60 protein-coding genes and 1 riboswitch (2 of these 61 running past the window's edge) are annotated in these 54,284 nt (G+C 65.4%); of the genes, 39 read left to right on the top strand and 21 right to left on the bottom strand.

All coding sequences use genetic code 11. From position 1 onward, the window contains the following. From VF617_RS04555 to VF617_RS04535, 5 genes are all read right to left on the bottom strand, one after another. Positions 1 to 112: the 5' portion of a hypothetical protein gene (locus VF617_RS04555; protein WP_331013669.1), read on the bottom strand. Its footprint begins 233 nt before the window's first position; only the first 112 of its 345 coding nucleotides appear in the window; its start codon is at positions 110 to 112; its stop codon lies off the left edge, out of view. Next, positions 109 to 537, bottom strand: coding sequence for a TIGR01244 family sulfur transferase (locus VF617_RS04550; RefSeq protein ID WP_331013668.1), 429 nt, complete (start codon positions 535 to 537; stop codon positions 109 to 111). Before VF617_RS04550 ends, VF617_RS04555 begins: the two co-directional genes overlap by 4 nt. Continuing rightward, a complete protein-coding gene (gene recQ, locus VF617_RS04545; protein ID WP_331013667.1) occupies positions 534 to 2,372 on the bottom strand; it encodes a DNA helicase RecQ in 1,839 nt (612 codons plus the stop codon). Before recQ ends, VF617_RS04550 begins: the two co-directional genes overlap by 4 nt. Before the next feature lie 185 nt (positions 2,373 to 2,557). After that, the gene (locus VF617_RS04540) at positions 2,558 to 3,484 is read right to left on the bottom strand and encodes an alpha/beta hydrolase (protein WP_331013666.1); all 927 of its coding nucleotides are present in this window, start codon (positions 3,482 to 3,484) and stop codon (positions 2,558 to 2,560) included. A gap of 12 nt (positions 3,485 to 3,496) precedes the next feature. After that, positions 3,497 to 5,314 carry an ABC transporter ATP-binding protein/permease gene (locus tag VF617_RS04535; RefSeq protein ID WP_331013665.1) on the bottom strand — a complete coding sequence of 606 codons (1,818 nt, stop codon included), beginning with the start codon at positions 5,312 to 5,314 and terminating at the stop codon, positions 3,497 to 3,499. 93 nt (positions 5,315 to 5,407) lie between these two features. On the opposite strand from VF617_RS04535, the gene VF617_RS04530 reads away from it, so the two are divergent. Further along, positions 5,408 to 5,641 (top strand): hypothetical protein, encoded by a 234-nt coding sequence (locus VF617_RS04530; protein WP_331013664.1) that lies wholly within the window; start codon positions 5,408 to 5,410, stop codon positions 5,639 to 5,641. Positions 5,642 to 5,663: 22 nt separating this feature from the next. Here VF617_RS04530 and VF617_RS04525 read toward each other — a convergent pair whose 3' ends face one another. The 6 genes from VF617_RS04525 to VF617_RS04500 form a co-directional block, all read right to left on the bottom strand. Continuing rightward, positions 5,664 to 6,629: a phytoene/squalene synthase family protein gene (locus VF617_RS04525; RefSeq protein ID WP_331013663.1), complete on the bottom strand. Its 966-nt coding sequence runs from the start codon at positions 6,627 to 6,629 to the stop codon at positions 5,664 to 5,666. Further along, positions 6,626 to 7,207 (bottom strand): TIGR00730 family Rossman fold protein, encoded by a 582-nt coding sequence (locus tag VF617_RS04520; RefSeq protein ID WP_331013662.1) that lies wholly within the window; start codon positions 7,205 to 7,207, stop codon positions 6,626 to 6,628. Before VF617_RS04520 ends, VF617_RS04525 begins: the two co-directional genes overlap by 4 nt. Before the next feature lie 13 nt (positions 7,208 to 7,220). Further along, positions 7,221 to 8,711: a phytoene desaturase gene (locus VF617_RS04515; protein WP_331013661.1), complete on the bottom strand. Its 1,491-nt coding sequence runs from the start codon at positions 8,709 to 8,711 to the stop codon at positions 7,221 to 7,223. Further along, complete coding sequence (crtY, locus tag VF617_RS04510; protein ID WP_331013660.1) at positions 8,708 to 9,868, bottom strand: lycopene beta-cyclase CrtY; 1,161 nt, start codon at positions 9,866 to 9,868, stop codon at positions 8,708 to 8,710. Before crtY ends, VF617_RS04515 begins: the two co-directional genes overlap by 4 nt. A gap of 96 nt (positions 9,869 to 9,964) precedes the next feature. Then, on the bottom strand, positions 9,965 to 11,548 hold the full coding sequence (locus tag VF617_RS04505) for a tetratricopeptide repeat protein (RefSeq protein ID WP_331013659.1): 1,584 nt from the start codon (positions 11,546 to 11,548) through the stop codon (positions 9,965 to 9,967). Continuing rightward, positions 11,545 to 11,745, bottom strand: a complete 201-nt coding sequence (locus VF617_RS04500) for a hypothetical protein (protein WP_331013658.1) — start codon at positions 11,743 to 11,745, stop codon at positions 11,545 to 11,547. Before VF617_RS04500 ends, VF617_RS04505 begins: the two co-directional genes overlap by 4 nt. A 123-nt stretch (positions 11,746 to 11,868) precedes the next feature. Here VF617_RS04500 and VF617_RS04495 point away from each other — a divergent pair, with 123 nt between their 5' ends. The 5 genes from VF617_RS04495 (at position 11,869) to VF617_RS04475 (ending at position 17,040) form a co-directional block, all read left to right on the top strand. After that, positions 11,869 to 12,357, top strand: coding sequence for a DUF2585 domain-containing protein (locus VF617_RS04495; RefSeq protein WP_331013720.1), 489 nt, complete (start codon positions 11,869 to 11,871; stop codon positions 12,355 to 12,357). Beyond that, positions 12,354 to 13,133: a sterol desaturase family protein gene (locus VF617_RS04490; protein WP_331013657.1), complete on the top strand. Its 780-nt coding sequence runs from the start codon at positions 12,354 to 12,356 to the stop codon at positions 13,131 to 13,133. The genes VF617_RS04495 and VF617_RS04490 overlap by 4 nt, the downstream gene beginning before the upstream one ends. Beyond that, positions 13,054 to 13,482 carry a DUF2141 domain-containing protein gene (locus tag VF617_RS04485; RefSeq protein ID WP_331013656.1) on the top strand — a complete coding sequence of 143 codons (429 nt, stop codon included), beginning with the start codon at positions 13,054 to 13,056 and terminating at the stop codon, positions 13,480 to 13,482. Before VF617_RS04490 ends, VF617_RS04485 begins: the two co-directional genes overlap by 80 nt. 33 nt (positions 13,483 to 13,515) lie before the next feature. After that, positions 13,516 to 13,623, top strand: a riboswitch (TPP riboswitch). A 35-nt stretch (positions 13,624 to 13,658) separates the two neighbouring features. Further along, on the top strand, positions 13,659 to 15,554 hold the full coding sequence (gene thiC / locus VF617_RS04480; protein ID WP_331013655.1) for a phosphomethylpyrimidine synthase ThiC: 1,896 nt from the start codon (positions 13,659 to 13,661) through the stop codon (positions 15,552 to 15,554). Positions 15,555 to 15,732: 178 nt separating this feature from the next. Beyond that, the gene (locus tag VF617_RS04475) at positions 15,733 to 17,040 is read left to right on the top strand and encodes a hypothetical protein (protein WP_331013654.1); all 1,308 of its coding nucleotides are present in this window, start codon (positions 15,733 to 15,735) and stop codon (positions 17,038 to 17,040) included. Positions 17,041 to 17,079: 39 nt separating this feature from the next. On the opposite strand, the gene VF617_RS16500 is transcribed toward VF617_RS04475, so the two are convergent. Continuing rightward, on the bottom strand, positions 17,080 to 17,322 hold the full coding sequence (locus tag VF617_RS16500; RefSeq protein ID WP_331013653.1) for a type II toxin-antitoxin system YoeB family toxin: 243 nt from the start codon (positions 17,320 to 17,322) through the stop codon (positions 17,080 to 17,082). A gap of 158 nt (positions 17,323 to 17,480) precedes the next feature. Here VF617_RS16500 and VF617_RS04465 point away from each other — a divergent pair, with 158 nt between their 5' ends. Continuing rightward, positions 17,481 to 18,572 carry a Fic family protein gene (locus VF617_RS04465; RefSeq protein ID WP_331013652.1) on the top strand — a complete coding sequence of 364 codons (1,092 nt, stop codon included), beginning with the start codon at positions 17,481 to 17,483 and terminating at the stop codon, positions 18,570 to 18,572. Continuing rightward, positions 18,572 to 18,973 (top strand): VOC family protein, encoded by a 402-nt coding sequence (locus VF617_RS04460; RefSeq protein WP_331013651.1) that lies wholly within the window; start codon positions 18,572 to 18,574, stop codon positions 18,971 to 18,973. The genes VF617_RS04465 and VF617_RS04460 overlap by 1 nt, the downstream gene beginning before the upstream one ends. Positions 18,974 to 18,977: 4 nt before the next feature. Here the strand turns inward: VF617_RS04460 and VF617_RS04455 are convergent, their stop codons facing one another. Beyond that, on the bottom strand, positions 18,978 to 19,214 hold the full coding sequence (locus VF617_RS04455) for a hypothetical protein (protein WP_331013650.1): 237 nt from the start codon (positions 19,212 to 19,214) through the stop codon (positions 18,978 to 18,980). A gap of 225 nt (positions 19,215 to 19,439) precedes the next feature. Here VF617_RS04455 and VF617_RS04450 point away from each other — a divergent pair, with 225 nt between their 5' ends. Both VF617_RS04450 and VF617_RS04445 read left to right on the top strand, forming a co-directional pair. Beyond that, the gene (locus VF617_RS04450) at positions 19,440 to 20,210 is read left to right on the top strand and encodes a hypothetical protein (protein ID WP_331013649.1); all 771 of its coding nucleotides are present in this window, start codon (positions 19,440 to 19,442) and stop codon (positions 20,208 to 20,210) included. A gap of 56 nt (positions 20,211 to 20,266) precedes the next feature. Further along, positions 20,267 to 20,413, top strand: a complete 147-nt coding sequence (locus VF617_RS04445) for a hypothetical protein (RefSeq protein WP_331013648.1) — start codon at positions 20,267 to 20,269, stop codon at positions 20,411 to 20,413. 23 nt (positions 20,414 to 20,436) lie between these two features. On the opposite strand, the gene VF617_RS04440 is transcribed toward VF617_RS04445, so the two are convergent. From VF617_RS04440 to VF617_RS04430, 3 genes are all read right to left on the bottom strand, one after another. Beyond that, positions 20,437 to 20,562 carry a hypothetical protein gene (locus VF617_RS04440; RefSeq protein WP_331013647.1) on the bottom strand — a complete coding sequence of 42 codons (126 nt, stop codon included), beginning with the start codon at positions 20,560 to 20,562 and terminating at the stop codon, positions 20,437 to 20,439. Between the two features lie 64 nt (positions 20,563 to 20,626). After that, entirely contained in the window at positions 20,627 to 21,337 is a 711-nt protein-coding gene (ung, locus tag VF617_RS04435) for a uracil-DNA glycosylase (protein ID WP_331013719.1), read from the bottom strand. A 23-nt stretch (positions 21,338 to 21,360) separates the two neighbouring features. Continuing rightward, the gene (locus VF617_RS04430; RefSeq protein WP_331013646.1) at positions 21,361 to 22,059 is read right to left on the bottom strand and encodes a hypothetical protein; all 699 of its coding nucleotides are present in this window, start codon (positions 22,057 to 22,059) and stop codon (positions 21,361 to 21,363) included. A gap of 45 nt (positions 22,060 to 22,104) precedes the next feature. Between VF617_RS04430 and VF617_RS04425 the strand changes: the two genes are divergently transcribed. Genes VF617_RS04425 through VF617_RS04415 form a run of 3 tightly spaced genes read left to right on the top strand, consistent with a single transcriptional unit; the run spans position 22,105 to position 23,884 of the window. Then, a complete protein-coding gene (locus VF617_RS04425) occupies positions 22,105 to 23,118 on the top strand; it encodes an ATP-dependent DNA ligase (protein WP_331013645.1) in 1,014 nt (337 codons plus the stop codon). Between the two features lie 36 nt (positions 23,119 to 23,154). After that, positions 23,155 to 23,505, top strand: a complete 351-nt coding sequence (locus VF617_RS04420; RefSeq protein WP_331013644.1) for a GFA family protein — start codon at positions 23,155 to 23,157, stop codon at positions 23,503 to 23,505. Positions 23,506 to 23,512: 7 nt separating this feature from the next. Continuing rightward, positions 23,513 to 23,884, top strand: a complete 372-nt coding sequence (locus VF617_RS04415) for a tRNA-binding protein (protein WP_331013643.1) — start codon at positions 23,513 to 23,515, stop codon at positions 23,882 to 23,884. Here the strand turns inward: VF617_RS04415 and ubiG are convergent. Beyond that, on the bottom strand, positions 23,881 to 24,612 hold the full coding sequence (gene ubiG, locus VF617_RS04410; RefSeq protein WP_331013642.1) for a bifunctional 2-polyprenyl-6-hydroxyphenol methylase/3-demethylubiquinol 3-O-methyltransferase UbiG: 732 nt from the start codon (positions 24,610 to 24,612) through the stop codon (positions 23,881 to 23,883). The genes VF617_RS04415 and ubiG overlap by 4 nt on opposite strands. Positions 24,613 to 24,672: 60 nt before the next feature. Between ubiG and VF617_RS04405 the strand changes: the two genes are divergently transcribed. The 10 genes from VF617_RS04405 to VF617_RS04360 all read left to right on the top strand — a co-directional run bounded on the left by VF617_RS04405 (position 24,673) and on the right by VF617_RS04360 (position 36,394). Then, positions 24,673 to 25,926 (top strand): aspartate kinase, encoded by a 1,254-nt coding sequence (locus tag VF617_RS04405; protein WP_331013641.1) that lies wholly within the window; start codon positions 24,673 to 24,675, stop codon positions 25,924 to 25,926. A 65-nt stretch (positions 25,927 to 25,991) separates the two neighbouring features. Continuing rightward, positions 25,992 to 26,723, top strand: a complete 732-nt coding sequence (locus VF617_RS04400; protein WP_331013640.1) for a hypothetical protein — start codon at positions 25,992 to 25,994, stop codon at positions 26,721 to 26,723. Positions 26,724 to 26,774: 51 nt separating this feature from the next. Further along, positions 26,775 to 27,806, top strand: a complete 1,032-nt coding sequence (locus tag VF617_RS04395) for a nitronate monooxygenase (protein ID WP_331013639.1) — start codon at positions 26,775 to 26,777, stop codon at positions 27,804 to 27,806. Positions 27,807 to 27,933: 127 nt separating this feature from the next. Further along, positions 27,934 to 28,521 (top strand): hypothetical protein, encoded by a 588-nt coding sequence (locus VF617_RS04390; protein WP_331013638.1) that lies wholly within the window; start codon positions 27,934 to 27,936, stop codon positions 28,519 to 28,521. A gap of 45 nt (positions 28,522 to 28,566) precedes the next feature. Continuing rightward, the gene (gene ptsP / locus VF617_RS04385) at positions 28,567 to 30,843 is read left to right on the top strand and encodes a phosphoenolpyruvate--protein phosphotransferase (RefSeq protein WP_331013637.1); all 2,277 of its coding nucleotides are present in this window, start codon (positions 28,567 to 28,569) and stop codon (positions 30,841 to 30,843) included. 44 nt (positions 30,844 to 30,887) lie between these two features. Then, entirely contained in the window at positions 30,888 to 31,901 is a 1,014-nt protein-coding gene (locus VF617_RS04380) for a helix-turn-helix domain-containing protein (protein WP_331013636.1), read from the top strand. Positions 31,902 to 31,982: 81 nt separating this feature from the next. Beyond that, on the top strand, positions 31,983 to 32,924 hold the full coding sequence (locus tag VF617_RS04375; protein WP_331013635.1) for a hypothetical protein: 942 nt from the start codon (positions 31,983 to 31,985) through the stop codon (positions 32,922 to 32,924). 4 nt (positions 32,925 to 32,928) lie between these two features. Continuing rightward, entirely contained in the window at positions 32,929 to 33,903 is a 975-nt protein-coding gene (tilS, locus tag VF617_RS04370) for a tRNA lysidine(34) synthetase TilS (RefSeq protein WP_331013634.1), read from the top strand. Between the two features lie 80 nt (positions 33,904 to 33,983). Then, positions 33,984 to 35,948 (top strand): ATP-dependent zinc metalloprotease FtsH, encoded by a 1,965-nt coding sequence (gene ftsH / locus VF617_RS04365; protein ID WP_331013633.1) that lies wholly within the window; start codon positions 33,984 to 33,986, stop codon positions 35,946 to 35,948. A 65-nt stretch (positions 35,949 to 36,013) separates the two neighbouring features. Then, on the top strand, positions 36,014 to 36,394 hold the full coding sequence (locus tag VF617_RS04360; RefSeq protein WP_331013632.1) for a hypothetical protein: 381 nt from the start codon (positions 36,014 to 36,016) through the stop codon (positions 36,392 to 36,394). Here the strand turns inward: VF617_RS04360 and VF617_RS04355 are convergent. Next, positions 36,391 to 37,446, bottom strand: coding sequence for a DUF3667 domain-containing protein (locus tag VF617_RS04355; protein WP_331013631.1), 1,056 nt, complete (start codon positions 37,444 to 37,446; stop codon positions 36,391 to 36,393). The two genes, VF617_RS04360 and VF617_RS04355, sit on opposite strands and share 4 nt — an antisense overlap. 45 nt (positions 37,447 to 37,491) lie before the next feature. On the opposite strand from VF617_RS04355, the gene VF617_RS04350 reads away from it, so the two are divergent. Next, on the top strand, positions 37,492 to 38,751 hold the full coding sequence (locus VF617_RS04350; RefSeq protein WP_331013630.1) for a glutamate-5-semialdehyde dehydrogenase: 1,260 nt from the start codon (positions 37,492 to 37,494) through the stop codon (positions 38,749 to 38,751). A gap of 94 nt (positions 38,752 to 38,845) precedes the next feature. Here VF617_RS04350 and VF617_RS04345 read toward each other — a convergent pair whose 3' ends face one another. Beyond that, entirely contained in the window at positions 38,846 to 39,025 is a 180-nt protein-coding gene (locus VF617_RS04345; RefSeq protein ID WP_331013629.1) for a hypothetical protein, read from the bottom strand. 8 nt (positions 39,026 to 39,033) lie between these two features. On the opposite strand from VF617_RS04345, the gene VF617_RS04340 reads away from it, so the two are divergent. The 9 genes from VF617_RS04340 (at position 39,034) to VF617_RS04300 (ending at position 44,839) form a co-directional block, all read left to right on the top strand. Next, positions 39,034 to 39,321: a type II toxin-antitoxin system RelE/ParE family toxin gene (locus tag VF617_RS04340; RefSeq protein ID WP_331013628.1), complete on the top strand. Its 288-nt coding sequence runs from the start codon at positions 39,034 to 39,036 to the stop codon at positions 39,319 to 39,321. Next, positions 39,318 to 39,941, top strand: a complete 624-nt coding sequence (locus tag VF617_RS04335) for a nicotinate-nucleotide adenylyltransferase (protein ID WP_331013627.1) — start codon at positions 39,318 to 39,320, stop codon at positions 39,939 to 39,941. The genes VF617_RS04340 and VF617_RS04335 overlap by 4 nt, the downstream gene beginning before the upstream one ends. Positions 39,942 to 39,949: 8 nt before the next feature. Beyond that, a complete protein-coding gene (gene rsfS, locus VF617_RS04330) occupies positions 39,950 to 40,333 on the top strand; it encodes a ribosome silencing factor (RefSeq protein WP_331013626.1) in 384 nt (127 codons plus the stop codon). A 10-nt stretch (positions 40,334 to 40,343) separates the two neighbouring features. Then, on the top strand, positions 40,344 to 40,766 hold the full coding sequence (locus tag VF617_RS04325) for a 23S rRNA (pseudouridine(1915)-N(3))-methyltransferase RlmH (protein WP_331013625.1): 423 nt from the start codon (positions 40,344 to 40,346) through the stop codon (positions 40,764 to 40,766). 3 nt (positions 40,767 to 40,769) lie between these two features. Further along, positions 40,770 to 41,942, top strand: a complete 1,173-nt coding sequence (locus VF617_RS04320; RefSeq protein WP_331013624.1) for a murein hydrolase activator EnvC family protein — start codon at positions 40,770 to 40,772, stop codon at positions 41,940 to 41,942. A gap of 65 nt (positions 41,943 to 42,007) precedes the next feature. Next, the gene (locus VF617_RS04315; RefSeq protein ID WP_331013623.1) at positions 42,008 to 43,339 is read left to right on the top strand and encodes a S41 family peptidase; all 1,332 of its coding nucleotides are present in this window, start codon (positions 42,008 to 42,010) and stop codon (positions 43,337 to 43,339) included. Positions 43,340 to 43,342: 3 nt separating this feature from the next. Continuing rightward, on the top strand, positions 43,343 to 43,828 hold the full coding sequence (locus tag VF617_RS04310; RefSeq protein ID WP_331013622.1) for a disulfide bond formation protein B: 486 nt from the start codon (positions 43,343 to 43,345) through the stop codon (positions 43,826 to 43,828). Further along, positions 43,825 to 44,358 (top strand): demethoxyubiquinone hydroxylase family protein, encoded by a 534-nt coding sequence (locus VF617_RS04305; RefSeq protein ID WP_331013621.1) that lies wholly within the window; start codon positions 43,825 to 43,827, stop codon positions 44,356 to 44,358. Before VF617_RS04310 ends, VF617_RS04305 begins: the two co-directional genes overlap by 4 nt. A 76-nt stretch (positions 44,359 to 44,434) precedes the next feature. After that, a complete protein-coding gene (locus tag VF617_RS04300; protein WP_331013620.1) occupies positions 44,435 to 44,839 on the top strand; it encodes a hypothetical protein in 405 nt (134 codons plus the stop codon). 78 nt (positions 44,840 to 44,917) lie between these two features. On the opposite strand, the gene VF617_RS04295 is transcribed toward VF617_RS04300, so the two are convergent. Then, complete coding sequence (locus VF617_RS04295; RefSeq protein WP_331013619.1) at positions 44,918 to 46,123, bottom strand: hypothetical protein; 1,206 nt, start codon at positions 46,121 to 46,123, stop codon at positions 44,918 to 44,920. A 70-nt stretch (positions 46,124 to 46,193) separates the two neighbouring features. Here VF617_RS04295 and VF617_RS04290 point away from each other — a divergent pair, with 70 nt between their 5' ends. The 5 genes from VF617_RS04290 (at position 46,194) to VF617_RS04270 (ending at position 51,603) form a co-directional block, all read left to right on the top strand. After that, the gene (locus tag VF617_RS04290) at positions 46,194 to 47,441 is read left to right on the top strand and encodes a putative DNA modification/repair radical SAM protein (protein WP_331013618.1); all 1,248 of its coding nucleotides are present in this window, start codon (positions 46,194 to 46,196) and stop codon (positions 47,439 to 47,441) included. A gap of 32 nt (positions 47,442 to 47,473) precedes the next feature. Next, positions 47,474 to 47,950: a hemerythrin domain-containing protein gene (locus VF617_RS04285; protein WP_331013617.1), complete on the top strand. Its 477-nt coding sequence runs from the start codon at positions 47,474 to 47,476 to the stop codon at positions 47,948 to 47,950. Positions 47,951 to 48,022: 72 nt separating this feature from the next. Continuing rightward, the gene (locus tag VF617_RS04280) at positions 48,023 to 49,210 is read left to right on the top strand and encodes a parallel beta-helix domain-containing protein (protein ID WP_331013616.1); all 1,188 of its coding nucleotides are present in this window, start codon (positions 48,023 to 48,025) and stop codon (positions 49,208 to 49,210) included. Next, entirely contained in the window at positions 49,207 to 50,214 is a 1,008-nt protein-coding gene (locus VF617_RS04275; protein ID WP_331013615.1) for an SO2930 family diheme c-type cytochrome, read from the top strand. The genes VF617_RS04280 and VF617_RS04275 overlap by 4 nt, the downstream gene beginning before the upstream one ends. A 6-nt stretch (positions 50,215 to 50,220) precedes the next feature. After that, entirely contained in the window at positions 50,221 to 51,603 is a 1,383-nt protein-coding gene (locus tag VF617_RS04270) for a UdgX family uracil-DNA binding protein (RefSeq protein ID WP_331013614.1), read from the top strand. Here VF617_RS04270 and VF617_RS04265 read toward each other — a convergent pair. Beyond that, entirely contained in the window at positions 51,592 to 52,284 is a 693-nt protein-coding gene (locus tag VF617_RS04265; RefSeq protein ID WP_331013613.1) for a DJ-1/PfpI family protein, read from the bottom strand. The two genes, VF617_RS04270 and VF617_RS04265, sit on opposite strands and share 12 nt — an antisense overlap. A gap of 183 nt (positions 52,285 to 52,467) precedes the next feature. Between VF617_RS04265 and VF617_RS04260 the strand changes: the two genes are divergently transcribed. Beyond that, positions 52,468 to 54,284 carry the start of a TonB-dependent receptor gene (locus tag VF617_RS04260; protein ID WP_331013612.1) on the top strand. It continues 1,987 nt past the right edge of the window, so 1,817 of the gene's 3,804 nt are visible here — the first part of the coding sequence; the start codon lies at positions 52,468 to 52,470; its stop codon lies off the right edge, out of view.

Here is a 54,284-nt window from a genome sequence, read left to right as displayed (position 1 = left end):
TTGCCTGCGCTTCGTCGGCGATGCCGCCCCCGCCGAGCCCGAGCAGCCGCGCCATGCCCGCAAGCATCAGGATCGCGGCAAGCGATCCGCCGAACAGATAGAGCTGGTTCATTTCGGCCTAGACAATGTGTCGAGCACCGGCCGGATGCCCGAGATATCATATCCCGCCGTCGCCGCCTTGGCCGTCAGCTCTTCGGGGTCACCGCCCCGGCTCGCTTCGGCCAGCGCCCACAAATTGCACGAGCGCGTCCCCGATCGGCAAAAGGCCAGCACCGGCCTGTCGGTCGATTGCAGCGCCGCCGCCATCTCGTCCACCTGCGCGCGAGTCATTCCGCCCATCACCGTCGGGATCGAAAGATAGGCCAGGCCCGCGGCCTCGGCAGCGCGGCGCATCTCCGCGTCGCCAGGCTGGCCGCCTTCTTCGTCATCGGGCCGGTTGTTGATCACCAGCCCGAAGCCCGCGGCGGCCAATGCGGGCATGTCCGCGGGCGAAAGCTGGGGGGAGACCGATATGCTGTCGTCGATGGTGCGGATCATGCGGCCTCGCGGATCACTTGCAGGAAGGCACCCCCATAAGCCTCCAGCTTGCGCGCGCCAACGCCCGAGATGCGGCCCAGCGCGTCGATGCTCGCGGGCCGCGCGCTCGCCATGTCGCGCAGCACCGAATCGTGGAAGATCACATAAGGCGGCACCTGCGCTTCCATCGCCAACTCGCGCCGCCTTGCGCGCAGCGCCTCGAACAGCGGATCGCCGATGGGATTGGCCGCGCCGGCCGGGCCACCGCGCCGCGCCCGCCGCTCGCGCTTGGGCGGCAGGACCAGCGACAGGCTTTGCTCGCCCTTCATGATCGCCTTGGCGGCAGGACCGAACTCCAGCCCGCCATGCGCATTGGCCCGCAGCGCGTCGTGCAGCAGCAGCGCCCGCGCGACCGGCTTGATCAGGGCCGCCTCGTCGCCGTCCGCGATCCCGAAGACCGAGAGCTTCTCATGCCCGTTCATCAGGCTGCGTTCGCTGGATTGGCCCAGCAGGATGCTCTCCACATAGCCGACGCCGAACATCATGCCGGTGCGGAACACCGCGGAAAGGAATTTCTGCGCGACGACGCTCGCATCCACTGCGCTGGGCGGAGCAAGGCAATTGTCGCAATTGCCGCAATTCTCCGGGCCGTCCGTGTCCCCGAAATGGCGCAGCAGGATGCGCCGCCGGCATCCTGCGGTCTCGACCAGCGCGCCCAACGCGGTCAGCCGCGTTCGCTCGCCGGGCTGCCGCGCGCGCTCGACTTCGCCGATCCGCTGGCGCGCCTTGGCGAAATCCTCCGCCCCCCAGAAAAGCTGCGCCACCGCCGGGTCGCCGTCGCGCCCGGCGCGGCCGGTTTCCTGATAATAGGCCTCGATCGATTTGGGCAGCCCGGCATGCGCGACGAAGCGCACGTCGGGCTTGTCGATCCCCATCCCGAATGCGACCGTCGCGACGATCACCATGTCCTCGGATGCCACGAACGCCGCCTGGTTGCGCCGCCGCACATCGGGATCGAGGCCGGCATGATAAGGCAGGACCTTGCGGCCATTGCTGGAGAGCTTCTCGGCCAGCTTCTCCACGCCGGCGCGCGTCTGGGCATAGACGATCCCCGGCCCGGGCTGCTCGGCGAGCAGATCCTCGATCTGCCGTGTCGTGTTGTCGCGCGGGGTGATCAGATAGCGGATATTGGGCCGGTCGAACCCGGCGACGATCATGCCGTCCTGGGGAATCCCTAGCTGCTCGCAGATATCGTCGCGGGTATGCGCGTCGGCGGTCGCGGTCAGCGCGAGGCGTGGCACTTCGGGAAAGCGGTCGAGCAAAGGCCGCAACAGGCGATAGTCCGGCCGGAAGTCGTGCCCCCATTCCGAAACGCAATGCGCCTCGTCGATCGCGAACAGGCTGAGCCTGGCCTGCCCCAGCAGATTGCGGAAGCCCTCTCCAGAGGCACGCTCGGGCGCGACATAGAGCAGGTCCAGCTCCCCCGCGCGGAATCGCGCCACCGTCTCGTCGCGATTGTCGTCGGCGGATGTCAGCGTGGCGGCGCGGATGCCCACGGCCTCGGCCGCCCGCAACTGATCGTGCATCAGCGCGATCAGCGGACTGACGACCAGGCAAGTGCCCTCCAGCATCACTGCCGGCAATTGATAGGTCAGCGACTTGCCCGCGCCTGTCGGCATCACCGCCAGCGTGCGCTGCCCGGCAAGCACGCGATCGATCACCTGGGTCTGCACCCCGCGAAACTCGGGGAAGCCGAAGGTCTTTTGCAGGGTCTGGAGCGCATTCACGCCCGCTCTATCCCCGCCCGGTGCTCGCGCCGCAAGTCCCGCGCTGCGTCGCTTGGGCCGGATCGACATTAGCCAAATTCCTCCCCTCCCTGAAAGGGAGGGGTTGGGGGTGGGTGCGCGCGTCTGCGCGCTCCAAAAGACTCTCACACGTCACCTAAAACAGCGCCGAACGAGGCATCGAGCCTCGTTCGGCGCTAAACCCACCCCTTGCCCCCTCCCTTTCAGGGAGGGGAAAAGTTAGATGCCGATTGGCCCTAACCCGCGAGCACGCGCCGCAGCCAAGCCTCGGTCAGCTCGGGATGCGTAACGGGCAGCATATGCCCGCCCTCGACGATCTCGATGCTCGCGCCCCGGATCGATGAAGCCGTGTCCGTGCCGTGGAGCTCGGGATCGAGCAGCGCATCGCCATGCGCATAGAGGATCGCGACGGGCATTCCGATCTCGCCGTAACGCTGCGCCTGCCGCTCCATCGCGCCCTTGGCCATGCCCATCTCATAGGCGCCCGATTGGAAACCCTGCGGCCGGATCGCCAGCGCGCCGCCGCCGCGCATTGCGAAATCCTCGGGCACCGGGTCGGGATGGAATACCTCCACTGTCCTGGCCTTGCCGGTGCGCATGGCAATGGGAATCGCGATCGTCCACGCAACCGCCGCGCGCAGCGGGCCCGGCACGACATAGCCCTTGAACGGCTCCGGCGGCCGCTCGATCGGCTGGGTATAGGGCGCGATCAGCGCCAGCCCGCGCAATTTGTCCGGATGCGCCAGCGCCAGTGCCAGCGCAACCGCGCCGCCCATCGAATGCCCGACGAGCAGGGGCCTCTCCAACCCCAGCCTGTCGATCAGCGCGGCAATCGCATCGGCCTGTTCCGCGATGTCGAGCCGCTTGCCCGTCAACCGCGAATAGCCCCAGCCGGGCCGGTCGATCACCACTACCCGGTGGTCGCGCGCCATCGCCGGCGCGAGGAAATAAGTGAAGATGCGCCAGTTGCTGAGGATCCCGTGGATCATCACGATTGCCGGCGCGTCGCGCGGCCCCAGATCGAGATAATGGAAATCGACGCACGCCACTTCGAGCCTTTGGCCGTCGGCGGGTATCATCCGCTCGATCCCGCGGCTGACATAGGCCGACCAGCCCACCAGCCCGGCGACAAGCACGATGAATCCCAGCAGCACCCAGATCATCGCGCGTCTCCCTTATCCGCCGGCCAGCTCGCCTTCTTCGCGCTCCTGCGCCTGCCGCGCCCACATCTCCGCATATAAACCTTGTCTGCGCAACAATTGCACATGCGTGCCCTGCTCGGCGACGCGGCCGGCTTCCAATACGACGATGCGGTCGGCATGGACCACGGTGGAGAGCCGGTGCGCGATCACGATCGTCGTGCGGCCTAGCTCGATCGCCTCCAGCGTCGCCTGGATGTCTGCCTCGGTGCGGCTGTCGAGCGCGCTGGTCGCTTCGTCGAGGATCAGGATCGGCGGGTTCTTTACCAGCGTGCGCGCGATCGCGACGCGCTGCTTCTCGCCGCCCGAAAGCTTCAATCCGCGCTCGCCCACGCGCGTGTCGAACCCGCCGGGCAGCGACTGTATGAAGCCCGCGATAGCTGCTCTGCGGGCCGCATCCGCGACTTCCTCGGGTGAGGCCCCTTCGCGGCCGTAAGCGATATTGTAGCCGATCGTATCGTTGAACAGCACCGTATCCTGCGGGACGATGCCGATCGCCGCGCGCAGGCTTGATTGCGTCACCCGCGCGATATCCTGGCCGTCGATCGTCACGCGCCCGCCCGTCAGGTCGTAGAAACGGTAGAGAATGCGCGCGAGCGTCGATTTGCCCGCCCCCGATGGCCCCACCACCGCCACCGTGCTTCCCGCGGGAATGTCCAGGTCGATGCCCTTCAATATCTCGCGCTCGGGATCGTAGGAGAAGCGCACATCCTCGAAACGGACATGCCCCGCGCCGACCGTCAGCGGCAACGCGCCCGGCGCGTCCCTTACTTCAGCATCGGTGTCGATCAGGTCGAACATCGATCCCATGTCGATCACGCCCTGGCGTATCGTGCGATAGACCATGCCCAGCAGGTCGAGCGGGCGAAACAGCTGGGCGAGCAACGTCGAGACCAATACGACGTCGCCTGGCGTGAACTGTCCGCTGGACCAACCCCGCACGATCAGCGCCATGCCCGCCGCCATCATCAGATTGGTGATCAGGCTCTGCCCGATATTGAGCCAGGCCAGCGAATTTTCGCTCACCGTCGCTGCCTTGGCATAGGCCGTGACGGCATCCTCGTAGCGCCTGGCCTCGCGCTCCTCCGCGTTGAAATATTTGACCGTCTCGAAATTGAGCAGCGAATCCACCGCATGCGCCACCGCCCCGGTATCGAGCTCGTTCATCCGCTCGCGCAGCTTCGCGCGCCAGTCGGTCACCCAGCGGGTGAAGGCGATATAGACCACCACCATCGCGAGTGTTCCCGCGACCAGCCAGCCCGAAAAACGCGTATAGAAGATGCCGAGCACCAGGCTCAGCTCCAGGATCGTCGGGGCGATGTTGAACAACAGGAAATAGAGCATCGTATCGATGCTCTTGGTCCCGCGCTCGACCACCTTGGTCACTGCGCCCGTGCGCCGTTCGAGATGGAAGCGCAGCGACAGCGCATGGAGATGGCGGAACACGTCGGCCGCCAGCCGCCGCGTCGCTTCCTGCCCGACGCGCTCGAACACGGCGTTGCGCAGATTGTCGAATATCGTCGATCCCAGCCGCGCCGCGGCATAGCCGACCACCAAGGCGGTCACGAGCCACACGGCGTCTCGCGATCCGCTAGCCATCCGGTCGATTGCGCCCTGCAGCGCGAACGGCGCGCCATAGACCTGCACCAGCTTCGAACAGACCACGAGCAGCATCGCGAGCACGATCCGCACGCGCAATCCCGGCGCATCGCGCGGCCAGAGATAGGGCAGGAAGCGCCGGATCGTCCCGAACAGCGGACGCTCGGGCGCGGAGGACGAAGTGTCGGGAGGCATCCCGCCCGATCTGGGGCTTGCCCGGGCGCGATGCAACGCCCCGGGGGAACGGCGAGCCGATCAGCGCGTTATTAACCTTTGAAGGGACGAACGATGGACCAGGTAATTTACGTGCTGGCGATCATGGGCTGCAGCGACGATAATCTCGCCTGCCAGCAGGCGCGCGTCGAGCCGGTCCGCTATGCGTCCTACGCCGCCTGTCAGGAGGCGGTTCCCGCAGCGCTCGGCCGAAACACCGACGTGGATTATCCGGTGATCGCCGCCGCCTGCCAGCGCCAGGGCGCCCGGATGGTAGAAGCGCAGCCGAAGCGCTCGGCGGGCCGCTGACACCCATCCGAATAAGCGAGATTTAGCCGGCCTGCTTCTCGCGCGGACGCGTCCATAAATGGCCAGGGCGCGCCTGTCGTGGGAACAGCCGTCGGCGCGCAGCCGCCTGCCAACCCGCCTTTGCGATCCAGCCGAGCTTTTCCGCTGCGCTCGTAGTGACGCGGTGATCCCATGCGTGATCGCCGCGCGCGATCACTTTGCTGGCGATATCACCGTAGATTCCGGCCGCCGCGAGCACGGCCCAGGCCGATCGGAACGGGAGTGCATTGGCGCCCCTTCGCGCACTTTCGGCATGCTCCTCGGCGCGTTCCCCCAGCCGCCGCATCAGCATGCTCAGCCGCGCGCGAAAGGCCGGCCGCATATGCTGCCCCGGCGGCACGTCGATCTCGGTCAGCCATTCGTCGGGCAGATAGGAGCGCCCGGCGCGGGCGTCCTCCTCCACGTCGCGCGCGATATTGGCGAGCTGGAAGGCGATGCCGAGATCGCATGCACGGTCCAGCGTGTCCTCGTCCTCCGGCGGCACGCCCATCACGATCGCCATCATGCAGCCCACGGCGCCGGCGACATGGTAGCAATAAAGATACAGGTCGCGCTCGTGCCGCGGCCCCCAGCCGTCCGCATCGAGTGCAAATCCCTCGATAACGTCCCACACGAAGCGGTGCGGCATGGCGGTTTCGGCCGCCACGATGCGCAGCGCGTCGAACGCCGGATCGCCGACCCATTCGCCGTTCAGTGCGGCCTGCGTCCGCGCGCGCATCGTCGCCAGCCTGGCCTGCGGATCGAGGACGGCGGCCATGCCGTGCCCATGGTCCTGCCCGTCGGCGAGGTCGTCGCAGGCGCGGCACCAGGCATAAAGCAGCCAGGCGCGTTCGCGCGTCTTGCGATCGAATAGCCGGCTGGCCGCGGCGAAGCTCTTCGATCCGCGCGCTATCGACTCCCCCGCCGTCGCGACGATCGCGGCGCGCCCGGGAACCGGCGACGCCTTCACAGGTCGCTGCGCTTCATATGGATGATCGGTACGGTCGGCTCGAACGCATGCATGCGCGCCAGCAGGGATTCCAGATCGGTATCTGCGAGCAATATCCCCTGATGCTGCGGGCGCAGGAAGCCGACTTCGCCCATCTTGCCGACGAACTCGAGCAGCCCGTCATAAAAGCCCGCGACGTTCCACAGCGCGACCGGCTTGGCGTGATAACCAAGCTGCGCCCAGCTCATCGCTTCCCACAATTCGTCCATCGTGCCGGTGCCGCCGGGAATCGTCAAAAAGCCGTCCGAAAGCTCGGTAAAGGCTGCCTTGCGCTCGTGCATCGTCTCGACGACGTGGAGTTCGGTGAGCCCCCGGTGCGCGACTTCGGCATTCACCAGCGCGGTCGGGATCACTCCGATCACTTCGCCCCCGGCTTCCAGGCACGAATCGGCCACTGCGCCCATCAGCCCCAGCTTGCCGCCGCCATAGACCACGCCGATCCCCCGCGCTGCGAACAGCCGCCCGACCGTGCGTGCGCATTCCACATAGACCGGGTCGGCGGGGGTGGCCGATCCGCAATAAACCGCGATGCGCTTCAAGTGTTTGCTCCAGTCATCTGCCGCCCCCAAGCATCAACGCAGCGGTCGCCTTGGCGCTGCCCACCACGCCCGGAATTCCCGCGCCGGGATGCGTGCCCGCGCCGACGAAATACAGGTTCGAAATCGCATCGTCGCGATTATGCGCGCGGAAATATGCGCTCTGGGTAAGGATCGGCGACAGGCTGAAGCCCGAGCCGAGATGCGAGCGAAGATCGTCGCGGAAATCGGTGGGCGTATAGCTGAACCGCGTGACGATCCGCTCGCGCAGATCGGGGATCAGGCGCCGCTGGATCTCGTCGAGGATGCGCTCCTCCAGCACGGGGCCGACTTCGCTCCAGTCCGCAGGGAACTTGCCGAGATGGGGGACGGGCGCGAGCGCGTAGAAAGTCGAGTGCCCTTCCGGCGCCATGCTGGCGTCGCTCGCGCTCGGGTGATGCAGATATAGCGAGAAATCCTCGCTCAGCACGCCGTGATCGTAGATGTCGGCGAGCAGTCCCTGATAGCGCGGCCCGAACAGGATCGAATGGTGCGGGATGCTCGGGAAAGTCCCCTTGAGCCCCAGGTGCAGCACGAACAGCGAAGGCGAATATTTCTTGCCCAGCAGCTTGCGCGCGGTTCGCTGGCTGCTCCGCGAAGTCTTGAGCAGGTCGCGGTAGCTGTGGACGATATCGGCATTGCTCGCCACAGCATCGACGCTCAGTTCGAACCCGCTCTCGGTGCGCAATCCGGTAACCCGGTCGCCCAGCGTATCGATTGCCGTCACCGGATCGCCCAGCCGCATGACGCCGCCCAGCCGCTCGAAATGGCGGACCATGCCGGCGACCAGCTTGTTGGTCCCGCCCTCGGCCCACCATATTCCGCCGTCGCGCTCCAGCTTGTGGATCAGCGCATAGATCGAGCTGGTCGCCATCGGATTGCCGCCGACCAGCAATGTGTGAAAGCTCAGCGCCTGGCGCAGCTTCTCGTTCTGCACGAAGCTCGATACGATCGAATAGACCGATCGCCAGGCCTGGTATTTCATCAGCGACGGCGCCGCCGCGATCATCGATTTGAAATCGAGGAAAGCCACGGTCCCGAGCTTGACATAGCCTTGCTCGTACACCCCGGCCGAATATTCGAGGAATCTGCGATATCCCGCGACATCCTCGGGATTGAGCTGGGCGATCGCCGCATTGAGCTGGGCGTCGTCGTTCGAATAATCGAACGCGACGCCGTCGGGCCAGGACAGGCGGTAAAAGGGGGTGACCGGCCTGAGCGTCACGTCCTTGGAAATGTCGTGGCCCGAGATCTTCCAGAGCTCGGCCAGCGCCTCGGGCGCGGTGATCACCGTCGGCCCCGCGTCGAAGGTGAAGGTGCCGGCCTCGGTTGGGCGTTCCCAGAAATAGGCGCGCCCGCCGGGCTTGTCGCGCGCCTCGATCAGCGTGGTGTCCACTCCGGCGGATTGCAGCCGGATGGCAAGCGCGAGCCCGCCGAAACCTGCTCCGATGACTGCCGCCCGCTTCATGCTCGCCCCCGCATCGCGCGCACCGCCCGTCCGATCGGTACGGGCGGGCGGCCCGCCAGTGTCCTGATCCGGTCGAACGTCGTCGAATTTCCCGAATAGAAGCGTCCGATCAGCTCGGGGCTCAGGCGATAGAAGCGCTCGAGCACGCGATAACGCTCGGCGGGCTCCGCTGCCTTGAAGAGCATGGCCGCCAGCATCCGGTAGAAGCGGCGCTTGCGCCAGGTGACGCGCGCGAAATCGTGGAGGAGCGTGTGCAGCCCCGCGCCGGACAGGTCGCTCGCGCTGGCGACCAGGCTCGCGGTGCGCACGGCGTCGGGCAGCGAGTAGCTGGTCAACGGGTGAAACAGTCCGGCGCGAACCCCTGCCTTGGCGACGTTATTGCCCCCCGATTGCCAATAGGCGTCGAAATCACCACCCATCGCCACCGGCAGCGAGCCCGCTTCCTCGCGCACCACGCGCTCGGCCTGCCAGTCGTGCATCGCGGCATAGGTGTCGAGCCGCGCGCGCGATGCGTCCACATCCAGCTCCGGCGTGTCGCTATAATATGTGTCCTCGACGAACAGCCGCGTCGCGGCGAAGGGCAGGGCATAGACGAAGCGGTAGCCGTCGAGCTGCTCGACCGTCGCGTCCATGATCATCGGCCGCTCGACTTCGTGCGCTTCGCCCAGCGCCAGCTCACGCCCATAGAATTTCTGCCAGCCGCATTTCAGCGCCGAAAGGTCGCCGGCCCCGCGGCAATCGATCACGCCGCCGGCATCGATCCGGTCGCCATCCGCGAACACGACCGCCTTGCTGCTCGCCGCCAGCACCTTGCGCCGCGTCATCACCGCGCCCTCGGGCATGACGGCGCGGACCACGGCATCGAGCCGGGCGGATTCGATCGAATAATAAGGCGATTTCAGCGTCCGGCGATGCGCGGGGAAGGCAACATCATAAGCCGGCCAGCCATGGCAGATCAGCGGCGCGGTGAGCCAGCGGTTCGCCGGCGCCACGTCGCTCGCGAAGAACGACCACAAGTGATTGCCGCCGATGCTGCGCGCCCCCTCTATCAGGCGGACGTCGCAATGGGGGCGCTTCTTGGCGAGCGCCAGCGCGAGCAATCCTCCGGCAAGGCCGCCGCCGACGATGGCGACGTCGCATTTGGTGATCGCGGGCATTTGACCGGCCTAGCGCAGGGATTCGCGCGGTTCCAACAAAAACCCCGCGCGGTGTGCGGGCGCGCGGGGGAATCCGTGGCTCGCCCGACAGTCGCCTCAGTAGCAGGCCCCCGAATAATACCAGTCCTGCTGGCCATAGGTGTGGCGCTGGATCGATTCGGTCTTCTTGGTCATGCATTCGCTTCGCGCGCGCCATTGGGCATCGCTGGTCGTGGTCGAGACGTTGTTCCAGATCCGGGCCATGTTGGCGCTTTCGGCCGCCGAATTCTGCGCCTTCTCGAAATTGCGCGCCTCGATCGAAAGCGCGGTGCAGCGCGATCCGCCATATTTGCAATATTGGGCTACATCGAAAGTGAAAGCCGAGACGCTCGACCGATCCGGGCCCTGCCGGTCCATTCGCTCGATGAAGCTGGTCGCGACCGGATCGGGCTTGAGCACGCCGCGCGCCAGCAGCACCGTATCGGCGCCATACCATTTCTTGGCCCAGGCCTGCTTGTACCAATAGATCGCCAGCGCCTCGTTTGGCGGCAGCCCCTTGTCGCCGTCATAGATCTGGGCGAGGCTCATCATCGCCTGCGGATTGCCCTGCAGCGCCGCCTTCTCGAACCAGAAGCGCGCGCCCTGTGCATTGCGCGGTCCGCCCATGCCGTTCAGCATCATCGCGGCGAGCACGCGCTGGCCTTCCTTGTCGTCCATCTCGGCGGAGATCTGCGCCCATTGGCGTGATTTTTCGAGATCGGGCTCTGTGCCCCATCCTTTTTCGCGAAAGGCGGTCATCATGTAGTTGATCGAAGGCAAGTGGCCGAGCTGCGCCGCTTGAAGATTGAGCGCGAAGACCTGCGGGCGGGTGGCGACCAGTTCCTTGTCGGTCTTGGCGCGGTGGCGCAGGGCTTCACCCTGGGCGGCCAGCGCCTCTCCGGCCGGGTTGTGATGCGAAACGCCAGCTTCGCGTAGCGCCGCCAGTTCCTTCTCCGCATCGGAGTGCGGCGACGCCGCCGTCGCCGCGCGCAGGAACCAGTAGAATGCGGCGGATTGATCCGCGGCGACGCCGATCCCGTCGCGGTAGAAAACGCCGGTGTTGAAGGCGCCGGTGCCCGATCCCAGCTCACCGCCCTTGCGATACCAGGCGAACGCCGCCGCCTGGTCCTGCGGAACGCCATTGCCCTTGTCGAGCGCGTAGCCGTAATCGACCATCGCCAGGCGGTATCCGGCCTCGGCGGATTTGCGCAGCCAGGGAATGGCCTTGGCGGGGTCCGCCGTCACGCCCAGCCCGTCCATATAGGCGTCGCCGGCCCAATACATTGCGCGCACATGCCCGGCATTGCCGGCCCGTTCGAACCAGCGCAGCGCCTCGGCCTGATCCTTGGTTACGCCCGTTCCGGCGTCGAGCGCCACGCCGAGCGCGAACATCGCATCGGTGTTCCCGCCTTCCGCCCCCTTGCGATACCATGCCGCCGCTTGGGCCTTGTCGGCTGCCACGCCATTGCCTTCATCGTATAGGTCGCCGATCAGCTTCGCCGCCTCGCCGCTCCCTTTCGCGGCGGCGGCCTCCAGCTTGCTCAACGCCGCCGTCACGTTGCCCGCCCGAAGCAGCGCCTTTCCCACCCCGAGTTCGGCGGCGTCCTGCATCGGCGCGGCGGCTAGAGCCAGCAGGGCGAAGGGGAAGATAAACAATTTCATTGACCGAGATCCTTCAGCTGCGCCCTGGCGTGGCGTTTTCGGGTCGAGCTTTTGCGCGCATCGGCGCGCGCGGGCGCGGCAGCACACTGGATAGCGACCGCCACGGTCAGCCAGATGCGCTTCAATGCATGTCTCCCCTGAGCCGACTTGCCCAGATTATCCATCACTTGCGCGGAACTGCAAGCCTTGCCGCGCATGACGCGCGCGCTTCATTTGGATATAGCGGAGCGGTGCCGGCCTCCCTCGCTCTCCGCATCCCCCGTCCCGCTATCCTCGCGGCGCTCGCCCTGGGCGGGCTTTTCGCGGTCATCCTTCTCGTCATGCACCGCCCACCGATCTGCCCCTGCGGCACGGTCAAGCTCTGGCACGGCGTGGTGCAGTCCAGCGAAAACAGCCAGCACCTGGCCGACTGGTACAGCTTCAGCCACCTTATCCACGGCTTCCTCTTTTACGCCGCCGCGCATTTCTGGCTGCGAGAGCCCGCGCGCGGATGGGCGCTGCCGGTCGCGGTCGGCGTGGAAGGGATATGGGAGCTGCTCGAAAACTCGCCCATCATCATAAACCGCTATCGCGAGGCTACGATGGCGCTCGGCTATTCAGGCGATTCGGTCGTCAATTCGCTCGCCGATATCGGCTGGATGGCGTTCGGCTTCTGGCTCGCCACGCGCCTGCCTGCCTGGGCGATCATCGCGCTGGCCATCGGCTTCGAGCTCATGACGCTCGCGCTGATCCGCGACAATCTGACGCTCAACGTGCTGATGCTCGTCTCGCCCGTCGATGCGATCCGCGCCTGGCAGGGGGGAGCGTGACCGCCGCCATCCTCCTGTCCGCGCTGGCGATGACGCTTATCGTGGGCGCGCGCTATCTGCTGGCCTCCGGCGCATTCGCGCTCGCCACTCGCGCTAAGCATCCCGGCCTTTATACGGGGCTCGATGCGCAGATCCGCAAGGAGATCGGCTGGAGCCTGGCCAGCGCCGCGATCTATGGCGCGCCCGCCGGGATCGTCGCTTGGGGCTGGCAGAATCGCGGCTGGACGCTCGTTTATACGGACCCGAACAGCTTTCCCCTCTGGTATCTGCCCGTCTCGGTTTTGCTTTATCTGCTCGCGCACGATGCCTGGTTCTATTGGACCCACCGGCTGATGCACCGCCCCGCGCTCTTCCGCATCGCGCATGCGGTCCATCACGCCAGCCGGCCGCCCACGGCCTGGGCCGCGATGAGCTTCCACTGGGTAGAGGCGCTCACCGGCGCTGTGGTAATTCCGCTACTGGCGTTCGTGATTCCGATCCATGCCGCCGCGCTCGGATTGGTGCTCGCGGTGATGACGGTTATGGGTGTGACCAATCATATGGGCTGGGAGATTTTTCCCCGCTTCATCCATCGCGGGCCATTGGGGGCATGGCTGATCACCGCGAGTCATCACCAGCGCCACCATGAGAATTACAGGTGCAATTATGGGCTATATTTCCGGCATTGGGACCGGCTTTGCGGGACGGACAGGGGCCTTGGCGATTTCGCTCGCATGCCTGGCCGCGCTGCCGGGCGCGGCGCACCCCCCGGCGGCGACCGCCACGCTCGACCTTGAGATCACGCAGCTCCGCTCGGCCAGGGGCGTGCTGCGCATCTGCCTGACCGCCGATTCGAGCCAGTTCCCCGATTGCCGCGGCGGCGCCAGCGCAGTGCGCCGCACGATATCCGCCGCCAGCCCGCGCCTCCGCTTCGAAGGGCTGCCGCCCGGGTCCTATGCCGTGGCGGTGATCCATGACGTCAATGGCAATGCCCGGCTCGACACCATGCTCGGCGTCCCCCGCGAAGGCTTCGGCTTTTCGCGCAATCCCGCGATCGGCTTCGGCCCGCCGCGCTTCTCCTCCGTGCGCTTCGCGGTCGGCAGCGGCGCGGAGACGCAACAGGTGCGTATGCGCTACCTGCTTTAGCGCTTTCCCTTCGCTTCCGGCGCGCTTAGTCTGGCCCCATCCCCGGGGGACCGCGCCTGAGCGGTTGAGAGTTGGCTGAAGCCAAGACCCGCTGAACCTGATCCGGCTTACACCGGCGTAGGGAGTGGGCGGCCCTTCATCCGAAGACCGTTTTCTCCCCAAATGGAGAAGACTCAATGGCCGACCTCCCCGCGCGCACCGAGATTGGCGTAACCACCGGCCCGATCCGCGGCAGCCGCAAGATCCATGTCGGCCCGCTCAGGGTGGCGATGCGCGAGATCGATCTCGAGCCAAGCTCGGGCGAGCCCCCCCTTCGCGTCTACGACTGCTCCGGGCCCTATACCGATCCCCAGGCCCGCATCGATATCGCCGCGGGCCTTCCCCAGCTCCGCCGCGACTGGATCGTGGCGCGCGGCGATGTCGAGCAGGTTCCCGCGCGCGAAGTCCGCCCCGAGGATAACGGCCAGCTCGGCCCGGACCGGAGCGGCGGCGTCGCGCCCTTCCCCAATGTCGTCAAGCAGCCTTTGCGTGCGAAGCCCGGCATGAACGTCAGCCAGATGCACTATGCCCGCCGCGGCATCGTCACGCCCGAGATGGAATATGTCGCCACCCGCGAAAATCTCGGCCGCCAGCGCCTCAAGGAATATGCCCGCGACGGCGAGTCCTTCGGCGCCAGCATCCCCGATTACGTCACCCCCGAATTCGTCCGCGACGAAGTCGCTCGCGGCCGCGCGATCATCCCCAGCAACATCAATCATCCCGAATCCGAGCCAATGGCGATCGGCCGTAATTTCCTGGTCAAGATCAACGCCAATATTGGCAATTCCGCCGTGGCCTCGAACGTCGCCGCCGAAGTCGACAAGATGGTCTGGTCGATCCGCTGGGGCGCGGACACGGTGATGGACCTCTCCACCGGCCGCAACATCCACGACACGCGCGAATGGATCCTCCGCAACTCCCCCGTGCCGATCGGCACCGTCCCGATCTATCAGGCGCTCGAAAAGGTCGGCGGCGTGGCGGAAGACCTCACCTGGGAAATCTATCGCGACACGCTGATCGAACAGGCCGAGCAGGGCGTGGATTATTTCACCATCCATGCCGGCGTCCGCTTGGCTTACATTCCGATGGCCGCCAAGCGCGTTACCGGCATCGTCAGCCGCGGCGGATCGATCATGGCCAAATGGTGCCTCGCGCACCACCGCGAATCCTTCCTCTACGAGCATTTCGACGACATCACCGAGATCATGAAGGCCTATGATATCGCCTATTCGCTGGGCGATGGCCTGCGCCCCGGCTCGATCGCCGACGCCAATGACGAAGCCCAGTTCAGCGAGCTCTATACGCTCGGCGAGCTCACCCACCGCGCCTGGGCGCAGGATGTCCAGGTGATGATCGAAGGCCCCGGCCATGTGCCGATGCACAAGATCAAGCTGAACATGGAAAAGCAGCTCGAAGTCTGCGGCGAAGCGCCCTTCTACACATTGGGGCCGCTCACCACCGATATCGCCCCCGGCTATGATCACATCACCAGCGGCATCGGCGCCGCGATGATCGGCTGGTACGGCACCGCGATGCTCTGTTACGTCACCCCCAAGGAGCATCTCGGCCTCCCCGACCGCGACGACGTCAAGGTCGGCGTCGTCACCTACAAGCTGGCCGCCCACGCCGCCGATCTCGCCAAGGGGCATCCCGCCGCCCAGATGCGCGACGACGCGCTATCCCGCGCCCGCTTCGAGTTCCGCTGGCGCGACCAGTTCAACCTGTCGCTCGATCCCGACACGGCGGAAGAATATCACGACCAGACGCTACCGGCGGAAGGCGCCAAGACCGCGCATTTCTGCTCGATGTGCGGCCCCAAATTCTGCTCGATGCAGATCAGCCAGGAAGTCCGCGACTTCGCCTCGAAGCAGAACCAGGGCGTCGAAGGCTTCCTCGCCACCGGACCCACGGGCGCGGAAACCGCGGCTGCGAGCAAGGCCGCAGCGCTTGCGGGCATGGAAGAGATGAGCAAGCGGTTTAAGGAGACGGGGAGCGAGCTGTATATGGGGGCTGGCGGTAGGGAGCATGATTGAGTTGTCAGCCGATGCTTGACATCGTGTCTGCCAGACCATGAATTACATCAGTGATCTGTTTGTTTCGCAACAACGGCTTGCGCCTGTTTGCAAAGCTGAGCGATGCATTGGACGCCATCCCGCAGCTGCGCGCGGCTTAAGTTGGTAGCCTGTCAGTGGAATTTGGTGGGGGCACCACATGGATTTGAGAGACGCCGCACAAAAGGGCTACGATGATGGCTACGACGGAAGACACGAGAGTGAGCTAACCGTCGAAACTATGTTTCACGACTTGGTGGGTCTGGGTGACGAGGTTGAAGACCTCAAGCATGCCTACGCTTTCGCCTACGGTCGTGGCGTAGCTCGCCGCCAATACGACGATGGAGAATTGGGGGCGCATGACCTCAACGATTTTATGTCCGGTTTTTTGCCGTTTGGCGACTGGTCCGGTTTAAGCGAAGTCGCTCATGAAGGTTATCATGACGAACGCGAATCGCTCAACGACAAGGAGCGTGAACGTGAAGAGGAGGACGATGAGACCGACAAGATCGATCCAGAAGATGGCGGCAGCGGGGGCAGTGGTGGCGGTGGCGACCCATTTTCCTGGAGAGATGTCCCGCTCCTGGCGGCCTTTCTCCTGCTCTTTACTCGCGCTGGATTGATATTTCTTGGGGTCATAGTATTTCTGACAGTGGGCTATTGCCAGCATCAGGCGCGGCCTGATCACAACGCCCAGCCATCTGCTTTGATTCAACCTGCCACCAGACCACCAACGGAAGAGCCTGCTATAACGTCCGCCGAACCGGAGGTGCAGATCGATATGCTAGCCCTCTTTGAAGGCGTTGATGCCGAATACCAGCCTTTGGCGACGGCGCCGGACGTACTGGAGATCAACGGTCGCTATGGCTCACCCGTGAGGGAAGGGATCGCAGCAGGTTTCAGGTTTTCAGGTGCCCGTTCGGGCGAGACGCGATTCCGGGCCGAAATCTGGGCGGCACATGGCCAGTCACGCAAGGGAGTTTGCATCCCTGATCGCAGGTTGTGGCGGGCCAGCACGACGAGTGAAAACTGGGTCGCATCTGCAGAAGAAGGAAATTTCGTTTGTGCCTATCAGGGGCCAATGCTGCTTGCTGGTGATTACCGAGTGCACGTTTTCGTGGATGAAGGACCACAGCAAAGTTTAGACTTTCGTGTTGTCCCAAAGAGAATCGACTCAGAGTCACCTCAAGTTATCGGATTTGGCAATCGTGAAATGGATAAAATTCGTCTCCAGTTGGAGCGCGAGGCTTATGAACAGGAGCGAGCACAGCAAGCAGCGTTCATGCAGGAATATCAGGATGCGGTTGGCAGAAACTCTAGTTGTTACCAGCGCGAGGAGCTATGTGAGGTCGCTTACCGGGAGCACCGGGCGAAGGGACGGCAAGCATCGGAAGATAGAATCGAAAGGGTCAGGCAAATACGACGAATGACGGATGAAGAGCTTCTGAGCATCAGCCAATCCGACTAATCTCGGGCTCGGTATTCACGCCATCACCTTGGAAATATGCTAAAACAGGCATAGAATTACGGTGAGGATAACGTGAGAATTACTAAATTCACCAAACTCGTTGGTCCCTGCTCCCTCAATAATGATACCGACACTGCGCCACTTGCAGCGTGTGGTCCTTGCCGCTCCCCGCCACCTATACACCAGCCGATGTTCCTGATTGATCCGCCCCGACCACCAGCCGGACAAATTGCCCCCCAGCGGCTCGGGCTTGCCGGCGCCGCTGAACGGATGGCGCAACATTCGCCAGTCGGCAGGTCTGTGAGAGTCACGCAATCTTTTCCGTCGAGAGTCTGTGCCGAAACATATTGCCATGCTATGTTAAACTTTCGCCGTTTCTTTAACACGTTCCACAAACGTGTTAGATCGTTCGTACAATGCGAACATGAGTCGGCTGGCCGATGCTTAAACCTACCTACACGATCCCGCCGCTACCGCCGCACGCCGATCTGGAGACCGTCGTGGTGCTGCGCGAAGCCGCGCGCGCTCATCGTTATCTCGCCGAACTGAAGGGGCGCGCGGGCACGATCCCAAACCAAGGAATCCTGATCGATACGCTATCGCTCCAAGAAGCCAAAGCGAGTTCCGAAATCGAGAATATCGTCACCACGCAGGACGAGGTCTTTCAGACCAGCCTCTTTCCCGATCACCCAGCTTCGCCCGCAGCAAAGGAGGTTTCTCTATACCGCGATGCGTTGCGCTGCGGCTTCGACACGCTGCACGAGCAACAGGGCATCCTCAGCAACAACGCCATCATCGCAATGTTTCGCATCCTCAAACGAACCGACAGCGGCTTCAGGACTATGCCCGGCACGGCGCTGAAGAACGAGACAAGCGGCGACATCGTCTATGTGCCGCCGCAGAGGGGCGATGATGTGATCCGCCAGATGACGGCGCTCGAGCGCTTCATCAACGATGACGCGGTCAGCGAGCTGGACCCACTGATCAAGATGGCGATCATTCATCACCAGTTCGAAAGCATCCACCCCTTCCCGGATGGCAACGGGCGTATCGGCCGCATCATCAACGTGCTGTATCTCACGCGGCAGGGGCTGATCGACACGCCGATCCTGTATCTCAGCCGCTTCATTACGCGCAACAAGGCGGCCTATTACGCCCTGCTCCAATCGGTGCGCGACACCGGCGATTGGGAGCCGTGGCTGCTCTATATGTTGCGCGCCGTCGGCGAGACCGCGATCGAGACGCTGGCCCTTATCGAAGGCGTGAAGCGCCTGATGGCCGAATATAAACACCGGCTACGAACCCAGCATGCGCGCATCTATTCGCAGGATCTGCTCAACAACCTGTTTCGCCACCCCTACACGCGGATCGAATATGTCCATAAGGACCTCGGCGTCACCCGCCAGACGGCAGCCAAGCATCTCGATCAGTTGGCTGAGGGCGGGCTGCTGGTGAAGCACCAATCGGGCCGCAATAATTATTACATAAATGCGCCGTTGGTCGAGCTGTTTGCGGAGAGGCCGAGTAGCTGATGCCCCACTTAGCCCATATCGCCCTGATCGTCCGAGACTATGACGAAGCCCTAGCCTTCTACACCGGCAAACTAGGCTTCACCCTCGTCGAAGACGCCTACCAGCCCGCCCAAGACAAACGCTGGGTCACCATCCGTCCCCCAAACGCGCCGCCTCACGCCACCACGATCCTCCTCGCCCGCGCCACCACGCCCGAGCAGGCCGTCGCCATCGGCAACCAGGCCGGCGGCCGCGTCATCCTGTTCCTCGCCACTGACGATTTCGCCCGCGATTACGCCGCCTATCGCGCCGCCGGCGTCAATTTCGTCCGCCCGCCCGCCACGCACGATTACGGCAAAGTCGCCGTGTTCGAGGATGTCTACGGCAACCTCTGGGATCTGGTGGAATTCGCCGAGCGCTGAGGCGCTATTTCCGCAAGAATCGCGACGAAGGATCGGTGAGCCGCTGCTTTCCGTCCTTGGGCGCGTCCCACGGACCGGTCAGCGCATAGCGCTTGGCGGGCAAGGCATCGCCGTCGAGCCCGCCGCTCAGTTTCTGATGCACGAGCCGCCGCGTCTTGCGCGCAGACTGCGCCTTCCAGGCCGCGTCACTGTCGGCAGTGGTGTGCCCGACGAATGGCGAATGGCGGCGGCTCCGGCTCATTTCCGCGATTCTGCTGTGGCCTGGACGGCTTTCAAGCCCCCCCTTCCAATGTAGGATTTCGTCTGCTCCATACTGTCGGATGAGCAAGCACACGCCACGCAAAGCCTTCGCGCGCCCGGTTGCCGATGCGCCCGATCCCGTCAATCTCGCCGCCGGCCTGCCCGAACCAGCGCCCGAACCGGCCGGCGCGCTCGCCATCAGCCCGCGCCCGGCCCCGAAAGCGCATTGGCGGCCGAGGAAGAGAATCCCCTTGCGCCGTATCTTGACGAAAACGGCTTCGATCCCAATGAGTTCGAATGGCGCCCCGTGCCCCGCCGTCCGCGCGCCGATGGCTGGACGCCCGAAGTCCAGCGCGCCTTCATCGAAGCGCTCGCCGATACCGGAATGGTCGAATCGGCGGCGCGCGAAGTCGATATGTCGGTGCAGAGCGCCTATCGCCTGCGCCGCGCGCCGGGCTCGGAAAGTTTCGCCCGCGCCTGGGAGGCGGCGATCGCGCGCGCCGCCGATCGCCTTGCCGACATCGCCTTCCAGCGGGCGATCGAGGGCGAGGAGGTTCCGTTCTTCGATCGCGACGGCTGCCGGATCGGATCGAAGCGGCGCTACAATGATCGCCTGTTGATGTTCCTGCTGCGCGCCTATCGCCCCGAGCGCTTCCGCCATGCCCATCAGAGCGTCCGCGGCATCGCCGAGCCGCCCGAGGCGTCTGCGCCGCCTCTGTCGGATGCGCTCGCCGCGCTCACGCCAGTCGCACCCGCCGATCCGCACCTGCTGATGCCGCCGGAACGCCTCGAATCGCTGGTCCAGGGCGCGCGGGCCCGGGGGGAAGTATACGAAATCTATCCCGATCTGGATCGCCGGAATTATGTCTTTCCGCCGATCGAGCCGGATCATCCGAACGCGGTGGCGCGCAGCCGCGAGCGCCGGGGGCTCTCGCCTTTTCCCGATGACGATTCCACCGCCGCGGAAGGGTACGATTGGGAAGGCGAGGAGGAATGACGAAGCCGCCATTGGCCTGAACTTCGCCTAAACTTCCGATTGCGCCGGGTGATCGAATGGGCGCACATTCGCGCAACAAGGCCACGGGCTTGCCGATGGATGTCCAGGCGCTGCACGTCTGGACGCTTGCCGGGGGAAAGGCCGTCCATTTCCAGCAGCATATCGATACGCTGGCGGTGGCGCGCGCGACGGGCGCGGCCTGAGCGCGAACCGCGAGGGCTGGCGCTCAGCTCTTGATGTTGACCATGTTGACCGGCTTGTCCTTGGTCGAGCTGTTCGCCGCGATCGTCTTGGGCTTTTCGGCCTTGGGCTTGCGGACTTCCTTGTTCGATTTCTTCTGACTCTTGGCCATGATGCGTCCTTTGCGGGCGATATGCCCGTGGCGACTCTAACGCGAAGCGGCGGGCTTGGCCGCATCAATTCTGATCGGCGGGTAGCTCGGGCAGCGCCCAGTCGATCGGCTCCAGGCCGCGGCTGGCCAGGAAGTCGTTGGTCTTGGAAAAGTGCCGGCAGCCCAGAAAGCCGCTATGGGCGGAAAGGGGGGAGGGGTGCGGGGCCTTGAGCACCAGATGCCGCCCGCCTCTGTCGATCGAATCGACGAACGCGGCCTTTTTCTGCGCATGGCTGCCCCAGAGCAGGAACACCACCGGTTCGGCACGCGCATTGACCAGCCGGATCACGGCATCGGTGAAGCGCTCCCAGCCGCGCCCCTGATGCGAAGCGGCGGCGCCCATCTGGACGGTGAGCACTGCGTTGAGCAGCAGCACGCCCTGCCTGGCCCAATGCTCCAGAAAGCCGTGCCGCGCGCGCGGAATGCCCAGATCGGCCTCCATTTCCTTGTAGATGTTCTGAAGGCTCGGCGGCGTGCGCACGCCGGGCTGTACCGAGAAGCACAGCCCATGCGCCTGCCCCTCGCCATGATAGGGATCCTGGCCGAGGATCACCACGCGGACCTTGTCGAGCGGCGTCAGGTCGAGCGCGCGGAACCAATTGTCGCCCCTGGGAAAGATGCGCTTGCCCGCGGCCTTTTCGGCGACGAGGAACTGGCGCAGCGCCGCCATATAGGGATCGGCGAATTCCTGCCGCAGCGGCTCCAGCCAGCTGGGATGCAGTTTGGGATCGGCCATGTCGGCCAGATGCGGCAGCGGCTCTACGGCGTCAATCGGCTCGGGCAATCGCGGGCGAGCGGGCAGGCGGCGCATGTCGGCCGTTCGAAAAGGCAGGCGGCCTGGCCGAGGCGCTTGCAGGCGATGTGGAAGCGCAGGAAATCGTCGGCGGACCAATGCGGCATCGCCGCGGTAACGGCTTCGCTCGCGTCTTTGGCCTCGGCACGGCTGCCGACGAAGCGCAGGCGCTGGAGCACGCGCAGGACATGGCTGTCGACGATGAACACCGGGCGGGCGAGGACGCTGGCGTTAAGCGTCGACGCCGCGACCTTGCGCCCGACCCCGGGCAGCCGTTCTAGCCAGGCGAGCGCGTCGTCGAGTGGCAAGGCGCCGAGGAAAGCCAGGTCGAAATCGGCCCGCTCGGCGCCGATCCGCTGGAGCGCGTCGGCCAGCCAGTCCGCCTTGGCCTCGGCAAAGGTCACGTCGGCGATGGTCTCGGCGATCTCCGCCACCGGCGCGGCGGCGATTCGCCCTGCCGACCCGAAGCGCGCGCCGAGCCGGCGATAGGCTGCCAGCGACACGGCATCGCGGGTCCGCCCGCTGATCAGCGACTTGACCAATTGCCCGACCGGCTTGCGCCGATGCGACGGCAGCTCGGCGCGCATCGGCGCCAACCCGTTGCGCCAGCGTTCGAGTTCGCCCTGTCCGAAGAAGCCGAGCTGCATGCGGGCATGATAGAACATATAGGGAACAATGCAACTATTGCCGGCTCCCGGAGTCGTTGCGGGATGGAGCCGCCGATCCTCGAGCCGATGGAAGCCAAATCGGTCGCTACCCTGCCTGCCGAAAAGGGCTGGCAATTCGAGCCCAAATGGGACGGCTTCCGCTGCCTCGCCTTCAAGGCGGGGGAGGAGGTCGAGATGATCTCCAAGTCGGGCAAGCCCCTTGCGCGCTATTTTCCCGAAGTCGCCGCCGCGATTGCGACGCTGCCTGACGCGACGCTGGCGCTCGACGGCGAGCTGCTGATCCCGGTCGGTCGCAGCCTGTCATTCCAGGCTCTCCAGATGCGCCTCCACCCGGCCGAGAGCCGCATCCGCAAGCTCTCCGTCGAGACGCCGGCGCGGCTGATGCTGTTCGACTGGCTCGCCGATCCCGCGCTGCCGCTGGCCGCGCGCCGCAAGCAGCTCGAGGCGTTCTACAACCAACGCCGCTCGGATATGTTTCGCCTTTCTCCGATCACCGAAGACCGGGCCAAAGCGCAACGCTGGCTCGACGTCACCGGCGGCGCGCTGGACGGGGTGATCGCCAAGCGGCTGGACGAGGCATACCGGCCCGGCGAGCGGGCGATGCTCAAGGTCAAGCGCCTGCGCACAGCCGACTGCGTCGTGGGCGGCTTCCGCTATGCCGGCGGCAAGCGTGAAGTCGGCTCGCTGCTGCTCGGGCTCTATGACGATGCCGGGCTGCTTCATCATGTCGGCTTCACCTCCGGCCTGTCGGCTGTCGACAAGCCGGCACTGACCGAGCAGCTGGAGGCGCTGGTGGAAGCGCCCGGCTTCACGGGTGATGCGCCGGGCGGCCCGAGCCGCTGGGCGACCGATCGCTCCACCGAATGGCAGCCGCTGCGTCCCGAATTGATTGCGGAGGTCCGCTACGATCATGTCACCGCGCGCCGCTTCCGCCATGGCACCGGCTTCATGCGCTGGCGGCCGGACAAGGCGCCCCGTCAGTGTACGATGGAGCAATTGGGCGAGGAAGCGGCGCCTGCGATTGTGGAAGCGGCGCTGGCGCATGCCGGCGGCTGATGGCAAGCTTGCGGCCAATCATGAGAGGATTGCCTGATGCCCGTCACTGGAAGCTGCCATTGCGGCGCGATTCGCTACACGCTGGATGAAGATGCGCCGGGCGGAGCAATGACGTGCAATTGCTCCATCTGCCGGCGTAAAGGCTATGTGCTGCACTTCTCGACCCCGGACAAATTCACGCTGGAGGCCAACCGCGAGGCGATCGAAACCTACACCTTCAACAGCCACAATATCCGCCACCAATTCTGCAAGACCTGCGGCTGCGCGCCCTTCGGCGAAGGCACGGGGCCGGACGGCAAAGCGGCAGTCGTGATCAATTTGCGCTGCGCCGACGGTATCGATCTCGATGCGCTCCAGATCCATCATTTCGACGGCGCCAGCCTTTGAGCGCGCGATGCATGTAGCCCACGATCCCTCCGCCGCAGCGGCCGATACGATCGGCTTCGATCAGTTCCTCGCCGTCGATATCCGCGTGGGCACCATCGTCGAGGCGCTGCCCTTTCCCGAAGCGCGCATGCCGGCGTTCAGGCTCAGGATCGATTTTGGTCCGGCGATCGGCCTCAAACGCTCCTCGGCGCAGATCACCGAGCACTATTCGCCGGAAGAACTGGTCGGCACTCAGGTCGCCGCCGTGGTGAACTTCCCGCCGCGCCAGATCGGGCCAATGATGTCCGAAGTGCTCACGCTCGGTTTTCCCGATGCCGCGGGCAAGGTGATACTGGTCCGTCCCAGCGCGCCGGTTCCCGATGGCGGCCGGCTGTTCTAGGCACGGACAGCCGTCAGCAGATAGTTGAGCGCTTCGTTCGATGAAGTCACGAAGCCGCGTGCGGGTGAGAAGCTCAGGCCGGAGCGGTCGATGACGCGCAGCCCGGCATCGGCGAGCAGCGCTTCAAGCTCTTCGGGTGTGAGGAAACGATCCCAGTCATGCGTCCCTCTCGGGATCGCCCCCGTTCCCTCTCCGATGGTGATCATCGCCAGGCGCGAGAGCGGCGTGCGATTGGGCGTCGAGAGGATCATCAGCCCGCCATCGGCAAGCGCATCCGCCAGCCCGCGCACGAAGTCCGCCGGATCGGCGACATGCTCGATCACTTCCATCGACACGACCAGATCGAAGCGCCGGCCGGGCCAATCCTCGATCCCGCCCGCGACATAGTCGATCGCCAGGCCGGTGGCAGCGGCATGCGCGCGCGCCGCGCCGATATTCTCCGGCGCCGCGTCCACCCCGGTCATCGCCGCGCCGAGCCTGGCCAGCGGCTCGGTCAGCAGCCCCGCGCCGCAGCCGACGTCCACCCCGCTGCGCCCCGCAAGCGGTGCGAAGGAAGCGCCATCGCCGCCCCAGTGCGTGTCCACCGCCGCACGGATATAGGTGAGCCGCGCGGGGTTCAGCCGGTGGAGCATCGCGGAGGAGCCCCTAGGGTCCCACCAATCCTTGGCGAGACGGCCGAAATGCTCAGCTTCGCGGGGGTCAATAGTTGCTATTGTTGCCTTGGCCATGCGTGGCTCCTATCAGCCTGCGGTCTCCCACCCAAGGCCCGGAAGCTAGCTCGACAAGCCATGGCACGCATCGTGATGAAGTTCGGCGGCACGTCCATGGCGGGGATCGAGCGGATCCGCAGCGTCGCCGCGCGCGTCAAGCGCGAGCATGATGCAGGCAATCAGATCGCTGTGGTGGTCTCGGCGATGGCTGGGGAGACCGACCGGCTGGTCGGCTTCTGCCGCGAGGCTAGTTCGCTCTACGATCCCAAGGAATATGATGTCGTCGTCTCGGCCGGCGAGCAGATCACCAGCGGCTTGCTGGCGATCGCGCTCCAGGCGATCGGCGTGCAGGCGCGCAGCTGGATGGGCTGGCAGCTCCCGATCCGCACGTCTGACGGTCATGCCTCGGCGCGCATCGCGGACATCGACACGGTCGCGCTCAATGCCAGCCTGGCCGCGGGCGAAGTCGCGGTTATTCCCGGTTTTCAGGGGCTGGCGGCGGGCGAGCGGGTGACGACTTTGGGCCGCGGCGGATCGGACACTTCGGCGGTGGCGATGGCGGCCGCTATGAAGGCCGATCGCTGCGATATCTACACCGATGTGGACGGCGTCTACACCACCGATCCGCGCATCGTGCCCCGGGCGCGGAAATTGAAGCGCGTGACCTATGAAGAAATGCTGGAGCTCGCCAGCGTCGGGGCCAAGGTGCTCCAGACGCGCTCTGTAGGGCTCGCAATGAAGGAAAGCGTCCGTGTCCAGGTGCTTTCGTCCTTCGTCGATGCGGATGGCGAGAGCGAGCCCGGAACCCTGATCGTGGGCGAAGAGGAGATCGACGAAATGGAACGCCAGCTCATCACGGGCATCGCGCACGACAAGAATGAAGCCAAGGTGACGCTCACCGCGGTTTCGGATCGGCCCGGCTCGGTTGCCTCGATCTTCACGCCTTTGGCCGAGGCCAACATCAACGTCGACATGATCGTGCAGAACATCGCGCACTCCACAGGCTCTACGGATGTGACCTTCACCGTCCCTCAGGCCGAACTAGCCCGCGCGCTCGACGTCCTCGAAAAGGCGCAGGCCGATATCGGCTATCAGAAGCTCTTCCACGATACGCGGGTCTCGAAGGTTTCCATCGTCGGCGTGGGCATGCGCAGCCATGCAGGCGTCGCCGCGACGATGTTCAAGACGCTGGGCGAGCGAGGGATCAACATCCAAGCGATCGCCACATCGGAGATCAAGGTCTCCGTGCTGATCGAAGAGGATTATACCGAGCTGGCGGTGCGCGTGCTGCACACCGCTTATGGCCTCGATGCCGAAGACGCGGCGGCCTGAGCCTCGCGAAACGGACATTTTTCGGTCGCCTTGCCGCCGCATCGCTTGTGCTTGTGAGCCCGGTGATGTGGCGCGTCTCCCGATTGATGCCGGAATCGGGGTTTAGCCGGCGCGGAGTCGCACTGGTGCTCGCGCTCGCGATCGAAGCGCTCGTCGCGTTGCTGCTTTTCTTCCTCGTGCCGCCGCTGGCCGGCCGCAAGCAGCCCGAACGCACCACGACTTTCTCGGTGGATGCGGCGCCCGCGGAAAAGGACGCCAGCGAACCCGCCAAGCCCGAGCGCAAGAAGCGCACGGAAAGAGAGGCGCTGCGCCCACCAACGCCGCAGCCGCCAAAAGCCGTGCCGCCGCCGGTTCCGGAGACGCCGCGCGGGCCCCTGCCGTTCATCGTGATGACCCGCGATGAATATCGCGCGGCGCGGATCACGAACATGCGTTCGCGCCCCGCCGAGCCCGCGGCGGCTGGCGCTTCCTCGGCGGAAGACAGTTCCCTGGCAGCGGGCAAGGGCCCGGGCGGCGAGCCGCTTTATGCCGCCGAATGGCATGTGCGGCCCAGCAAGGCGCAGCTCGCCACCTATATTTCGAGCCGTGCGCGCGAATCGGGCTGGGGACTGATCGCGTGCCGCACGATCGCCAATTACCGCGTCGAGGATTGCCGCGAACTCGGCGAATCGCCGCGCGGATCGGGGCTGGCGGGTTCGGTCCGCCAGGCCGCCTGGCAATTCCGCGTCCGACCCCCGCGCATTGGGGGCAAGGATATGGTCGGCGAATGGGTTCGATCCGCATCGATTACACGCTGACTCCCGAGTGACGGGCTTGCCCCGGTGGCCCGGGCGGGGCTAGGCGGCGTCATGAACACTACCAGCACGATCGGCGCCGAGCGCCTGCAGCGCCGCATGGCGCGGGGCGCGGCATTTCTGGGCAGCGAAGTCGCGATCATGTGCGGCGCGATGTCATGGGTTAGCGAGCGCAATCTGGTCTCGGCCATGTCGAACGCGGGCGGCTTCGGCCTGATCGCGTGCGGCGCGATGACGCCGGACCTGCTCGATGCCGAGATCGCGGCGACCAAGAAGCTTACGAACAAGCCCTTTGGCGTCAACCTCATCACCATGCATCCGATGCTGCCGGATCTGATCGAAGTGTGCGCCCGCCATCAGGTCACGCATGTCGTGCTCGCAGGCGGGCTGCCACCTCCCGGCAGCCTGGACGCGATCAAGGCCAATGGCGCCAAATTGATCTGCTTCGCCCCCGCCTTGAGCCTCGCCAAGAAGCTTGTCCGCAGCGGTGTCGATGCACTGGTCGTGGAGGGCATGGAGGCGGGCGGACATATCGGTCCGGTCTCGACCAGCGTTCTCGCCCAGGAAATCCTTCCCGAAATGTCCGAGCAGGTGCCAGTGTTCGTCGCCGGCGGTATCGGCCGCGGGGAGGCGATTGCCGGCTATCTCGATCAGGGGGCGGCGGGCGTTCAGCTCGGCACGCGCTTCGTCTGCGCGACCGAGAGTATCGCGCATGCCAATTTCAAGAAGGCGTTCATTCGTGCGTCGGCAAGGGATGCGGTCGCCAGCGTCCAGATCGACCCGCGCCTGCCAGTAATTCCCGTGCGCGCGCTCAAGAACGCTTCGTCCGAATTGTTCACCGCCAAGCAGCGCGAAGTCGCGCAGTTGCTCGACGAGGGCAAGGTCGAGATGATGGAGGCCCAGCTCCAGATCGAGCATTATTGGGCCGGCGCGCTGCGCCGCGCGGTGATCGACGGCGATATCGAAAACGGTTCGCTGATGGCGGGCCAGTCAGTAGGCATGGTCAAGAAGGAAGAGCCCGTCGCCGAGATCATCGCCACGCTAATGGCGGAAGCGGCGCACGCGCTAGAGAAGCGCGCGGCGTGAGTTGCGCTAAATAGCTGAACCCATTGATGTAAGAAAGAACGGCAACCTGCGGTTAGCTAAGTTCCTTCATATCCGTTTCACGTCCTCGGCCGATCCTGACCCTGGGTAAAGGAAAACGGGGGTCATCATGAATCGGAGCATTTTGGGCGCTGCGGCGCTCGCGGGAATCCTGTGCGCGGCGCAGCCGGTCTCGGCGCAGTCCTGGAATACGGATGCCATCGAAGGCCGCGCGGGGGCCGAGGCCTATGGCCGTGCGCCCCCGCCGAGCGTGTCGCTCAGCCGGGACGAGACGAGCTGGCATGTCCGCGCCGCGCTGAATGTCGCCGCGCTCGGCTGCCGCGACATGGCCGAGGCGCAGACGATCGCATCGTACAACAATTTGCTGGCCCGACACCGCGCTCCGCTCGCCGCCGCCGATACGCAGGTCAAGGCGGAGTATCGCGCCCGTCATGGCGCCGTCTGGGAGTCACGCCACGACCACGATATGACGCGTGTCTATAACCTGTTCGCTCGGCCCTGGGCGCACGGCGCGTTCTGCGCCGAAGCCCAGGCAGTGCTGGCCGAGGCCGAGAGCGTCGAGCCGCAGGAATTCGCCGATTTCGCGGCTTACGCGCTGCCGCGGCTGGAGGCGCCCTTCATGGGCGTGCGGAACGTCCATCGCTTGGGCGAAACCGCCTCGATCGACCGGCGGGCCCTGGAGATCCCATTGCCCTGAGGCGACGCATGGCGCGCGCGCGGGCAATCTGTTAGCGCGCCTCTCATGGTCTTTACCGCTGCCGCCTCAGCCCGCGAGATTCTTACGCGCCTTCATGACGTGATGGCCAAGAGGCTGCCCGCGCAGTCCAAGCTCAATTCAGTGGTGAATACGATCGGAGAAGTCCTCGATAGCGAGGTTTGCTCGATCTATCTCCTGCGTGAAGGCGTGCTCGAGCTCTATGCGACGCGCGGCCTGGCGCAGGAAGCGGTCCATGTCACGCGGCTCGGCCTGGGCGAGGGCCTGGTCGGCACGATCGCCGCCAATGTCGAGACGCTCAATCTCGATGAAGCGGAAATGCACCCTGCGTTCGCCTACAGGCCGGAAACGGGCGAAGAAGCGTTTCACAGCTTTGCGGGAGTGCCGATCATCCGGCGCGAGCGGGCAGTGGGCGTGCTGGCGGTCCAGCATGCGGAACCGCGGCGTTATGCCGATGTCGAGATCGAAGCGCTCCAGACCGTAGCGATGGTCCTCTCGGAGTTGATCGCCAATGCCGATCTGGTCGATTCGTCCGGGGGGGCGTCCACCCGGATGCTTCCGACCGCGGCAAGTCATGCGAAGGGCTTCAAGCTGGTCGAGGGCATGGCGGCGGGGCTCGCGGTGTTCCACCAGCCGCGCATCACCATCGAGCATACCGTCGCCGAAGATACCGAGGCCGAACGGCACCGGGTCTATGCCGCGTTCGACAAGATGCGCGAGCAGATCGACAAGATGGCGAGCCAGGCGGAGTTCGGTGTCGGCGGCGAGCATGACGAGATCCTCGCGACCTATCGGATGTTCGCATACGACGAAGGCTGGAGCCGCCGGATCAACGAAGCGATCGATTCCGGCCTAACCGCAGAAGCGGCGATCGAGCGGGTCCAGCAGCGCACGCGCCAGCGCATGCGCGAGATCGACGATCCTCTGCTTCGCGATCGGATGCACGATCTGGAGGATTTGGCGAACCGGCTGCTGCGCATCGTATCGGGCCAGCTCGGCACCGCCGCGCAACTGGGACTTCGGCACGATTCGATCCTGATCGCCCGCAACATGGGGCCGGCCGAGTTGCTCGAATATGACCGGCGGCGGCTGAAGGGGGTGGTGCTGGAAGAAGGCTCGCTCACGGCGCACGTGACGATCGTCGCGCGTGCGATGGGCGTGCCGGTGCTGGGCCGGGTCAAGGATGTGCGCCGGCTGATCGCCGAGGGCGACATGCTGCTGCTCGATACCATCGAGGAGAGCCTGTTCGTTCGCCCCACTCCGGCGATGGAAGAGGCGTTCGCGGCAAAGCTGGTGCTCAGCCAGAAGCGCCGCGCGGCGCTTGCGCGGCTGCGGGGCGAGCTGCCGGTTACCAGGGACGGCCACCGCCTGACCGTAATGGTTAATGCCGGCCTGCGCGACGATCTGGCCGCGCTTGACCTGACCGGCGCCGACGGCATCGGGCTGTTCCGCACCGAATTCCAGTTCCTCGTCTCGGCGACGCTTCCGCAGCGCGCCGAGCAGAAGCGGCTCTACAAGGATGTGCTCGATGCCGCCGGCGAGCGGCCGGTGGTGTTCCGCACGGTCGATATCGGCGGCGACAAGGCGCTGCCCTATCTCAACCATGACGAGCATGGCGACGAGGAAAACCCGGCGATGGGCTGGCGGGCGCTGCGCCTCGCGCTCGATCGCGACGGGCTGATGAAGGCGCAGGCGCGCGCCTTGATCGAAGCCGGGGCGGGGCGCACGCTCAACGTGATGTTCCCGATGGTGTCGGAACCTTGGGAATTCGAACAGGCGCGCAGTCTTTTCGAGGCCCAGCGCGCATGGGTTGCCGCGCGCGGCAAGATGATGCCGCTCGAGATTCGCTACGGGGCGATGCTCGAAGTGCCGGCACTTGCCGAAGTGCTCGACATATTGCTGCCCCGCCTGGATTTCCTGTCGATCGGCACCAACGATCTCACCCAGTTCCTGTTCGCCGCAGATCGTGCGCATCCCAAGCTTGCCCTGCGCTATGATTGGCTGAGCCCCTCGATCCTGCGCTTCCTCAAGCGCGTGACCGATCAGTGCAAGGCGGCTGGCGTGCCGGTCGGTGTCTGTGGCGAGATGGGCGGGCGCCCTCTGGAGGCGATGGCGCTGATCGGGCTGGGCATCGAGCGGCTCTCGATCACTCCGGCGGCGGTCGGCCCGATCAAGGCGATGGTCCGCTCGCTCGACCGTGCTCCGCTGATCGAGACCATGGCCCGGCTCCTTGCCGATGGCCGCACGCCGATCCGCGCGGCCCTGATCGACTGGGCATCGGAACATTCGGTCGAACTGAGCTGAACCAAGGTGGATTCGATTGTCGGAACGTTGACAGGGGCGTGCGCGTGGGGGACACCGCGCCTGTGGCGGCCCCGACGGGCGCATGTGCGCCGCTGGAGAGCGTGATGGAAGGCGAGACTGCGGAAGACCCCACGCTGTTTCCCGCCACCGTCGGCGAGAAGCTGCGTGGCGCGCGCGAGGCGCAGGGGCTCGAGCTTTCGGAAGTGGCTGCGCGCACCCGCATTCCGCAGCGCCATCTCGAGGCGATCGAAAAATCGAATTACGATGGATTGCCCTCGGTCACCTATTCGATCGGCTTCGCCAAATCCTATGCGCGCGCCGTCGGTGCGGATGAAGTGGAGATCGCGCGGGAGCTGCGCACCGAACTCGGGCGACATCCCGATCGCGCCGCGCCGGCCATGTCCTATGAGATGGAGGACCCCACGCGCGTGCCGCCGCGGTGGCTCGCGGGCGCGGGCATCGCGGTCGCGCTGCTGGTGCTGGTTGGCGTCGCGCTTTGGTACGGCACCGGCCTTTTCCGCGGCAGCGCTCCCCCGCCGGAGACGTTGACCATCCCCGAGGGCAATAGCGACGCGGGCAACGCCGCCCTTGGCGCCGCAACCCCGATCGTTGGCGGCGGCGAGGTCGCGTTGATTGCGTCCGATACGGTGTGGATTCGCATTACGGACGCCAAGGGCCAGGCGCTGTTCGAGAAGGAAATGGCGCCTGGCGAGCGCTATGTCGTGCCGATGGGCGCCGATCGCCCGCGCATCCGCACCGCCGGCCCGGAAAAGCTTCAGGTTACGCTCAACGGCTCGAATGTCGCCGCGCTCGGCCCGGCCGGCCAGACCGTCGATATGGAGGTCAGCGCAGCGGCGATCCAAGCGCGCGGACAGCCCGCCGCCGCCGCATCGCCCGCCCCCGCATCTCCCACGCCCGCCCCGAAACCCGCCTCGTCGCCGGCCGTGGCGCGGTCCAGCGACGCCTCACCGACACGGGCCCCAGCGCCGCGCGCCACACCCGCGCCGCCTCGTCCGACACCCGAACCTGCGACGGGAAACACCAGCGGCGCGCCATAAGGGCTGGCGGGGGCCGGCGCGTCTCCGCTATACGAAACCGGATTTTCCAGCTGCAACCGTGCACCGGGGGGGTGTGATCCTATGCGTATCTTGATTGCGGCGGCGTTTCTTACGGCCGGTTTCGGCACAATCGGCAGCGCCCGGGCGCAGGACGCCGCGATCGGCGGGCGCGTCGATCGGCTCGAGCGCGAGATGCGCGCGGTCCAGCGCAAGGTGTTTCCCGGCGGTGCCGCGCAGACTGTTGAGCCGCAGATCCTTCCCGAGACCGACACCGCCGTTCCGGGCACGCCTTCGGGCAGCGCACTGGTCGACCTAGGCGCGCGGGTCGCGGCGCTCGAAAGCCAGTCGGCGTCGCTGACCGGCCAGGTCGAGCAGGGCCAGTTCCGCCTCCGCCAGCTCGAGGACGCGTTCAACGCGTATAAGCGCTCGGCCGATGCGCGGCTCAAGGCGCTGGAGGACACTGCGTCGGCGGTCGCGGTGCGCGACCCCATCGTGCCGGATGCCGATGTCGCAATCGTCGTCCCTAAGCCCGCCGCAAAGCCCACGCCCAAGCCGGCCGAGACGCCCGCGGTCAAGCCAGCCGGCACGCGGGCGCAGCAGCTTGCGGCAATAGAGAAGCCCGCCACCGGCGATGCGGCCGAAGATGGCTACGCTTATGGCTATCGCCTCTGGCAGGCCAGGCTTTACCCGGAGGCGCGCCGCGAACTCGAGGGGGTCGCCACCAAATTTCCCAAGCATCGACGCGCCAGCTATTCGCAGAACCTGCTCGGCCGGGCCTATCTCGACGCCGGCGCACCCAGCCTTGCCGCGGTCGCCTTCTACGAGAATTACAAGAAGAACCCCAATGGCGAGCGCGCGCCAGACAGCCTCTATTATCTTGCCCAGGCGCTGGTGAAGCTCAAAAAGCCATCGGGCGAAATCTGTAAGGTCTATGGCGAGCTCAGCCAGCTATACGGCGCGAAGTTGTCAGCGGAGATGAAGGCGGGCGTGGAACGCGGGCGCACCGAGCAGAAGTGCAAGTAACTCGGTGACGCTCGATCCTGCCGCGGTCGAGCGCTTCCGGCGCGATCTGCGTGCAGCCCTCCGCTCGGAGGTCGATGGGGCTATCCTGGCGCTCGCGGTCTCCGGCGGGCCAGACAGCATGGCGATGCTGGCGCTGGCGCACGCCGCCTTTCCGGACCGAATCGTTGCCGCGACAGTCGATCACGGGCTTCGCGCCGCTGCAGCGCAGGAGGCGGCGATGGTCGCCGAGCATTGCGGCCTCCTGCACGTCTCCCACGCCACGCTTCGTCCGGCCGCCCCCATCGGCGGTGGGAGCATCCAGGCGCGTGCGCGCGAGGCCCGCTACGCGCTGCTCCTCACCTGGGCCCTGGAAGAACGCGCGGTGGCTTTGCTCACCGCGCATCATGTCGAGGACCAGGCGGAGACTTTCCTGATGCGCGCGGCGCGTGGCTCGGGGGTGGCCGGGCTGGCGGGCATCCGCCCGCGCCGCGACCTCACAGGGAGCGATGGCGGCAAGCTGGCGCTCGTTCGCCCTCTCCTCACATGGCGGCGCGCCGAGTTGCGCGCGATCGCCGAGGCGAGCGGCCCCTTCGCCGATGATCCGAGCAACCGGGATCCCGCTTTCGATCGCAGCCGCTTCCGCCAGCTTCTCGCGGACAGCCCCGAGCTCGAAGCCGGGCAGATCGCCGCGACCGCCACGTATGCCGCCGAGGCGCAGCAGGCGCTGGACGACGTGACGGCCTTGCTGTGGAAAAATCGCGCCGACGTGTCGGAGGGATGCGTCGCAATCGAGCTGGGGGACCTCAACCGCGAGCTGCGCCGCCGCCTCGCCCGCCGGGCGATCGGCCATTTGCTGGCGCGCCCGTTCGATGCAGACAATATCGAGCCGTTGCTTGACGCATTCGAAGCCGGAAAAGGCGCCACGCGGGCCGGCGCCATGATGTCGGTTCGCGGCAATTTCGCGACCTTCCGTCTTGCGCCGCCGCGCCGATCACACTGATCGGCCCAATCCACGCGCCGTTCCATTGCCATTAACCTGCGCGCGCCTATCTTGTGAGTGACGAAAGGTGCCAGAATTCGATGAACGACAACGACAAGCAGCAAGGCGACGGCAACGGCGGCGGCAGCCCCTGGATGAAGAGCCTGTTGATCTGGGTGGGAATCCTCGCGGCGCTGGCGCTGTTCGTGACGATGTTCGACAGCCGGGGCACGCAGGCGGCGGGCACGGCGATTCCCTATTCGGCCTTCCTAGACAAGGTGGAAGCCGGCGAAGTCCGCGAAGTCAGCCTGTCGCCCAGCAGCGGCGCGGTTTCGGGCACTTTCACTGGCGAGACCAAGTTCCGCACCACCAATCCTGGCGACGCGCAACTCGTCGAGCGGCTCCGCGCCAAGCAAGTCGTGATCAACGCGCGCGCCGAAGAGGCGCCGTCGATCTGGCTCTACATGCTCTATAATTCGCTGCCGTTCCTGCTCTTCCTCGGCATCGCCTTTTTCGTGCTGCGCCAGATGCAGAAGAATTCGGGCTCGGGCGCGATGGGCTTCGGCAAATCCCGCGCCAAGCTGCTCACGCAGCGCGAAGGCAAGGTTACCTTCGACGATGTCGCGGGCATTGATGAAGCACGCGAAGAGCTGCAGGAAATCGTCGAGTTCCTGAAGGACCCAACCAAATTCGCTCGCCTCGGAGGCAAGATTCCCAAGGGCGCCTTGCTCGTTGGCAGCCCCGGCACCGGCAAGACGCTGCTCGCTCGCGCGATCGCCGGCGAGGCGGGCGTGCCGTTCTTCAGCATTTCGGGTTCGGACTTTGTCGAGATGTTCGTCGGCGTCGGCGCGAGCCGCGTCCGAGACATGTTCGAACAGGCCAAGAAATCCGCGCCATGCATCATCTTCATCGACGAGATCGATGCGGTCGGCCGCTCGCGCGGCGCGGGCCTGGGCAACCAGAATGACGAGCGCGAGCAGACGCTCAACCAGCTGCTCGTCGAAATGGACGGCTTCGATTCGAACGAAGGCATCATCATCATTGCGGCGACGAACCGTCCCGACGTGCTGGATCCTGCGCTTTTGCGTCCGGGCCGCTTCGATCGCCGCGTCACGGTGCCCAATCCGGACATCGAGGGCCGGGTGAAGATCCTCCAGGTCCATATGAAGAAGGTGCCGCTGGCGCCAGACGTCGATCCGCGCGTAATCGCCCGGGGAACGCCGGGCATGTCTGGCGCCGATCTCGCCAATCTGGTCAACGAAGCCGCGCTGATGGCCGCGCGCCTGGGCAAGCGGCTGGTCGCGATGGCCCAGTTCGAAATGGCCAAGGACCGCGTCATCATGGGCACCGAGTGGAAATCGCTCGTGATGACCGAGGACGAGAAAAGGATGACTGCCTATCACGAGGCCGGCCATGCGCTGGTCCGTGTGCATGAGCCAGCTTCGGATCCGATCCACAAGGCGACGATCATTCCGCGCGGCGGTGCGCTGGGCATGGTCGTGTCGATGCCCGAACGCGACAATTACTCCTATCACCGCGATAAGATGTTCGCCGATCTCGCCACCGTGATGGGCGGACGTGTCGCCGAGGAACTGATCTTCGGGCACGACAAGGTCTCGTCGGGCGCATCGGGCGATATCAAGCAGGCGACTCGCCTGGCGCGCGCGATGGTCACGCAATGGGGCATGTCCGAGAGCATCGGGCCGCTTGAATGGACCTATGCCGAGGAAGGCTATCTCGGCCAGTCGGGCATCCGCAACGCTCCGATGTCCGACGAAACCGCGCGCAAGATCGACGACGAGATCAAGCTGCTTGTCGAGCGCGGGCTTCAGCGTGCTCGCGACGTGTTGGGCAAGCACACCGACCAGTTGCACCTGATCGCCAATGCCTTGCTCGAATATGAGACACTCACCGGCGAGGAAATCAAGCGGATCGCAAGCGGTGGCGATATCGGCCGCGACGATCCCACTGCGACCTCGGCGCCGGTCGCCGCGGGCGGCACATCCATCCCCAAGATCCGCCGTCCCAAGGGGCCCTTCGGCAACCCGGCTCCGCAGGGAGCCTGATCCGCCCGAGTTAAGCCATAGTCTTGCGCGAAACCCTCCTTCCAGCGATTGAGGAGGGTTTTCGCATGCGATATCTGGTTCTGGCCGCAACGGCGCTGAGCCTCGTCTCGCTGCCGGCGAGTGCGATGACCGTGGCCGAGTTCCTCGCCAAGGCGAAGTCGCTCCAGGCCCGCGGGATGCTCGCGGCCTTTTCTCCCGATCTCAGCCTGCTCAAGAAGGAAATGGCAGGGATCAGCGCGGCGTATCGCGCCGATATCGACGCCGCCCGCGCCGCGCGCCGCAAGCCGCACAGCTGCCCGCCGCCCAAGGGACAGGCGCGGATGAACTCGACCCAATTGCTCGCCGAGCTCGAAAAGATACCGCCGCCAAGGCGCGGCATGAGCATGAAGGCCGCGTTCTACGGCATCATGCTGCGGCGCTATCCATGCCCCAGGCCCGGGCCCTAGCCGGTCATTCCCAGCGCGAGCAGCAGCAGCAGGAAGATCAGCAGGACGATCAGGATGAAGAAGCTCAGGAAGATCGCGCGCACGATCGCGGACAACCACCGCAGCGCATAGGCCTGCTTCAGCTGCCGCGTGATGTGGATGAACGGAATTCCCATGCTGGCAAGCGCAATCGTGCCGGATGTGACGCCCACTGAGCTTGCGAGGGTCAGCGCGATCATCAGCAGCGACATGAAGCCGATCGAATAGGTAACGAACACGGTGTGGTCATAGAGGTGATATTCGCGCCGCCACGCGAAGAGCAGCCACATGAAGGGCAGCGAGAGCGGAATCAGCAGCCACGAGAATTTGTAGATGCTCGATTGCAGCTTGTAGAGCATCAGCGACGGGTTCTTGTTCCACTTCTCGATCCCGTGATCGAGCGGCGCCCAGCCGCTGAGCCGCGTCGTGGCCTGGAAGCCCTCGTTGGTGGCGCCCACTTTCTTCATCGTGGGCAGGTCGGCGATCGCTCGGTCGAGTTCGGCAAGCTTCTCCTCGGCCTGCCGCCGCTTCGGATCGCCAACTGCCCGTTTGTCCCGTTTCTCGATCAGTTCCGCGCGTTCCTCCGCCATGCCCTGTCTGGCCAGTTCGAGCTGCTTGGCCGGGCCGCCCACCTTGATGTCGCTTGGCGCCGACAGGCCCGCCCAGGAAAACACCGCGAACATCGCGAAGATCGAAAAGAGGAACAGCGCCATGGGCGAGACGAATCGGGCGCGCTCTCCCTCCACATAGCGCCGGGTCAGCTCGCCGGGCCGCCAAGCCAGCAGGGGCAGGGTGCGCCATAATTTGCCCTCGAAATGCGCAACGCCGTGCAGAATCTCATGTCCGATCGCGCCCAGCGAACGGTGAACATGCCCGCTCTGCCCGCAGCGATGGCAATGCGGCCCGATCAGCGCCGTGCCGCAATTCAGGCACATATGACCCCCGCCATGCCCTTCGCCTGTGCTGGGCTCGACAGCGCGCCCTATCAACGCGCCCGTTGCCAGCTCGCCGGCAGCTTCGATTTCCCCCACCATGCCCCGGGCCTATCAGCTTCGTTTCGCGCGTGCTAGCGGGTCCAAATGGCCGATTCCGATATCCCGGGGCTGATCGCCGAAATGGGCAAGCGGGCCCGCGCCGCCGCCGTGCAGCTGGCGGGGATGACGAGCGACGCCAAGCGCGGCGCGCTCCTCTCCGCCGCCGCCGCGATCCGCGCCGATAGCGAGTCGATCGTCGCCGCCAACGCGCGTGACATGGCATCCGCCCAAGCCAGCGGCCTGTCTGGCGCGCTGCTCGATCGGCTCCGGCTCGACGCCGCCCGCGTGGAAAGCACTGCCGCTGGCGTCGAAGCCGTGGCGGGGCTCGACGATCCGGTGGGGCGCACCATCGATCGGGTCGAGCGTCCAAATGGACTGGTGCTCAGCCGCATCCGCATACCCATCGGGGTGATCGGCATCATCTATGAAAGCCGGCCAAACGTTACTGCCGATGCCGGCGCGCTGGCGGCGATGTCAGGCAACGCCGCGATCCTGCGCGGCGGCTCCGAAGCGATCCACAGCAACCGCGCCATCCACGCCGCACTCGCGCGCGGGCTTGCGGCGGGGGGCATGCCCCCCGCCGCCGTCCAGTTGGTCCCCGTCACCGATCGCGCGGCGGTCGGCGCGATGCTCACTGCAGAGGGGCTGATCGACATGGTGGTCCCCCGCGGCGGCAAGAGCCTGGTCGCGCGCGTCCAGGCCGAAGCGCGGGTCCCCGTGCTCGCGCATCTCGACGGGCTCTGCCACACCTATATCGATCGCGCCGCAAACCCGGCGATGGCGCAGAGCCTCGCCCTAAACGCCAAGATGCGCCGCACCGGCATCTGCGGCGCGACCGAGACGCTGCTTATCGACCGCGCTTTCGCCGACCCCACTCCCGTGCTCGCCGCGCTCGCGGATGCGGGCTGCGAACTCCGCGGGGACGGCGAGGTGCGGGCAATCGAGCCGCGCACATGCCCGGCCGCGTGTGAGGACTGGGACACCGAATATCTCGATTCGATCCTGTCGGTGAAGCTGGTCGACGGCGCGGATGCCGCCATCGCGCATATCGCCGCGCATGGATCGCACCACACCGATGCGATCGTGACGGAAGACGCCGCCACCGCCGAGCGCTTCCTGGCGCAAGTCGACAGCGCCATCGTGATGTGGAACGCATCCACGCAGTTCGCCGATGGCGGCGAGTTCGGGCTGGGCGCGGAGATCGGCATCTCCACCGGCCGCCTCCACGCCCGCGGCCCCGTCGCGCTCGAAGGGCTGACCACGTATAAATGGGTGGTGCGCGGAACGGGCCAGGCGCGGCCTTGATGGCGATCCTCATCACGCGTACCTTGAGCGCATGAACAAGCCTGCTGCGATCACAACGCACGTCGATGCCGATACACTTGCCATTGTCGAGCAGTTAGCGGCGGCGCAGGGGTGCAGCGTAGCGGATTTCGCTGCCGAAGCGATCCAGCGCGTCGCGGAGAGCGAAGCGGATTTCAGAGCGTTTATCCAAGTAGGCATCGACGCTGCCGATCGCGGCGAATTGATCCCCCATGAGCAAGTAATGGCCGAGCTTGAAGCGCGGATCGAAAAGCATCGCGATAGATGCCGACGTTGAATTGGACCCAACCGGCCACCGACGACCTTTGGGCGATAGACGCCTGGCTTGAGGAAAACGCATTGGGGGAGATCGCGATCGCCACACTGGTGGCGATCAGGGCACGCGCGCGTTTCCTGGAGAATTTTCCGCGTGGCGGTCGCCCGCTTCGCAACGGCATGCGCGTCCTGCGAGTTATCAATACGCCACACCTCATCCTGTATCGGCTGGCGGGCGACAGCGTTGAGATCCTCCGGGTCCATCACGAGCGCGAGGATTGGTTTGTCGCGCCATGAAGCGCGTCGGCCTGCTTGGCGGCTCATTCAACCCGGCGCATAAGGGGCATCGCGCGATTTCGCTCCATGCCTTGCGGGAGCTGGGTTTGGACGAGATCTGGTGGATGGTCTCGCCGGGCAATCCGCTCAAGCCTGTCGAGGGCATGGCGCCCTTCGCCGCGCGCATGGCTTCGGCGCGGGCGATGGCGCGCCATGCGCCGATCCGCGTGAACGGCATCGAAGCTCGCCTGAAGACCCGCTACACCGCGGATACGCTGGCCAAGCTCGCTCGCCTCTATCCCAGGAATCGCTTCATCTGGCTGATGGGCGCGGATAATCTGAAGCAATTTCACCAGTGGCGCGATTGGCGCGGGATCGCCCGTGATGTTCCGATTGCGGTAATCGCCCGTCCGGGCTATGACGCAGGCACCCGCGCAAGTCCTGCGATGGGTTGGCTGCGGCGCGCTGTGCGGCCCGCAGGCCAGGCGATGCACTGGACGCGTTGGAGATTGCCGGCCCTCGTGCTGTTGCGCTTCCGCCCCGATCCGACTTCGGCGACAAGCCTTCGGGCCGCCGACCCTGCCTGGCATCGACGGTTTTCGTCGGCTCCAGAACCAGACAGCACTATCGTTCGCACTTAGGAGGCCCCTTGGCCATATCGACCAATGTTTCGCGTGTTTCCGGCTCCGACGGGGTCGAGGCGCTGCACAAGCTTATCCTGGCCTCGCTCGATGACGATCAGGCGGTCGAGACTGTCTCAATCCCTCTCGCCGGCAAGAGCAGCATCGCGGATTACATGGTCGTCTCCTCGGGGCGCTCGACCCGCCAGGTCGCGTCGATGGCGAACAAGCTCGCCGAGAAGATCAAGGCGGAGAGCGGGCGCAGCCCGCGCGTCGAGGGCCTGCAGACCGCCGACTGGGTGTTGATCGATGCGGGCGACGTGATCGTCCACCTCTTCCGCCCGGAAGTGCGCAGCTTCTACAATCTCGAGCGGATGTGGTCGTTCGGCGAAGCCCCCGCCGCCAACGCCTGAGAGCTCCCGCGTGCTGCTTCATATCGTGGCGCGCGGGAAAATCGGCCGCTCGCCCGAGGCCGAAATCGTCGATCGCTATCTCAAGCGCGTGACCTGGCACACCCGCGTCACGGAGCTGCCAGATACCGGCGGGAAGATGCCCGATCTCGCCCCCGGCACCCGAGTCGTCATGCTCGATGAAACCGGCGAGAACCTCCCCTCGCGCGTCCTCGCCGAGCGCCTCGGCGCATGGCGCGACGATGGCGTGCGCGAAACTCGCTTTCTGATCGGCGCGGCGGACGGCTTCGAGGATGCCGAGCGCCAACGAGCCGATCTGCTGCTGTCGTTCGGCCGTGCGACCTGGCCGCACATGATGGCGCGGGCGATGCTTGCGGAGCAGCTCTGGCGCGCGGCGTCGATCCTTGCCAACCATCCCTATCACCGCGAAGGATAGGGAATGTTCCGTGCGGTAGCCCTTTCGGCAAGCCTGGTCGCGATTCTTGCGACGGGCAGCCTTGCCGCGGCGCAAATTCCCAGCGTCGAGGAGCAGCAATCCCGCCTGCGCAGCGCCAATGCCCAGTCGCAGGCGGCGCAGGCGCGGAGCCGCGCCCTCGAACAGGCGGCCGCGGGCGAGCGGGACCAGGCCGCGCAGGCGCGCGCGCAGGAGGCTGCCGCCGCCGAGCGGATCAAGGCGGCGCAGGCCGATATCGATGCGGCCACCGCGCGAATCCATATCGTCGATCGCCAGCTCGCCGATCAGCGCACCCGCGTAGCCGAGCGCCAGGGGCCGATTCTCCGGCTGGTTGCGGCGCTCCAGTCGATGGCGCGGCGCCCGCCGGTGCTCGGGCTTGTCCAGCCGGGCTCGACCGGCGACATGGTCCATGTCCGCGCCGTGCTCGGCACTGCAATGCCGGTGGTCGAGGCCCGCACCACCCAGGTCCGCGCTGAACTCGGGCGCATCCGCCAGCTTCGCGCCGACGCCCAGGCGGCAGTGGCGAGTCTCCGCGAAGCCCGCGGCCGGATCGAGGCCGAGCGTGTCGCCCTCGTCAAGCTGGAGGGCGCGCACCGCGCCCGATCGCGCGAATTGGATCGCGGCGCGCTGGTCGAATCCGACCGCGCACTCGCTCTGGGGGAGCGTGCGCGCGAAATCGTCGATCAAATGGCGACGATGGGCCAGGCCGCCGAATTACAGGGTGATCTGGAGGCGCTTCCCGGCCCCTTGCCGCGCACCGGCGATGCTGCGCCCGCCAGGCGGAGCGCAGGCGCCGCGCCCTATCGCTTGCCGGTCGCCGGCCAAGTCGTCACCGGGCTGGGCGAGCTTTCTTCCACTGGGGTTCGCGCACGCGGCATTACCCTCGCCTGCGCGCCCGAGGCGGAGGCGGTTGCCCCCGCCGCCGGCCGGATCGTCTATGCCGGGCCCTTCCGCGCTTATGGCGCGGTGGTGATCGTCGACCATGGCAAGGGCTGGACCTCGCTCGTCACCGGATTGGGGAGCGTTTCGGTCAAGGTGGGCGACCAAGTGGCGCAGGGCCGCGCGATCGGCCGCGCCCCGGCGGGCGACAGCCCCCGTGTCACGATCGAGCTGCGCCGCCGCGGCCAGCCGATGGATCTTGCGCAATTGCTCGACTGACAGGCCGCGTAATTGCCATTATGTTGCACTATATCGCTTGCCTGTCCGTTTTAAGGGTTGCCTAAATGCTTCGTCCGCTTCTCCAGGTCACCGCCGCGGTCAGCGCGCTTGCGCTCGTCCCGATCGCCTCGGGCGCGATGGCCAGCGTCGATACCCAAAGCTACCGTCAGCTCGACATGTTCATGGAGGTCTTCAATCGCGTGAAGGCCAATTATGTCGAGAAGGTCGATGACGAGAAGCTGGTGAAGGGCGCCATTCAGGGGATGCTCGCCGCGCTCGATCCGCATTCGTCTTATGCCGACGGGCTCGACTTCGACAATCTCAAGATCCAGACCGATGGCAATTATGGCGGGCTGGGGCTGAGCGTCACGCAGGAAAACGGCGCGGTCAAAGTGATCGCGCCTACCGAGGACACGCCGGCTGCGCGCGCGGGCATGAAGTCGGGCGACTTCATCACCCATCTAGACGGCAAGTTCATCGTGGGCGGCAGCCTCGACGAAGCGATCGAGCAGATGCGCGGCAAGCCGGGCACCAAGATCACGCTCACCGTGGTCCGCCCTGGCGCGGAGAAGCCGCTGACCTTCGTCTTGGTGCGCGAGATCATCGTGCAGAAGCCGGTGAAGTGGGAAGTGAAGGGCAATGTCGGCTATATCAACATCAACACCTTCACGGCACAGACCGGCGCGGACACGATCAGGGCGATCCAAGAGATCGACAAGAAGCTGGGGCGCAAGCCGCTCGGCTATATCGTCGATTTGCGCGACAATGGCGGCGGGCTGCTGAGCGAAGCGATCGCCGTCTCCGACGTGTTCCTCAGCCATGGCGAGATCGTCTCGCAGCGCGGCCGCGAGAAGGCGGATATCGAGCGCTATTATGCCGAATCGATGGTGCCGGGCGATCTGGCGCGCGGGCTGCCGGTGGTCGTGCTAGTCGATTCAGGCTCGGCTTCCGCGTCGGAGATCGTTGCGGGCGCGATCCAGGATCATCATCGCGGGCTGGTGATGGGGGTGCGCAGCTTCGGCAAGGGATCGGTCCAGTCGATCCTCCAGATGGGTGACCGCGCCGCGCTTCGGCTGACGACCGCGCGCTATTACACGCCGTCGGGCCATTCGGTGCAGGAAGGCGGTATCCGCCCCGATCTGGTCGTACCGCAGATTTCGGACAAGGATTACAAGGATCGGCCGGTGGTGCGCGAAGCCGATCTGCGCCGCCATCTGATCAACAGCGACAAGGTGGACGACAATGTCCTCGAAGAGGATGTGGCCACCGATCCGCGCTTCTCGCAAACGGCGGAGCAATTGAAGAAGCAGGGGATCGAGGATTTCCAGCTGCATTATGCGCTTCAGACGATCGCTCGCCTCGGCTCCAAGCCGCAGGTCGCGTCGAAGAACCGCTAAGCGATGGAGACCGACGGCCTTCGCACCGCGCGGCTTATCGCGCTCTTCCTGCCGCTGGCGCTGATCGCGGGCGCGCTCGGCTCGCAGGTGATCGGTGGGCTGATCCCGTGTGAGATGTGCCATTGGCAACGCTGGCCGCATTATGCCGCGATCATCGTCGCGGCGATGTCCTTCGCGATCTCGCACCGGCCTACGCGGATGCTGTTCGTGCTGTTCGCCGCAATGCTCATCGCGCTTTCGGGGGCGATCGGCGTGTTTCACGCGGGAGTCGAATATCATTGGTGGCCCGGAATCACGCCATGCACCACCAATGTGGCGCAGGGCAATCCGATGGATATCCTGGCCGAGACGCTGAAGAAGCCGCTGATCCGGTGCGATTCGGCGCAATGGTCGCTGTTCGGGATCAGCCTGGCCGGGTTCAATGCGATCATCTCGCTGGCCGGCGCGGTGGCGATCTTCGCGCTGGCGGGACGAAGGGTCCGTCGATGAGCTGGAAGCCCGGCGATGCGCGCGAACCCATGCAGAGGATGGTCCGCGTCGATCAGGCGGGCGAATATGGCGCGACGCGCATTTATGCCGGCCAGCTTGCGGTGATGGGGGACCGCATTCCCGCAGCGCGCACGATCGCGGGAATGGCCGCGCAGGAGCAGCGCCACCGCGCCTTTTTCGATGCGATGATCGCCCGGCGCGGCGTGCGGCCCACTGCGCTCCAGCCCTTGTGGAATGTCGCCGGCTTTGCATTGGGCGCGGTAACCGCTGCGATCGGCCCCAATGCGGCCATGGCATGCACCGCGGCGGTAGAGACCGAGATCGACCTCCACTATCGCCAGCAGATCGAGGAACTTGGGGCAAGCGATCCCGAGCTGGGCGCCGCCGTGTCACAATTCCGGGACGAGGAGCTCGAGCATCTGGATACGGCGATCCAATCGGGCGCGGAAAACCTTCCGGCCTATCCCTTATTGTCGGGAATGATACGCCTTGGCTGCCGTGCGGCGATTGCACTGTCGAAACGAATCTGACAGGTCCCGCGTTGGACAGGCGAGGTTCACGCGCGCCAAGTTAGGCGCGGACAGGTCCGTTCAAGGAGCAAGGCAGATGCTGAAGAAGATCGCCCTCATCGCGGCATTTGCCGCCGTCCCCGCCCTGATTCCCTCGGCCCAGGCGCAGAACGCCGCGAACAATGGCGTGCTGGTCATCTATGGCGAGGACAAATGCCCGACCAACACCAGTGGCGAGGAAATCGTCGTCTGCCAACGCCTGGACGAGGCCGAGCGCTTCCGCATTCCCAAGACGCTTCGCGAAGCCGTCGGCCGTCCGCAAGCCAATGAAAGCTGGGCCGTCCGCTCGCAGGATGCGCTTCAGGCTGGCAATTTCGGCACCGGAAGCTGCTCGGCGGTCGGCGTCGGGGGCGCGACCGGCTGCTTCGTCAAGCAGGCGACCGCCGCCAAGGCCGAGACCAAGGCGCGCAAGGCCGAAGCCGAGAACCTGCCGCTGCCCTGAGGGCTTGCAATGTAGGATTTGGCCGGCTTTGCTGGCGGCGCGGACGCGCACGTTGCGCCCGCCGCTCTTGCACATCCATTAGGCACACCCCAACGCGATCCAGCTTGGCGGATCGCGGCGTACCGCGTCCACGATCAGCCACAGCATGGCAGCGGCCCGGATCACGGCTGCGCATGCCACATCGGCGAAGCGCGCGGCGGGCCAAGCGCCCTCCTGTCCGGCAAAGTACCAGAATTCGGCGAAATAGGCGGCTGCGTCGCCCAGCAGGAACAGTCCCACCGGCCACAGCCTCGGCGCAGTCAGCAGCAGCATCGGATAGAGCCATAAGTCGAATTGCGGCGAATAGACTTTGTTGGTCAGCATGAACCAGGCGAGCACGGGGGTGAACAGCACCCACAAATGCCGGCGATGCCGCTGCCAGCCGAGCCCAACGATCGCAGCCGCGCCACTGGCGAACAGGATCGCGGCATAGCGGTTCTGGTCCTCGGCCCAGGTGAACAGCCAGCTCATGTTTACCAGCACGTTCCAGCTTCCCGCCGCCGTCCCGCCGCGCTCCTGCGAAAAGCGATAGAACTCGCTCCAATTCTCATATGCGAAGAAGGCGACCGGCAGATTGACCAGCGCCCATGCCCCGATCGCGGCTGCCGATAAAGCCGAAGCCCGGATCAGCCGCTGCGCCCAGCTCCGCTCTTCTTCGAACAATGCCCGCAGCCCCAGCAGCGGCAACATGAGCACCGGCCAAAGCTTGGCTGCGGTCCCCAGCCCCGCCATCGCCGCGGCGCCCGCCAGCCGGTTGCGGCGGGCGAGGAGCATCGCGCCCGCCGCCAGCGCTACCGCCACCATGTCCCAATTATGCCCCAGATAGAGGATCAGCGGCGGTGCGAGCGCCCACATCCATAGCCGTCTCCTGTCCAGCCCCGCCTTGATGAACAGCCAGAGCACCAGCCCCGCCAGCAGCGCGTTGACCAATGTGACCGCGCCCAGAAAGTGCGTGGCATTGGCATGCTTGCCGAACAGCAGCCGCACCGCGCCGCCTTCGATCCAGATGGCCGCGCCGGTGAGCACCGGATATTCCATCCGCGTCTGGAAATAAGGGGCCTTGCCTTTGTTGATTTCGCGCGAAGTCCAGAAGGGGATCGCATCGCTGTAGCAGCCGGTCGAATATTGCTCGCCCCCGGTCCAGCCGCCCGACGTGCAGTGCGCCTTGAACAGCCAGCCCAGGCTGCAGGTAAGCGCCAGCGCCAGAAACAGCATCCGCGCCCGCCGGTTCGCCAACAGCTTCATCCCACCCCTTTCGAGCTGGCTTTCCCACAAGCCGCTGGACTCTGCAATCGCAAGAACATAGAGCGAACAAATGGCACGATTAGACTTGCGCGCGAAGCTGGCGATTCTGGCCGATGCCGCCAAATATGACGCTTCCTGTTCGTCTTCGGGAACCGTCAAGCGAAGCTCCGCCGGGGGCAAGGGAATGGGCTCGACCGAGGGCATGGGCATTTGTCACGCTTATGCGCCCGATGGCCGGTGCATCAGCTTGCTCAAGATACTGCTGACCAATAGCTGCGTTTTCGATTGCCATTATTGCATCAACCGCAAGAGCTCGAACGTCCGCCGCGCCCGCTTCAGCCCCGAGGAGATCGTCGATCTCACGCTGAGCTTCTACAAGCGCAATTATATCGAGGGGCTGTTCCTCTCATCGGGTATCATCGCCTCGCCGAATTACACGATGGAGCAGATCGTTCGGGTCGCGCGGCTGCTGCGCGAGGAACATGATTTTCGCGGCTATATCCATTTGAAGACGATCCCGGACGCCGATCCCGCGCTCGTCCATCAGGCCGGACTCTATGCCGATCGCGTATCGATCAACGTGGAGCTCCCCACGGCAGCAGGCCTGGCGCGGCTCGCGCCCGAAAAGTCCGCGCCCCGGATCGAAGGGGCCATGAAGGACGTCAAGGCCGCCATCGAAGATTTCGGCGATGCCCGAAAGCGCTACAAATCGGCGCCGAAATTCGCACCGGCGGGGCAATCGACCCAAATGATCGTGGGGGCTGACGCAGCCACTGACGGCGACATCATCCAGCGCGCTGCGAGGCTTTACGACCGCTTCCAGCTCCGCCGCGTCTATTACTCGGCATTCAGCCCGATCCCGGATGCAAGCGCGGTGCTGCCGCTCCAGCGCCCTCCACTGATGCGCGAGCACCGGCTATACCAGTCGGATTGGCTGATGCGCTTTTATGAGTATCAGCCGGGCGAAGTCGCGCAGGCCGCCGACGCCGCCACGGGCATGCTCCCGCTCGATATCGACCCCAAGCTCGCCTGGGCGCTCAAATTCCGCGACAGGTTCCCGGTGGATGTGAACCGCGCCCCGCGCGAAGCGCTGTTGCGCATTCCCGGCCTCGGAGTGAAAGCGGTCAGCGCGATCCTCGCCACGCGCCGCTGGCGCCGCCTTCGCCTCGCGGACATTGCGCGGCTGACGGTGTCGATCACCAAGATGCGCCCGTTCCTTGTTGCCGAGGATTGGCGCCCGGTGGCGCTCACCGACAAAGCCGATCTGCGCGGGCTGGTCGCACCCAAGCGCGAGCAGCTGGAGCTATTTGCCGCCTGAGCTGTTGAGGCGCGAGATACAGGGGAGCATTCATGGCGGACGCACGCATTTTCCAGGATTTGAAAGCCGATCACGATCGTCATCGCAAGATGCTCGCCGAGTTGGCCAGGGCCGATTGCGCGGACCGCGCCGCTCTGTTCGAAGCGCTCCGCGTCGAGATCAGCGCGCATGCCGCTGCGGAGGAAGAGTCGCTCTACGCCACGATGCTAGGCAATCCGGACCTGCGCGACGAGGCCCGCCATTCGGTGTCCGAGCATAAGGAAGTCGATGATTTCTTCGGCGAACTGATCGAGCTTGATGCCGAGAGTCCTGAATGGACGACGAAGTTCAAGGAAATGCGTCACCGCTACGAGCATCATATCGATGAGGAGGAAGAGGAAATGTTCCCCTCGGCCTCGGAGAAGCTGACCCTGGCGGACGAGCAGCGCCTTGCCGAGATTTTCGAGCGCCGCAAGCCGAAGGAAATCGTGCGTGCGGAGCAAACCGTCTCCGGGGACGCCAGGGAGTAGCCGGCGCGAGTAACTTACAAGGCTGTCAATTCGACGTTCCTTGCGTAAGATGGATCAAAAGCAGGAGAGGCTATGATCCGCGCAACCGCATTCGCCCTGGTTCTGCTGGCGAGCCCGGCGTTCGCCAGGGACATCGTCGTCGAAGCTGGCGGCAACGCGCAGGAGCGGCTTCAGGCCGCGCTGATCGAAGCCGAGCCCGGCGACGTAGTCCGCATAGGCGCGGGGCGTTTCGAATTCACTGACGGCCTCAGCCTTGATGTCGCGCGAGTCACGGTGCGCGGCGCGGGGCCGGACAGGACAATGCTCAGCTTCAAGGGCCAGTTGGGGGCGGGCGAGGGATTGCTGGTCACTTCCGACGACGTGGTGCTGCGTGATTTCGCGGTCGAGGACAGCAAGGGAGACGGCATCAAGTCCAAGGGCGCCGACCGCATCGTCTACAAGAACGTCCGCGTCGAATGGACCGGAGGCCCCAAGGAAACCAACGGCGCGTATGGGGTCTATCCCGTCTCGAGCACGCATATCCTGATCGATGGAGTCACCGTGAAGGGCGCGTCTGACGCAGGCATCTATGTCGGCCAATCCGAGCAGATCGTCGTGCGCAATTCGCTCGTGAGCCAGAATGTCGCCGGAATCGAGATCGAGAACAGCCGGCACGCCGACGTTTACGGCAATATCGCTACCCACAATACCGGCGGCATTCTCGTCTTCGACTTGCCCAGCCTGCCGAAGATGGGTGGCGGCGCAGTGCGGATCTACAAGAACAAGGTGGTCGACAACGACACCGCCAATTTCGCGCCAAAAGGCAATATCGTCGCCACCGTGCGCAAGGGCACCGGGGTGCTCATCATGGCCAATGACGATGTCCATGTGTTCGACAACGACCTGTCGGGCAATGCGACGAGCAACGTGATGCTGATCTCCTATCGCGCGAAATATGACGACGCACGCTACGATCCACTGCCCAGCAATGTAGTGATCTCCGGCAATCGGCACGGCCGCGCCGGCTTCGCGCCGCAGCTTCCGGGTGGCGACCAGCTTGCCGCGGCGTTCGGCGGCAGCATCCCTCCGATCCTGTGGGACGGCACCGGCGATCCCGCCAAGCTGCGCGTGGCGGACGGCGTGCCGGTGCTTGGCCTGGGTCTTGCGGTCGGCGCGCCGGTCGAGACCGCCAGGCCCGCGCCCGCCGAGCTGAACGGCGCCGCGACACCCCAGCCCGCCGCCGTGGTGTTGCCGCCCGCGATGGAGGCGGCGGCGCAGTGAAGTCGCTCGCCGCCGCGGCCTTGCTGTTCTGCGCCGCGCTCTTCGCCAAGCCCGTAGCCGTCAACGATGCCGCGATCGTGGGGCCAGGCTATCCGGCGCGCCTCTCGGAATATGGCTTCTTCACCGATCTGACGAAGCGTACGCCCAACCTTCGGGTCGCTGGCTACGGCCTCCAAACCGCGCTCTTCTCCGATTATGCCGAGAAGCAGCGTTATCTGTATCTGCCTGCGGGCGCGAAGGCGCGATATCAGGACGACAAGCCTTTCGATCTTCCGGTTGGAGCGGCGCTGATCAAGACCTTCGGCTATCAGCAAAACGGCGCTTTCAAGCCGATCGAGACTCGGTTGCTTCTCCATCGCGCCAGCGGCTGGGTCGCTATTCCCTATGTCTGGAACGCTTGGGGCACCGATGCCGATCTCAGGCGCGCGGGCACGCGCATCCCGGTCACGTTCGTCGATCTCTCGGGCGCGAGCCGCAGCATCAGCTATGCCGTGCCCAACCAGAACCAGTGCAAGGACTGCCACGCGCTGGATGGGGCGATCACTCCCATCGGCACCAAGGCGCGGTATCTCAATCACGCCAATCAGCTGGAAACGCTTCTCGCGGCAGGCATGCTCGATCGGCTCCCCAAGGATGCGCCCCGGGCCGCGCGCTGGGACGATTCGAAAGCGCCGCTCGAAGACCGCGCCCGCGCCTATCTCGAGATCAACTGCGCGCATTGCCATAACCCCGCGGGCGCCGCTTCTAACTCCGGCCTGTTCCTCGACTGGAAGCAGCCCGATGCCCATGCGCGTGGGATTCTCAAGCGCCCGGTCGCGGCGGGCAGGGGCTCGGGCGCGCGCGACTTCGCTATCCTGCCCGGCAATGCCGATGCCTCGATCCTGATCTATCGGATGGAAAGCACCGATCCGGGAATCGCGATGCCAGAGCTGGGCCGCGCCACCGTGCACGAGGAAGGTGTCGCGATGCTTCGCAAATGGATCGATTCAACGCCCGGGCGTTGAGGAGCGATGCGCGTCGTCGGCCTTTCCGCGGAGGATGATTTCGAAGGCTGGCGCGATGCGGCGCGGGCGCTGGCGGCTGCGCGCGTGCCGCCGTCCGAAATCGTCTGGCAGGTCGGCGACCAGCCCGTCGACCTGTTCGGCGACGAAGCTGTGCCCCAATCGACTGCGCATCCCTTCCGTGTTCCTCGCGCCTTTCTGGACCTCGCACAAGCCGTCATCCTGCACAGCGATCCCCAACGCTTCGCGCTGCTGTACACGCTGCTTGCCGGGCTGATCGAGCAGCCCAAGCGCATCGAGGACCGCGCAGACCCATTGGTCCGCCGGCTCGAGGAAAAGGCCAAGGCCGTGCACCGCGATATCCACAAGATGCGTGCCTTCGTGCGCTTTCGGGAAATCGAGGACGATAGCGGCGCGCGCTATGTCGCCTGGTTCGAGCCCGAGCATCATATCGTCCGGGCCAATGCGCGCTTCTTCGCCGATCGCTTCGCCAACATGCGCTGGTCGATCCTGACGCCGGAGCTGTCGATTCACTGGGACGGCGCGGCGCTGGCCGAAGGCCCGGGTGCGACCAAGGCGGAGGCGCCCGCGGGAGATCCCATCGAAGACGTCTGGAAGACCTATTATGCCTCGATCTTCAATCCGGCTCGTCTCAAGACAGGCGCGATGCTGAAGGAAATGCCTCGCAAATACTGGAAAAATATGCCGGAGACCGCGTTGGTCAAGGAGCTGGTCGCGGGTGCACGCCAGCGGGAGACGGCAATGGTCCAGACGGCGCGAACGGCCATGGGCGGCAATATCGCCGGCGCATGGGAAAAGCTGCGCGACGAAGCGATGGGGTGCACGCGCTGCCATCTCTACAGGCACGCCAGCCAGACGGTGTTCGGCGAAGGACCGGTGGATGCGCGGATGATGTTCGTCGGCGAGCAGCCGGGCGATCAGGAGGATCTTGCCGGGCATCCGTTCGTCGGCCCCGCCGGGCAGATGTTCAATCGCGCGATAGCGGAGGCCGGGATCGAGCGCGCGGGGGTCTATGTCACCAATGCAGTCAAGCATTTCAAGTTCGAGCAGCGCGGCAAGCGCCGTATCCATTCCAAACCCGACGCCGGTGAGATCAGTGCCTGCCGCTGGTGGTATGAGCAGGAGCGGCTGCTGATCCGGCCGGAAATGACCGTCGCCCTAGGGGCCACCGCCGCTCGCCAGATACTGGGGAAAGCGGCGACGATCACGGCGATGCGGGGGCGGGCGCTGGAACTTGCCGAAGGCGGTCTGGGCTGGGTCACGATCCACCCCAGCTTCCTGCTGCGCATGCCGGACCGGGAACGCGCCGCGGAGGAATACGCAATGTTCGTCGAGGACCTCAAGGGCGCTGCGAAGACCCTATCCTCGTAGCTTCTCCGCAATCGCGCGCACCTTCTCCGCACGGCCGGGCGAGAACTTCTCGATCATCGCGTGGTAGCGCGCCAGCGTGGCCGGTTCCGCGCGCTCGGGTGAGCCGCTGTCAAAGGGCGGGGCAGGATCGTACTCCAGGCTGAGCTGGACGAATTTGGCGTGCTCCTCGCCGCGGATCGCCGCGGTCAGCGCCAGCGCGAAATCGATTCCCGCGGTCACGCCCCCGCCGGTCACGCGGTTGCGATCGAACACGACTCGCTGCGCAACTGGCTCGACGCCAAAGAGAGCGAGCTGCTCGCGTGACGCCCAATGGCATGCCGCGCGGTATCCGGTGAGCAGCCCGGCGGCGGCGAGCAGCAGCGATCCCGTGCAGACGCTGGTCACCCAGGTCGCGTCGGCGGCGACCTGTCGCAGCCATGCCAGCGTCTCATCATCCTCCATCGCCGCCACCGTGCCGAAGCCGCCGGGCACGCACAATATGTCGGTGCGCGGCACCTGGTCGAAGGTCGCCGTGGGCAGAAGGGAGAATTGCGCATCGGTAGGCACCGGGTCGAGCGTCTTGGCGACCAGGTCGAGTTTCGCATTGCCGAGCCGCGACAGCACTTGCGCGGGCCCGGTCAGGTCTAGCTGCGTGACGTGGGGAAAGAGCAGGAAAGCGACATGCAGTGCGGGCTCGGGCATCGGATCCTCCGTGTCCGGGGGTAGGCGATGCCCCCAGACGCTGGCAAGCGCGACTCGCGGACAGGTTTGGACCACTGACCATTTTGCTGGCTCGAACTACAAAGCGTGCATTATCAGTCGGCTATAAGGCCCGGCGCGAACCATCGCGAAATCTTGCGAGTCCGGAGGCGCGGGCGCCACCTGTTGCGTGAATCCCACAATGTGACGGTCAATCGCATATATCAGATAAAAGTCTTTAATCTATTTCACGGGGCTGCTATCCCGAGCGTGGAGATCGCATGCAGCCGTATTCGCGGCGTGGGCGGAAATGGGGAGAGGATAATGACTGGTTCGCGTTACGGCCTGGCTATGCGGGGCGGCGTTTCGATCGCAGCGATGACTGCGGCACTTGTATTTTCATCCTCCGCGTTCGCGCAGACCACCGCGCCCGCTTCGACTGCGGATACGGTTGTCGACGACCAGGATACGCAGGATGGCGAAATCGTCGTCGTCGGTTCGCGCGCCAGCCAGCAATCGTCCAACCTTCGCAAGAGGAATGCCCGCACGGCGACCGATTCGATCGTCGCTGACGATATCGGCTCTTTCCCGGATCGTAACGTCGGCGAAGCCATTTCGCGCATCCCTGGTGTCGCGCTCAACCGCAACGATTTCGGCGAGGGCGAAACCGTCGCTGTGCGCGGCAACGGTCCCGATCTGACGCGCGTCGAGCTTGACGGCATCGGCGTGGGCAGCACCGGCTCGCTCGCGATCGGCAACGGCGGTGCCCGCACTCCCGAGCTTCGCGAACTTCCCGCCGAGCTCGTCAAGAGCATCGATGTGATCAAGGGCTCCACCGCGGACATGGTCGAAGGCTCGCTGGGCGGCACGATCAGCGTCAAGACCCGCACCGGCCTCGACTTCAAGCGCCCCTATATTTCGCTGCGCGCCGGCGCCGGCATGAACTCGCTTGGCAAGAAATGGACTCCGGATTTTAATGCCGTCGCCGCGACCAGGCTGTTCGACGATCGCCTGGGGGTGATCGTCAGCGGCACCTATGCCAAGATCCAGAGCAATGGCCATGGATACGAGCAGACCGTCAGCGGAAATCGCGGCTTTGCGCACGCCTATGACTTCGACAATTCGGCCGAGAAGACCTTCACGTTCAATCCTGCAACGGTGGGCACCGACGCGGCCGATGTCGCCTTCGCGAACAGCACCGCGCCGGACGGCACGACACTGACTCCCCGCGAATTGGTGACCCTCTCGGCCGGGGCCACGAGCAAAGCGCAGTGCCTGACGATTTTCCCGTATCTCACGGCCACCACCGCCACGGCAGCGCAGATCAACCAGCGCACCAACGAGCAGAGGACCTGCCTCAACCAGTGGAACGACGCCACGCCGTCGCTGGTCCGCAACTTCATGAACACGCAGACTGATAAGCGCTACGCGCTCGATGGGCGCCTGGATTACCGCTTGACGGATGAGCTCACCGTGTTCGCGAAGGGCACATACACCGTTCGCAACGTGCACGATCAGAATCGGAGTCGTAACCCGATCACGCTGTTCAGCGCCAACGTCGCTCCCTTTTTCACGGATACGCCAAATGGTCCCGTTGCCAACGGCACCCAAGGCACACGTACGGTCAGCGCCGCTGGCGCTGCTGCCGGTTATTACCTGTTCGATCCGGTATATGGAATCAACAACGTCACTACCACCACCGCGCCGATTGCTACGATCCCTTACAGGGGGCAGGTGATCAACGTTATTCCGGGCAGCGTCGTGGTCGATAGCGAGCACAACGTCACGTCGATGACGCTCACCAATAATACGGCAAATATCGACCAGATCGAAAACACGATCGATAATAAGAGCAAGTTTGCGCAGTTCGGCGCCGAATATCGCGGCGAACGGGTCGAGATGGACTTCATGGCCGGCATGACCACGGCTACGGCAACGCGCGGCGATATGCGCACCAATCGCTTGTATAGCTATGGCAACGCTACACTGACATTGCAGCCCAA

This window comes from Sphingomonas sp. (assembly GCF_036388215.1).
Classification (GTDB): Bacteria; Pseudomonadota; Alphaproteobacteria; order Sphingomonadales; family Sphingomonadaceae; genus Sphingomonas.
Note: the sequence above shows the minus strand (reverse complement) of the source record. Positions and strands in the feature narration are given on the sequence as shown.

What these genes read in the sequence shown, in the direction of transcription:
- VF617_RS04265 (WP_331013613.1), bottom strand. Translation starts at nt 52,284, where the DNA reads ATGCCCGAGCCCGCACTGCATGTCGCTTTCCTGCTCTTTCCCCACGTC.
- VF617_RS04415 (WP_331013643.1), top strand. Translation starts at nt 23,513, where the DNA reads ATGCATGTAGCCCACGATCCCTCCGCCGCAGCGGCCGATACGATCGGC.
- VF617_RS04425 (WP_331013645.1), top strand. Translation starts at nt 22,105, where the DNA reads ATGGAGCCGCCGATCCTCGAGCCGATGGAAGCCAAATCGGTCGCTACC.
- VF617_RS04405 (WP_331013641.1), top strand. Translation starts at nt 24,673, where the DNA reads ATGGCACGCATCGTGATGAAGTTCGGCGGCACGTCCATGGCGGGGATC.
- VF617_RS04295 (WP_331013619.1), bottom strand. Translation starts at nt 46,123, where the DNA reads ATGAAGCTGTTGGCGAACCGGCGGGCGCGGATGCTGTTTCTGGCGCTG.
- VF617_RS04285 (WP_331013617.1), top strand. Translation starts at nt 47,474, where the DNA reads ATGGCGGACGCACGCATTTTCCAGGATTTGAAAGCCGATCACGATCGT.
- VF617_RS04400 (WP_331013640.1), top strand. Translation starts at nt 25,992, where the DNA reads ATGTGGCGCGTCTCCCGATTGATGCCGGAATCGGGGTTTAGCCGGCGC.
- VF617_RS04495 (WP_331013720.1), top strand. Translation starts at nt 11,869, where the DNA reads ATGCACCGCCCACCGATCTGCCCCTGCGGCACGGTCAAGCTCTGGCAC.
- VF617_RS04300 (WP_331013620.1), top strand. Translation starts at nt 44,435, where the DNA reads ATGCTGAAGAAGATCGCCCTCATCGCGGCATTTGCCGCCGTCCCCGCC.
- recQ (WP_331013667.1), bottom strand. Translation starts at nt 2,372, where the DNA reads ATGTCGATCCGGCCCAAGCGACGCAGCGCGGGACTTGCGGCGCGAGCA.
- ung (WP_331013719.1), bottom strand. Translation starts at nt 21,337, where the DNA reads ATGGCCGATCCCAAACTGCATCCCAGCTGGCTGGAGCCGCTGCGGCAG.
- VF617_RS04455 (WP_331013650.1), bottom strand. Translation starts at nt 19,214, where the DNA reads ATGAGCCGGAGCCGCCGCCATTCGCCATTCGTCGGGCACACCACTGCC.
- VF617_RS04280 (WP_331013616.1), top strand. Translation starts at nt 48,023, where the DNA reads ATGATCCGCGCAACCGCATTCGCCCTGGTTCTGCTGGCGAGCCCGGCG.
- VF617_RS04515 (WP_331013661.1), bottom strand. Translation starts at nt 8,711, where the DNA reads ATGAAGCGGGCGGCAGTCATCGGAGCAGGTTTCGGCGGGCTCGCGCTT.
- VF617_RS04320 (WP_331013624.1), top strand. Translation starts at nt 40,770, where the DNA reads ATGTTCCGTGCGGTAGCCCTTTCGGCAAGCCTGGTCGCGATTCTTGCG.
- VF617_RS04460 (WP_331013651.1), top strand. Translation starts at nt 18,572, where the DNA reads ATGCCCCACTTAGCCCATATCGCCCTGATCGTCCGAGACTATGACGAA.
- ptsP (WP_331013637.1), top strand. Translation starts at nt 28,567, where the DNA reads ATGGTCTTTACCGCTGCCGCCTCAGCCCGCGAGATTCTTACGCGCCTT.
- crtY (WP_331013660.1), bottom strand. Translation starts at nt 9,868, where the DNA reads ATGCCCGCGATCACCAAATGCGACGTCGCCATCGTCGGCGGCGGCCTT.
- ubiG (WP_331013642.1), bottom strand. Translation starts at nt 24,612, where the DNA reads ATGGCCAAGGCAACAATAGCAACTATTGACCCCCGCGAAGCTGAGCAT.
- VF617_RS04500 (WP_331013658.1), bottom strand. Translation starts at nt 11,745, where the DNA reads ATGCGCGGCAAGGCTTGCAGTTCCGCGCAAGTGATGGATAATCTGGGC.
- VF617_RS16500 (WP_331013653.1), bottom strand. Translation starts at nt 17,322, where the DNA reads ATGTTGCGCCATCCGTTCAGCGGCGCCGGCAAGCCCGAGCCGCTGGGG.
- VF617_RS04345 (WP_331013629.1), bottom strand. Translation starts at nt 39,025, where the DNA reads ATGCTTTTCGATCCGCGCTTCAAGCTCGGCCATTACTTGCTCATGGGG.
- VF617_RS04355 (WP_331013631.1), bottom strand. Translation starts at nt 37,446, where the DNA reads ATGGTGGGGGAAATCGAAGCTGCCGGCGAGCTGGCAACGGGCGCGTTG.
- ftsH (WP_331013633.1), top strand. Translation starts at nt 33,984, where the DNA reads ATGAACGACAACGACAAGCAGCAAGGCGACGGCAACGGCGGCGGCAGC.
- VF617_RS04305 (WP_331013621.1), top strand. Translation starts at nt 43,825, where the DNA reads ATGAGCTGGAAGCCCGGCGATGCGCGCGAACCCATGCAGAGGATGGTC.
- VF617_RS04535 (WP_331013665.1), bottom strand. Translation starts at nt 5,314, where the DNA reads ATGCCTCCCGACACTTCGTCCTCCGCGCCCGAGCGTCCGCTGTTCGGG.
- VF617_RS04390 (WP_331013638.1), top strand. Translation starts at nt 27,934, where the DNA reads ATGAATCGGAGCATTTTGGGCGCTGCGGCGCTCGCGGGAATCCTGTGC.
- VF617_RS04550 (WP_331013668.1), bottom strand. Translation starts at nt 537, where the DNA reads ATGATCCGCACCATCGACGACAGCATATCGGTCTCCCCCCAGCTTTCG.
- VF617_RS04530 (WP_331013664.1), top strand. Translation starts at nt 5,408, where the DNA reads ATGGACCAGGTAATTTACGTGCTGGCGATCATGGGCTGCAGCGACGAT.
- VF617_RS04340 (WP_331013628.1), top strand. Translation starts at nt 39,034, where the DNA reads ATGCCGACGTTGAATTGGACCCAACCGGCCACCGACGACCTTTGGGCG.
- VF617_RS04270 (WP_331013614.1), top strand. Translation starts at nt 50,221, where the DNA reads ATGCGCGTCGTCGGCCTTTCCGCGGAGGATGATTTCGAAGGCTGGCGC.
- VF617_RS04420 (WP_331013644.1), top strand. Translation starts at nt 23,155, where the DNA reads ATGCCCGTCACTGGAAGCTGCCATTGCGGCGCGATTCGCTACACGCTG.
- VF617_RS04310 (WP_331013622.1), top strand. Translation starts at nt 43,343, where the DNA reads ATGGAGACCGACGGCCTTCGCACCGCGCGGCTTATCGCGCTCTTCCTG.
- VF617_RS04375 (WP_331013635.1), top strand. Translation starts at nt 31,983, where the DNA reads ATGCGTATCTTGATTGCGGCGGCGTTTCTTACGGCCGGTTTCGGCACA.
- thiC (WP_331013655.1), top strand. Translation starts at nt 13,659, where the DNA reads ATGGCCGACCTCCCCGCGCGCACCGAGATTGGCGTAACCACCGGCCCG.
- VF617_RS04440 (WP_331013647.1), bottom strand. Translation starts at nt 20,562, where the DNA reads ATGGCCAAGAGTCAGAAGAAATCGAACAAGGAAGTCCGCAAGCCCAAG.
- VF617_RS04315 (WP_331013623.1), top strand. Translation starts at nt 42,008, where the DNA reads ATGCTTCGTCCGCTTCTCCAGGTCACCGCCGCGGTCAGCGCGCTTGCG.
- VF617_RS04350 (WP_331013630.1), top strand. Translation starts at nt 37,492, where the DNA reads ATGGCCGATTCCGATATCCCGGGGCTGATCGCCGAAATGGGCAAGCGG.
- VF617_RS04290 (WP_331013618.1), top strand. Translation starts at nt 46,194, where the DNA reads ATGGCACGATTAGACTTGCGCGCGAAGCTGGCGATTCTGGCCGATGCC.
- VF617_RS04540 (WP_331013666.1), bottom strand. Translation starts at nt 3,484, where the DNA reads ATGATCTGGGTGCTGCTGGGATTCATCGTGCTTGTCGCCGGGCTGGTG.
- VF617_RS04505 (WP_331013659.1), bottom strand. Translation starts at nt 11,548, where the DNA reads ATGAAATTGTTTATCTTCCCCTTCGCCCTGCTGGCTCTAGCCGCCGCG.
- VF617_RS04430 (WP_331013646.1), bottom strand. Translation starts at nt 22,059, where the DNA reads ATGTTCTATCATGCCCGCATGCAGCTCGGCTTCTTCGGACAGGGCGAA.
- VF617_RS04445 (WP_331013648.1), top strand. Translation starts at nt 20,267, where the DNA reads ATGGGCGCACATTCGCGCAACAAGGCCACGGGCTTGCCGATGGATGTC.
- VF617_RS04335 (WP_331013627.1), top strand. Translation starts at nt 39,318, where the DNA reads ATGAAGCGCGTCGGCCTGCTTGGCGGCTCATTCAACCCGGCGCATAAG.
- VF617_RS04465 (WP_331013652.1), top strand. Translation starts at nt 17,481, where the DNA reads ATGCTTAAACCTACCTACACGATCCCGCCGCTACCGCCGCACGCCGAT.
- VF617_RS04475 (WP_331013654.1), top strand. Translation starts at nt 15,733, where the DNA reads ATGGATTTGAGAGACGCCGCACAAAAGGGCTACGATGATGGCTACGAC.
- VF617_RS04360 (WP_331013632.1), top strand. Translation starts at nt 36,014, where the DNA reads ATGCGATATCTGGTTCTGGCCGCAACGGCGCTGAGCCTCGTCTCGCTG.
- VF617_RS04395 (WP_331013639.1), top strand. Translation starts at nt 26,775, where the DNA reads ATGAACACTACCAGCACGATCGGCGCCGAGCGCCTGCAGCGCCGCATG.